The 55,066-nt window shown below is 60.8% G+C and carries 54 protein-coding genes, 1 tRNA gene, 1 pseudogene and 1 riboswitch (1 of these 57 running past the window's edge); of the genes and pseudogenes, 23 read left to right on the top strand and 33 right to left on the bottom strand.

From position 1 onward, the window contains the following. Window positions 1-2,051, bottom strand: partial view of a methyl-accepting chemotaxis protein gene (locus CAG25_RS24535; RefSeq protein WP_085613402.1) — the 5' portion only. It extends 7 nt beyond the left edge of the window; only the first 2,051 of its 2,058 coding nucleotides appear in the window; its start codon is at window positions 2,049-2,051; its stop codon lies off the left edge, out of view. Window positions 2,052-2,384: 333 nt separating this feature from the next. On the opposite strand from CAG25_RS24535, the gene CAG25_RS24530 reads away from it, so the two are divergent. After that, a complete protein-coding gene (locus CAG25_RS24530) occupies window positions 2,385-3,602 on the top strand; it encodes an MFS transporter (RefSeq protein WP_064599394.1) in 1,218 nt (405 codons plus the stop codon). Window positions 3,603-3,665: 63 nt separating this feature from the next. On the opposite strand, the gene ychF is transcribed toward CAG25_RS24530, so the two are convergent. From ychF to CAG25_RS24490, 8 genes are all read right to left on the bottom strand, one after another. Continuing rightward, complete coding sequence (ychF, locus tag CAG25_RS24525; RefSeq protein ID WP_064599392.1) at window positions 3,666-4,766, bottom strand: redox-regulated ATPase YchF; 1,101 nt, start codon at window positions 4,764-4,766, stop codon at window positions 3,666-3,668. Window positions 4,767-4,788: 22 nt separating this feature from the next. After that, complete coding sequence (pth, locus tag CAG25_RS24520; protein WP_007951726.1) at window positions 4,789-5,373, bottom strand: aminoacyl-tRNA hydrolase; 585 nt, start codon at window positions 5,371-5,373, stop codon at window positions 4,789-4,791. A 171-nt stretch (window positions 5,374-5,544) separates the two neighbouring features. Continuing rightward, window positions 5,545-6,147: a 50S ribosomal protein L25/general stress protein Ctc gene (locus tag CAG25_RS24515; protein ID WP_011335926.1), complete on the bottom strand. Its 603-nt coding sequence runs from the start codon at window positions 6,145-6,147 to the stop codon at window positions 5,545-5,547. A gap of 141 nt (window positions 6,148-6,288) precedes the next feature. Next, complete coding sequence (locus tag CAG25_RS24510) at window positions 6,289-7,230, bottom strand: ribose-phosphate pyrophosphokinase (RefSeq protein WP_003171603.1); 942 nt, start codon at window positions 7,228-7,230, stop codon at window positions 6,289-6,291. Window positions 7,231-7,277: 47 nt separating this feature from the next. After that, a tRNA-Gln gene (locus CAG25_RS24505) sits at window positions 7,278-7,352 on the bottom strand. A 37-nt stretch (window positions 7,353-7,389) separates the two neighbouring features. Then, on the bottom strand, window positions 7,390-8,241 hold the full coding sequence (gene ispE, locus CAG25_RS24500) for a 4-(cytidine 5'-diphospho)-2-C-methyl-D-erythritol kinase (protein ID WP_085613401.1): 852 nt from the start codon (window positions 8,239-8,241) through the stop codon (window positions 7,390-7,392). A gap of 3 nt (window positions 8,242-8,244) precedes the next feature. Continuing rightward, entirely contained in the window at window positions 8,245-8,862 is a 618-nt protein-coding gene (gene lolB / locus CAG25_RS24495) for a lipoprotein insertase outer membrane protein LolB (RefSeq protein ID WP_039766346.1), read from the bottom strand. A gap of 3 nt (window positions 8,863-8,865) precedes the next feature. After that, window positions 8,866-10,590 (bottom strand): tetratricopeptide repeat protein, encoded by a 1,725-nt coding sequence (locus CAG25_RS24490; protein WP_039766343.1) that lies wholly within the window; start codon window positions 10,588-10,590, stop codon window positions 8,866-8,868. A 182-nt stretch (window positions 10,591-10,772) separates the two neighbouring features. Here CAG25_RS24490 and hemA point away from each other — a divergent pair, with 182 nt between their 5' ends. From hemA to CAG25_RS24460, 6 genes are all read left to right on the top strand, one after another. After that, entirely contained in the window at window positions 10,773-12,059 is a 1,287-nt protein-coding gene (gene hemA / locus CAG25_RS24485; protein ID WP_085613400.1) for a glutamyl-tRNA reductase, read from the top strand. Beyond that, entirely contained in the window at window positions 12,056-13,138 is a 1,083-nt protein-coding gene (gene prfA, locus CAG25_RS24480; protein WP_007951714.1) for a peptide chain release factor 1, read from the top strand. Before hemA ends, prfA begins: the two co-directional genes overlap by 4 nt. Then, the gene (gene prmC / locus CAG25_RS24475) at window positions 13,139-13,969 is read left to right on the top strand and encodes a peptide chain release factor N(5)-glutamine methyltransferase (protein ID WP_085613399.1); all 831 of its coding nucleotides are present in this window, start codon (window positions 13,139-13,141) and stop codon (window positions 13,967-13,969) included. It abuts the gene before it with no gap. Then, complete coding sequence (locus tag CAG25_RS24470) at window positions 13,963-14,718, top strand: molybdopterin-synthase adenylyltransferase MoeB (RefSeq protein WP_007951711.1); 756 nt, start codon at window positions 13,963-13,965, stop codon at window positions 14,716-14,718. Before prmC ends, CAG25_RS24470 begins: the two co-directional genes overlap by 7 nt. After that, window positions 14,711-15,502, top strand: a complete 792-nt coding sequence (murI, locus tag CAG25_RS24465; RefSeq protein ID WP_085613398.1) for a glutamate racemase — start codon at window positions 14,711-14,713, stop codon at window positions 15,500-15,502. Before CAG25_RS24470 ends, murI begins: the two co-directional genes overlap by 8 nt. A 112-nt stretch (window positions 15,503-15,614) precedes the next feature. Then, window positions 15,615-16,133 (top strand): acyloxyacyl hydrolase, encoded by a 519-nt coding sequence (locus CAG25_RS24460; protein ID WP_039766327.1) that lies wholly within the window; start codon window positions 15,615-15,617, stop codon window positions 16,131-16,133. 54 nt (window positions 16,134-16,187) lie between these two features. Here CAG25_RS24460 and CAG25_RS24455 read toward each other — a convergent pair whose 3' ends face one another. The 12 genes from CAG25_RS24455 to CAG25_RS24400 all read right to left on the bottom strand — a co-directional run bounded on the left by CAG25_RS24455 (window position 16,188) and on the right by CAG25_RS24400 (window position 26,218). Further along, the gene (locus CAG25_RS24455; protein ID WP_007951707.1) at window positions 16,188-16,493 is read right to left on the bottom strand and encodes a YkgJ family cysteine cluster protein; all 306 of its coding nucleotides are present in this window, start codon (window positions 16,491-16,493) and stop codon (window positions 16,188-16,190) included. Between the two features lie 52 nt (window positions 16,494-16,545). Then, window positions 16,546-17,037, bottom strand: coding sequence for a DUF2878 domain-containing protein (locus tag CAG25_RS24450; RefSeq protein WP_085613397.1), 492 nt, complete (start codon window positions 17,035-17,037; stop codon window positions 16,546-16,548). Further along, window positions 17,030-18,301, bottom strand: coding sequence for a cyclopropane-fatty-acyl-phospholipid synthase family protein (locus tag CAG25_RS24445; RefSeq protein ID WP_085613396.1), 1,272 nt, complete (start codon window positions 18,299-18,301; stop codon window positions 17,030-17,032). The genes CAG25_RS24450 and CAG25_RS24445 overlap by 8 nt, the downstream gene beginning before the upstream one ends. Beyond that, window positions 18,288-19,103: a DUF1365 domain-containing protein gene (locus CAG25_RS24440; RefSeq protein ID WP_085613395.1), complete on the bottom strand. Its 816-nt coding sequence runs from the start codon at window positions 19,101-19,103 to the stop codon at window positions 18,288-18,290. Before CAG25_RS24440 ends, CAG25_RS24445 begins: the two co-directional genes overlap by 14 nt. After that, complete coding sequence (locus tag CAG25_RS24435) at window positions 19,100-20,347, bottom strand: NAD(P)/FAD-dependent oxidoreductase (RefSeq protein WP_085613394.1); 1,248 nt, start codon at window positions 20,345-20,347, stop codon at window positions 19,100-19,102. The genes CAG25_RS24440 and CAG25_RS24435 overlap by 4 nt, the downstream gene beginning before the upstream one ends. Continuing rightward, window positions 20,344-21,126 carry an SDR family oxidoreductase gene (locus CAG25_RS24430; protein ID WP_085613393.1) on the bottom strand — a complete coding sequence of 261 codons (783 nt, stop codon included), beginning with the start codon at window positions 21,124-21,126 and terminating at the stop codon, window positions 20,344-20,346. Before CAG25_RS24430 ends, CAG25_RS24435 begins: the two co-directional genes overlap by 4 nt. After that, on the bottom strand, window positions 21,123-21,545 hold the full coding sequence (locus tag CAG25_RS24425; RefSeq protein WP_085613392.1) for a nuclear transport factor 2 family protein: 423 nt from the start codon (window positions 21,543-21,545) through the stop codon (window positions 21,123-21,125). Before CAG25_RS24425 ends, CAG25_RS24430 begins: the two co-directional genes overlap by 4 nt. After that, on the bottom strand, window positions 21,538-22,983 hold the full coding sequence (gene phrB / locus CAG25_RS24420; RefSeq protein ID WP_143492991.1) for a deoxyribodipyrimidine photo-lyase: 1,446 nt from the start codon (window positions 22,981-22,983) through the stop codon (window positions 21,538-21,540). The genes CAG25_RS24425 and phrB overlap by 8 nt, the downstream gene beginning before the upstream one ends. 20 nt (window positions 22,984-23,003) lie before the next feature. Further along, window positions 23,004-23,945, bottom strand: a complete 942-nt coding sequence (locus CAG25_RS24415; protein WP_085613390.1) for a MerR family transcriptional regulator — start codon at window positions 23,943-23,945, stop codon at window positions 23,004-23,006. Next, complete coding sequence (locus CAG25_RS24410; RefSeq protein WP_039766312.1) at window positions 23,945-24,907, bottom strand: DUF523 and DUF1722 domain-containing protein; 963 nt, start codon at window positions 24,905-24,907, stop codon at window positions 23,945-23,947. The genes CAG25_RS24415 and CAG25_RS24410 overlap by 1 nt, the downstream gene beginning before the upstream one ends. 112 nt (window positions 24,908-25,019) lie before the next feature. Further along, the gene (locus tag CAG25_RS24405) at window positions 25,020-25,235 is read right to left on the bottom strand and encodes a TIGR02450 family Trp-rich protein (RefSeq protein ID WP_085613389.1); all 216 of its coding nucleotides are present in this window, start codon (window positions 25,233-25,235) and stop codon (window positions 25,020-25,022) included. Beyond that, complete coding sequence (locus CAG25_RS24400) at window positions 25,232-26,218, bottom strand: NAD(P)/FAD-dependent oxidoreductase (RefSeq protein WP_039766309.1); 987 nt, start codon at window positions 26,216-26,218, stop codon at window positions 25,232-25,234. The genes CAG25_RS24405 and CAG25_RS24400 overlap by 4 nt, the downstream gene beginning before the upstream one ends. A gap of 197 nt (window positions 26,219-26,415) precedes the next feature. On the opposite strand from CAG25_RS24400, the gene CAG25_RS24395 reads away from it, so the two are divergent. After that, window positions 26,416-27,318, top strand: a complete 903-nt coding sequence (locus CAG25_RS24395) for a TIGR01777 family oxidoreductase (protein ID WP_039766308.1) — start codon at window positions 26,416-26,418, stop codon at window positions 27,316-27,318. A gap of 13 nt (window positions 27,319-27,331) precedes the next feature. Continuing rightward, the gene (hemH, locus tag CAG25_RS24390; protein ID WP_085613388.1) at window positions 27,332-28,357 is read left to right on the top strand and encodes a ferrochelatase; all 1,026 of its coding nucleotides are present in this window, start codon (window positions 27,332-27,334) and stop codon (window positions 28,355-28,357) included. Between the two features lie 110 nt (window positions 28,358-28,467). On the opposite strand, the gene CAG25_RS24385 is transcribed toward hemH, so the two are convergent. Continuing rightward, window positions 28,468-29,742: a uracil-xanthine permease family protein gene (locus CAG25_RS24385; protein WP_039766305.1), complete on the bottom strand. Its 1,275-nt coding sequence runs from the start codon at window positions 29,740-29,742 to the stop codon at window positions 28,468-28,470. Window positions 29,743-29,744: 2 nt separating this feature from the next. Continuing rightward, window positions 29,745-30,383, bottom strand: coding sequence for a uracil phosphoribosyltransferase (gene upp / locus CAG25_RS24380; protein WP_007951682.1), 639 nt, complete (start codon window positions 30,381-30,383; stop codon window positions 29,745-29,747). Between the two features lie 165 nt (window positions 30,384-30,548). Here upp and CAG25_RS24375 point away from each other — a divergent pair, with 165 nt between their 5' ends. From CAG25_RS24375 to CAG25_RS24365, 3 genes are all read left to right on the top strand, one after another. Continuing rightward, window positions 30,549-31,106 (top strand): hypoxanthine-guanine phosphoribosyltransferase, encoded by a 558-nt coding sequence (locus tag CAG25_RS24375; RefSeq protein ID WP_007951681.1) that lies wholly within the window; start codon window positions 30,549-30,551, stop codon window positions 31,104-31,106. Window positions 31,107-31,221: 115 nt separating this feature from the next. After that, complete coding sequence (locus tag CAG25_RS24370; protein WP_085613387.1) at window positions 31,222-31,701, top strand: hypothetical protein; 480 nt, start codon at window positions 31,222-31,224, stop codon at window positions 31,699-31,701. Between the two features lie 63 nt (window positions 31,702-31,764). After that, window positions 31,765-32,052 carry a PA4642 family protein gene (locus tag CAG25_RS24365; protein WP_085613386.1) on the top strand — a complete coding sequence of 96 codons (288 nt, stop codon included), beginning with the start codon at window positions 31,765-31,767 and terminating at the stop codon, window positions 32,050-32,052. A 75-nt stretch (window positions 32,053-32,127) separates the two neighbouring features. On the opposite strand, the gene mqo is transcribed toward CAG25_RS24365, so the two are convergent. Together mqo and CAG25_RS24355 are read right to left on the bottom strand one after the other, a co-directional pair. Further along, window positions 32,128-33,636, bottom strand: a complete 1,509-nt coding sequence (gene mqo, locus CAG25_RS24360; protein ID WP_085613385.1) for a malate dehydrogenase (quinone) — start codon at window positions 33,634-33,636, stop codon at window positions 32,128-32,130. Between the two features lie 700 nt (window positions 33,637-34,336). Next, complete coding sequence (locus CAG25_RS24355) at window positions 34,337-34,570, bottom strand: hypothetical protein (RefSeq protein ID WP_039766297.1); 234 nt, start codon at window positions 34,568-34,570, stop codon at window positions 34,337-34,339. A 190-nt stretch (window positions 34,571-34,760) separates the two neighbouring features. Between CAG25_RS24355 and CAG25_RS24350 the strand changes: the two genes are divergently transcribed. After that, the gene (locus tag CAG25_RS24350; RefSeq protein ID WP_007951676.1) at window positions 34,761-35,345 is read left to right on the top strand and encodes a YajG family lipoprotein; all 585 of its coding nucleotides are present in this window, start codon (window positions 34,761-34,763) and stop codon (window positions 35,343-35,345) included. Window positions 35,346-35,402: 57 nt separating this feature from the next. Here CAG25_RS24350 and CAG25_RS24345 read toward each other — a convergent pair whose 3' ends face one another. Then, entirely contained in the window at window positions 35,403-35,609 is a 207-nt protein-coding gene (locus CAG25_RS24345; protein WP_085613384.1) for a hypothetical protein, read from the bottom strand. A gap of 193 nt (window positions 35,610-35,802) precedes the next feature. On the opposite strand from CAG25_RS24345, the gene CAG25_RS24340 reads away from it, so the two are divergent. Next, the gene (locus CAG25_RS24340) at window positions 35,803-36,081 is read left to right on the top strand and encodes a hypothetical protein (RefSeq protein WP_007951673.1); all 279 of its coding nucleotides are present in this window, start codon (window positions 35,803-35,805) and stop codon (window positions 36,079-36,081) included. Window positions 36,082-36,130: 49 nt separating this feature from the next. On the opposite strand, the gene CAG25_RS24335 is transcribed toward CAG25_RS24340, so the two are convergent. Further along, a complete protein-coding gene (locus tag CAG25_RS24335) occupies window positions 36,131-37,294 on the bottom strand; it encodes a 1-acyl-sn-glycerol-3-phosphate acyltransferase (protein ID WP_178076501.1) in 1,164 nt (387 codons plus the stop codon). Between the two features lie 142 nt (window positions 37,295-37,436). On the opposite strand from CAG25_RS24335, the gene CAG25_RS24330 reads away from it, so the two are divergent. From CAG25_RS24330 to CAG25_RS24320, 3 genes are read left to right on the top strand one after another with little or no spacing between them, the layout of a single operon-like run. Beyond that, window positions 37,437-37,619: a CPXCG motif-containing cysteine-rich protein gene (locus CAG25_RS24330; protein ID WP_011335896.1), complete on the top strand. Its 183-nt coding sequence runs from the start codon at window positions 37,437-37,439 to the stop codon at window positions 37,617-37,619. Window positions 37,620-37,628: 9 nt separating this feature from the next. Then, window positions 37,629-37,889, top strand: a complete 261-nt coding sequence (locus CAG25_RS24325; RefSeq protein ID WP_011335895.1) for a putative signal transducing protein — start codon at window positions 37,629-37,631, stop codon at window positions 37,887-37,889. A 36-nt stretch (window positions 37,890-37,925) separates the two neighbouring features. Next, window positions 37,926-38,549, top strand: a complete 624-nt coding sequence (locus CAG25_RS24320) for an SOS response-associated peptidase (RefSeq protein ID WP_085613382.1) — start codon at window positions 37,926-37,928, stop codon at window positions 38,547-38,549. Between the two features lie 4 nt (window positions 38,550-38,553). On the opposite strand, the gene CAG25_RS29170 is transcribed toward CAG25_RS24320, so the two are convergent. Together CAG25_RS29170 and CAG25_RS29165 are read right to left on the bottom strand one after the other, a co-directional pair. After that, the gene (locus CAG25_RS29170; protein WP_371857322.1) at window positions 38,554-39,297 is read right to left on the bottom strand and encodes a methyl-accepting chemotaxis protein; all 744 of its coding nucleotides are present in this window, start codon (window positions 39,295-39,297) and stop codon (window positions 38,554-38,556) included. Window positions 39,298-39,411: 114 nt separating this feature from the next. Further along, a pseudogene (locus tag CAG25_RS29165) lies at window positions 39,412-39,606 on the bottom strand (HAMP domain-containing protein); the annotation flags it as partial. 1,352 nt (window positions 39,607-40,958) lie between these two features. Between CAG25_RS29165 and CAG25_RS24310 the strand changes: the two are divergent. Continuing rightward, complete coding sequence (locus CAG25_RS24310) at window positions 40,959-41,777, top strand: M48 family metallopeptidase (protein ID WP_039766290.1); 819 nt, start codon at window positions 40,959-40,961, stop codon at window positions 41,775-41,777. Between the two features lie 44 nt (window positions 41,778-41,821). Here CAG25_RS24310 and CAG25_RS24305 read toward each other — a convergent pair whose 3' ends face one another. The 3 genes from CAG25_RS24305 to CAG25_RS24295 all read right to left on the bottom strand — a co-directional run bounded on the left by CAG25_RS24305 (window position 41,822) and on the right by CAG25_RS24295 (window position 44,655). Beyond that, the gene (locus CAG25_RS24305) at window positions 41,822-42,406 is read right to left on the bottom strand and encodes a TMEM165/GDT1 family protein (protein WP_007956837.1); all 585 of its coding nucleotides are present in this window, start codon (window positions 42,404-42,406) and stop codon (window positions 41,822-41,824) included. An 88-nt stretch (window positions 42,407-42,494) separates the two neighbouring features. Continuing rightward, window positions 42,495-42,617: riboswitch (yybP-ykoY riboswitch) on the bottom strand. 40 nt (window positions 42,618-42,657) lie between these two features. After that, window positions 42,658-43,656 carry a class I SAM-dependent methyltransferase gene (locus CAG25_RS24300; RefSeq protein ID WP_085613380.1) on the bottom strand — a complete coding sequence of 333 codons (999 nt, stop codon included), beginning with the start codon at window positions 43,654-43,656 and terminating at the stop codon, window positions 42,658-42,660. 33 nt (window positions 43,657-43,689) lie between these two features. After that, the gene (locus tag CAG25_RS24295) at window positions 43,690-44,655 is read right to left on the bottom strand and encodes a 2-hydroxyacid dehydrogenase (protein ID WP_085613379.1); all 966 of its coding nucleotides are present in this window, start codon (window positions 44,653-44,655) and stop codon (window positions 43,690-43,692) included. A gap of 91 nt (window positions 44,656-44,746) precedes the next feature. Here CAG25_RS24295 and CAG25_RS24290 point away from each other — a divergent pair, with 91 nt between their 5' ends. The 5 genes from CAG25_RS24290 (at window position 44,747) to CAG25_RS24270 (ending at window position 53,756) form a co-directional block, all read left to right on the top strand. Next, window positions 44,747-45,376 carry a LysE family translocator gene (locus CAG25_RS24290; RefSeq protein ID WP_085613378.1) on the top strand — a complete coding sequence of 210 codons (630 nt, stop codon included), beginning with the start codon at window positions 44,747-44,749 and terminating at the stop codon, window positions 45,374-45,376. Between the two features lie 156 nt (window positions 45,377-45,532). After that, window positions 45,533-47,215: a fatty acid--CoA ligase gene (locus tag CAG25_RS24285; protein WP_085613377.1), complete on the top strand. Its 1,683-nt coding sequence runs from the start codon at window positions 45,533-45,535 to the stop codon at window positions 47,213-47,215. Between the two features lie 336 nt (window positions 47,216-47,551). Then, the gene (locus tag CAG25_RS24280) at window positions 47,552-49,441 is read left to right on the top strand and encodes a DUF1302 domain-containing protein (protein ID WP_064383978.1); all 1,890 of its coding nucleotides are present in this window, start codon (window positions 47,552-47,554) and stop codon (window positions 49,439-49,441) included. A 27-nt stretch (window positions 49,442-49,468) separates the two neighbouring features. After that, window positions 49,469-50,833, top strand: coding sequence for a DUF1329 domain-containing protein (locus CAG25_RS24275; protein WP_085613376.1), 1,365 nt, complete (start codon window positions 49,469-49,471; stop codon window positions 50,831-50,833). Window positions 50,834-51,020: 187 nt separating this feature from the next. Beyond that, entirely contained in the window at window positions 51,021-53,756 is a 2,736-nt protein-coding gene (locus tag CAG25_RS24270) for a LuxR C-terminal-related transcriptional regulator (protein ID WP_085613375.1), read from the top strand. Window positions 53,757-53,854: 98 nt separating this feature from the next. On the opposite strand, the gene CAG25_RS28990 is transcribed toward CAG25_RS24270, so the two are convergent. After that, the coding region (locus CAG25_RS28990; RefSeq protein WP_305880132.1) for a calcium-binding protein at window positions 53,855-55,066 on the bottom strand (1,212 nt) is incomplete at its 5' end.

Raw genomic sequence — 55,066 nt, 5'->3', positions numbered from 1 at the left:
AGCTGAAATCTTCCGGTGTTGGCACTTAAGGCATGGCTGCCCTGGCTCAAGGTGTCCGCCGCAAGATTCACGGCCCGCGCGCCTTCGAGCAGGCGAACCGCCGCCTGATCCACCTGCTGGATATTGCCGCTGACCTCATCGGCGGTGCTGGCCTGTTCTTCGACCGCCGTGGCGATCTGGGCGAGGGTGTCGGTGACGCTCTGCACGGCGCTGGCGATTTCTCCCAGGCGTTCGCCCAGTCCGGTGACCGCTTCCGCGTCTGATTGCGCCTGACCGCACGCAGCCTCCATCAAGCTCACGGCTTCGTTGACCGTATTGCGCAGACTGTCGACCGTACCGGCGATCTGCGCCGTGGACGATTGCGTACGTTGCGACAGGCTGCGCACCTCGTCGGCCACCACGGCAAAACCGCGACCCTGTTCACCCGCACGAGCGGCCTCGATGGCGGCGTTGAGCGCCAGAAGGTTGGTCTGTTCGGCGACGCCGCGAATGGTGTCGACCACCAATTGAATCTGCTGCCCTTGCTCGCTGACCCGGCCGAGCGCTGCGGCAGTTTCGTTCAGGCGCTGATTGAGCTGCTGGATACTCGCTGTGGTGCGTTGACTGTCACGGCTGCTGTCGGCAGCGATGCGCTGGGTGTGCTGGGCGCTGCCCGAAGCCTGTTCGCAACTCTGCGCCACGCCTTGGGACGTCGCCGCCAGTTGCGTGGCCGCTGCGGCGATCTGGCTGATCTGCAATTGCTGCGCCTCGACTTCGCTGAGAGCGCCGCTGGAGTGATCGTTGAGGCTGCGCACCGCATTGCTCAGTTGCGAAGTCTCGTGATCGACACCCAGCAGGCTGGTGCGCAGTTGCACCACCGCCACGTTAAGCGCGGTGCTGATCGACGCCAATTCATCACGGCCCACGACCGGCACTTGCAAGCTCAGATTGCCGTCGCGCAGAGCCTCGGCGAGCAGCGTGATGCCGCTGGCGCTACGACGGATCGAGGCTTGCAGGCACACGAACAAATATAGCGCCGCCAGCAACAGGCAACCGAAGACCGCCGCGACAACGATGAACTGACGAATCGCCGATCCGTGGTAGTCATCCAGCCGCCGATCCAGCGACACCAGCGATTGCTGGCGCAGCGTGGCGAGGTTGCCGAGCAGGGCGTCGAGGCTGCGTTCGAACTCTTCCGGCTTGAGATTGATGCTACCGCCGAACACGCCGTCATCCAGCACTTTGAGACCGGCATCCAGTTGCTTGAGGCTGTCGTGATATTGCCCGGCCCAGCCTTGCAGGGCTGGCGGCAGACGCGCTTCAAGCAGGCTCGCGGTTTTCACCAACTGCTCGCGCGCATCGCCGATGCGGCTGCGCAGGTCACGCAGTTGCAGACGGCTTTGCAGGGTGAACTGACCGGAAACCACGGACGCCTGGCCGACGGCTGCCAGTCGGCCGACCCGCTCGATCAGGTCCGGTGCGTGTTGGGTGGAAATCTGTGTCAGCAGATAGGTTTCCAGCCATGGCGCGAGGATCAGGCGATTGTCCATCGCGATCTGTTCGCGCAACGCTTGCAGGGCGCTGAGGGCATTGGTGAAGCGGTCGTAACCATCCGGCCACCAACCGACACCGGAGAGGCTTTTCGAGTCCAGACCATTGAGCGCAGCTTGCAGTGCCTGATAGCGGGTCAGGGTTTCACCTTCCGCGCCTTCGGCTTGCAAGGCATTGCCCAGCTCCAGCGTCGCCTGGGCAACGGCAGGCTGCACGCCATCGAAGGCGGCCACGGCGGCCAGAGTCGCGGGTGTCGGCTGGCGGTTGGTTTCCGTGGCGCGCCAGCGGGCGGCGCGGTCGCGTTGGGCGGCGAGCAGGTTGTCGAGTGCATCGAGGGCGAGCAACTGCCGCACACCGGCACGTTCACCGGCGATCAGGTTAAGTTTGTCGCTATAGTCCTGGCCGATCATCAACAGGCTGCCGGCCAATGGCAGGATGAACAGCAGAAACAACAGCTGGAATTTACGTGCGAAGCCAAATCGCCCCAGCAACCTGATCCCCGGTGATAAAAAAGCCTGCATGCCCCATGACTCCTCTGGACACCACGCACCATCGGCGTGCATCGCGGTCGTTGCGACCGTGACTGGTGCCCTGCTAAAAGGCCTCGAAAGTTCACCCTTGCCCGCTCTGTAGGCCGGCTCTGTAGCGAAACTTCCCATTCTCGATGCCCTTTGTAAGGGCGCCGCGTTCAAGCGGATAAGCAAGGCAAGATTCAGACCATGGCGTTGCGCTATCACTTGTGGCGCGACGACTGAATAGTTCGTTAGCTGGCTAAGGGGATGGCGCTGGCGCACCGAAAAATGGCACATTGACGCACCTGCCCGCGTGCACCTATCTGCAGTCCGGAAATTCCCATGGCTATCAGCAACGTTCAGACCGCCGCTGCCTCGGCGTCCGCTCCTCCCCAGAGCAGTCCACTGGTGATGCGCATCATCGGCGCGGTGGCGCTGGCGCATTTGATCAACGACCTGATCCAGTCAGTGCTGCCGTCGATCTATCCGATGCTCAAGGCCAACTATGGTTTGAGTTTTACCCAGGTCGGCCTGATTACCCTGACCTTTCAGTTGACCGCGTCGCTGTTGCAGCCGTGGGTCGGTTATCACACCGACCGGCATCCGAAACCGTGGCTGCTGCCCGCCGGTTCCGTGTGCACGTTGATCGGCATTGTGATGATGTCGGTGGTTGGCAGTTTCCCTCTTATCTTGCTGGCGGCGGCGCTGATCGGCATCGGCTCTTCGACCTTCCACCCTGAAGCTTCCCGCATCGCGCGTCTGGCGTCGGGCGGGCGTTTCGGTCTGGCGCAATCGACCTTTCAGGTCGGTGGTAACGCCGGTTCGGCCTTCGGCCCGTTGCTGGCAGCGGCGATCATCATTCCTTTCGGGCAGGGCAATGTGGCCTGGTTCGGGCTGTTCGCGGTGTTTGCGTTGTTCGTGCTCTATCGCATCAGTCGCTGGTACGCCCATCACCTGAACCTGTTCAAGCTCAAGGCCGGCCAGGCCGCCACTCATGGACTGTCGAAGGGCAGGGTGGTCAGTGCGCTGGTGGTGCTGGGGCTGCTGGTGTTCTCCAAGTATTTCTACATGGCCAGCCTGACCAGTTACTTCACCTTCTACCTGATCGAGAAGTTCGACCTGTCGGTGGCCAGTTCGCAGCTGCATCTGTTCCTGTTCCTTGGCGCGGTGGCGGCGGGTACGTTCTTTGGCGGGCCAATTGGCGACAAGATCGGGCGCAAGGCGGTGATCTGGTTCTCGATCCTCGGCGTGGCACCGTTCACGCTGCTCATGCCCCATGTCGACCTGTTCTGGACCAGCGTCCTGAGCGTGGTGATCGGCTTCATCCTGGCTTCGGCGTTCTCGGCGATTGTGGTGTACGCGCAGGAACTGGTGCCGGGCAATGTCGGGATGATTGCCGGGGTGTTCTTCGGTCTGATGTTCGGTTTCGGCGGGATTGGCGCGGCGTTGCTCGGTCATCTGGCGGACATTCACGGCATCGAATACGTGTACTTCCTGTGCTCGTTCCTGCCGCTGTTCGGGGTGCTGGCGATCTTCCTGCCAAGAACCAAGAAGGCCTGACGGGCTGAATTTCAGGCACAAAAAAGCCGCGTATCAAACGCGGCTTTTTCTTGGGTGCAGCTTTTACACGTTGAAGCGGAAGTGCATTACGTCGCCGTCCTTGACGATGTAGTCCTTGCCTTCCAGGCGCCATTTACCGGCTTCCTTGGTGCCTGCTTCGCCCTTGTACTGGATGAAGTCGTTGTAGGCGATCACTTCGGCGCGGATGAAGCCTTTCTCGAAGTCGGTGTGGATCACGCCGGCGGCTTGCGGTGCGGTGGCACCGACGCGGACGGTCCAGGCGCGGACTTCTTCGACACCGGCGGTGAAGTAGGTCTGCAGGTGCAGCATTTCGTAGCCGGCACGGATCACGCGGTTCAGGCCAGGCTCTTCCAGGCCCAGGGCCTCGAGGAACATGTCTTTCTCTTCGCCGTCATCCAGCTCGGCGATTTCCGCTTCGATCTTGTTGCAGACCGGAACAACCATCGCGCCTTCTTCTTCGGCGATGGCCTTGACCACGTCCAGATGCGGGTTGTTCTCGAAACCGTCTTCAGCGACGTTGGCGATGTACATGACCGGCTTGGTGGTCAGCAGGTGGAAGCCCTTGATGATCGCCTTTTCGTCGGCGCTCATGTTCTTCATCAGGCTGCGCGCAGGCTTGCCTTCGCTGAAGTGCGGGATCAGTTGTTCCAGCAGAGCCTTCTGGGCCACTGCATCCTTGTCACCGCCCTTGGCGTTGCGCGCGACTTTCTGCAGTTGCTTCTCGCAGCTGTCGAGGTCGGCGAAGATCAGTTCCAGGTCGATGATTTCGATGTCGCGCTTCGGGTCGACGCTGTTGGAAACGTGGATCACGTTATCGTCTTCGAAGCAGCGCACGACGTGGGCGATCGCGTCGGTTTCGCGGATGTTGGCCAGGAACTTGTTGCCCAGACCTTCACCTTTCGACGCGCCGGCAACCAGGCCCGCGATGTCGACGAATTCCATGGTGGTCGGCAGGATGCGCTTCGGATTGACGATGGCCGCCAGAGCGTCCAGACGCGGATCCGGCATCGGCACGATGCCGCTGTTCGGCTCGATGGTGCAGAAGGGGAAGTTCTCGGCCGCGATCCCGGATTTGGTCAGGGCGTTGAACAGGGTGGACTTGCCGACGTTAGGCAGGCCGACGATGCCGCAATTGAATCCCATGGTGTTTCCCCTCGGATTAGAGTCAGGCCTTCTGGCTGTGCAGGTTTTTCATCGCGCGGTTCCATTCACCGGCGAGGATATCCGGCAGCACGCCGAGGGCAAAGTCGATGCTGGCATCGAGTTTTTCCTGTTCGGCGCGTGGCGCACGACCCAGGACGAAATTTGAAACCATACTGGCGACGCCCGGGTGGCCGATGCCAAGCCGCAGGCGGTGGAACGTATTCTGATTACCCAATTGCGCAATGATGTCGCGCAACCCGTTGTGACCGCCATGGCCGCCGCCGACTTTGAGTTTGGCGACGCCCGGAGGCAGATCGAGTTCGTCATGTGCCACCAGGATCTCTTCAGGCTTGATGCGGAAGAAACCGGCGAGTGCCGCCACGGCCTGGCCGCTGCGGTTCATGTAGGTGGTGGGAATCAGCAGACGAACATCCTGACCCTGATGCGAAAAACGCCCGGTCAGGCCGAAATACTTGCGATCGGCCACGAGATTCACATTCTGTGCGTGGGCGATGCGCTCAACAAAAAGGGCCCCTGCGTTATGCCGGGTCTGCTCGTATTCAGCGCCTGGATTTCCCAGGCCAACGATCAGTTTGATGGCAGTCACGATAGGGGCCCTTCCTTTGAGTGGTGGATAACATCGCCGCGATCAGGGAAGGCGGCGAAAGTGGACGAAAAATGCTCATTTACCATGGATGTAAACTCCGCGTTCCCGCCCGCTTTCTCGCTACGTTCCAGTCCGCGATGTTACCTGCTCACTCAGGCATGACAGAGTGAATTACTCTGCTGCGCCTTCTTCGGTAGCTTCTGGAGCAACACGTGGAGCGTGGACGTTGGCAACAGCCTTGTCATCGCCGTGTGCCAGAGCAACGAACTCAACGCCTTTAGGAGCCTTGATGTCCGACAGGTGAACGATGGTGCCGATTTCAGCGTTAGCCAGGTCGACTTCGATGAACTCAGGCAGATCTTTCGGCAGGCAGGAAACTTCGATCTCGGCAACAACGTGCGAGATTTCGCCGCCTTTCTTCACTGGAGCAGCTTCGTTGATGAAGTGCACAGGAACGATAGCGGTCAGTTTCTGGCCAGCTACAACGCGTACGAAGTCAGCGTGCATCACGTGGCCTTTGGCCGGGTGACGTTGCAGAGCCTTGATGATCACGTTCTGCTTGGTGCCACCAACGTTCAGTTCGATAACGTGGCTGTAGGCAGCTTCGTTTTCGAGCAGTTTGGCAACTTCTTTGGCCAGCATGCTGATGGATTCAGGGGCTTTGTCGCCACCGTAAACAACAGCTGGAACCAGGGCAGCGAGACGACGCAGGCGGCGGCTCGCACCTTTCCCCAGGTCGGAACGCAGTTCAGCATTCAAAGTAAAATCGTTCATTTTGTATCTCCAAAATAGCCATGACCGAGTGGCGTTTGCGACCAGCGCCGAACACGGTATGGGCAAAAAAGCCCCGCCCCGGCAGAAATGCCGGGGCGGGGCGCTTTTCGTCAACGAGACATTTCGAGAAGGGCAGGGCCCTTAACGGAACATCGCGCTGATCGATTCTTCATTGCTGATGCGGCGAACCGCTTCGGCAACAACCGGTGCGATATCCAGTTGACGGATACGTGCACAGGCTTGTGCTGCAGCGGACAGCGGGATGGTGTTAGTGACCACCAGCTCGTCCAGCACGGAATTTTCGATATTCTCGATGGCCCGACCCGACAGCACAGGGTGTGTGCAGTAGGCAAAGACCTTGGCTGCGCCATGCTCTTTCAGGGCCTTGGCCGCGTGGCACAGAGTGCCGGCGGTATCGACCATGTCATCGACCAGGATGCAGGTACGCCCTTCGACATCACCGATGATATGCATCACTTCAGAGTGATTGGCTTTCTCACGGCGTTTGTCGATGATCCCGAGATCCACGCCCAGGGATTTGGCAACGGCACGTGCACGCACGACGCCACCAATGTCCGGGGACACGATCATCAGGTTCTCGAAGCGCTGATCTTCGATGTCATCCACCAGAACCGGGGAGCCGTAGATGTTATCTACCGGAATATCGAAGAAGCCCTGAATCTGGTCAGCATGCAGATCAACCGTGAGAACACGGTCGATGCCGACTACGGTGAGCATGTCAGCAACGACTTTCGCGCTGATAGCCACACGTGCGGAACGCGGACGGCGATCCTGACGGGCATAACCAAAATAAGGAATAACAGCAGTGATACGAGTAGCCGAGGAGCGGCGGAAGGCATCAGCCATCACTACCAGTTCCATCAGGTTATCGTTGGTCGGAGCGCAAGTCGGCTGAATAATGAAGACGTCTTTACCGCGAACGTTTTCATTGATCTCGGCTGTAATTTCGCCGTCGGAGAATTTACCGACAGAGATGTCACCGAGAGGGATATGCAGCTGACGTACGACACGCCGAGCCAGATCGGGGTTAGCGTTCCCCGTAAAGACCATCATCTTGGACACGCGCAGTACCTGAAGGCTGAGGGTATACCTGGATGAGTATAGGAAAATGGCAGGGGCGGCTGGATTCGAACCAACGCATGGCAGGATCAAAACCTGCTGCCTTACCGCTTGGCGACGCCCCTGTATCTGTTGCTTGCAAGTGCCGGGCACTTGATTCCTTTAGAGCAGACTTTGCAGCTTGCGATGCAACATCGAAACGTTGCTTCCTTTTGCTACAAACCCTGTAAGGGTCTCTGTCAGAAGGGCCGAGACTTTATCAGCTTCAGCTTTGCTTGGGAAGCCCCCAAACACACAACTTCCAGTTCCGGTGAGTTTTGCTTCGGTAAAATTACCTAACAAATTCAATGCGTTACGTACTTCTGGATAACGCCTCGAGACCACCGGCAAGCAGTCATTTCGACTGTTTCCCTCGGGAACGGGGCGCACTTTAATGGGCGGCGTGTTACGTGTCAACAAAGGATCTGAAAAAATTTCTGCCGTACTAACAGAGACTTGCGGAACGAGCACGACGTACCACGGTTCGGCGGGCTCGACCGGGGTCAGTTTCTCGCCGACACCTTCGGCGAAAGCTGCGTGGCCACGCACAAACACCGGCACGTCCGCGCCCAGCGTCAGGCCCAGTGCTGCCAGGCGATCTTCATCCCAACCCAGTTGCCACAAGTGATTGAGGCCGAGCAGGGTGGTGGCCGCATTCGAGCTGCCGCCACCAATGCCGCCGCCCATCGGCAGGATCTTGTCGATCCAGATATCGATGCCGAGCGAGCAACCGGATTGTTCCTGGAGTTTCTTCGCAGCGCGCACGATCAGATTGCTGTCGTGGGGCACGCCTTCGAATTCGGTGTGCAGGCGAATCACGCCGTCGTCACGCAAGGCGAAGGTGATTTCGTCGCCGTAGTCGAGGAACTGAAAAAGCGTCTGCAACTCGTGATAACCGTCTTCACGACGACCGAGAATGTGCAGCATCAAATTGAGTTTGGCCGGCGAAGGCAAAGTGAGGCGTGTAGCGGTCATGCGTTATTGCCCCAATTTGCGCGGTTGCCAGGTCTTGATGACCAGCGTCACGTCCAGATCGGTACCGTGCAGCTTGATCCGCTCGGGCAGCCAGTATCCGTTCTGTTCGGCATAGCTGAGGTATTCGACCTGCCAGCCATCCTGATCCAGATTGGCCAGACGGCTGTTGCCGTCCAGGGTCAGACGGCTTTTGCTGTCCGGTGCCGGGAGGCCTCGAACCCACCAGGCCAGATGCGAGACCGGCAGTTTCCAGCCCAGTTGCTCTTCGACCAGCGCTTCCGGAGTCGGCGCTTCATAACGGCCCTGATTCGCCACTTCCAGCGACACTGCGCCCGGACGGCCGGTCAGTCGCGCCGCGCCACGACCCAGCGGGCCGGACAGGCGGATGTCGTAGTAATCCTGACGTTGCAGCCAGAACAGCGTGCCGCTGCCCGAATCTTTCGGGGCGCGGATGCCGATCTTGCCATCGATCTGCCAGCCGTCGAGGCCGGTCAGTTGTTGTTTGTGCTCGCGCCATTGGCCCGGATTGCCGTGGCCTTCGACCGATTCACGGGCGCCGAAGCCCGCGCAACCGGCGAGCAGGGCGATGAAGCTGAAAACTATGACGTGGCGCAAAAACATGAGTTAAAGAGTCTCGGATCCGGTCAGGCGCTTGATGGTGCTGCGCAGGATGGTGCTGTCAGGCTGGTCTTTGAGGAACTTGCCCCAGATTTGTTTTGCTTCGCGCTGTTTGCCCTTGGCCCACAGCACTTCGCCCAGATGCGCGGCGACTTCATGATCGGGGAAACGCTCGAGGGCCTGACGCAGGTATTTCTCGGCGTCTTCCAGATTGCCCATGCGAAAGTTCACCCAGCCGAGGCTGTCGAGCACTGCCGGGTCTTCCGGGTTGATCTGGTGCGCCTGCTCGATCAGCGCCTTGGCTTCAGCGTAGCGGGTGGTGCGGTCGGACAGCGTGTAGCCGAGGGCGTTGAGGGCCATGGCGTTGTCCGGATCGCGCTTGATGATCAGGCGCAGGTCTTTTTCCATCTGCGCCAGGTCATTGCGTTTTTCCGCCTGCATCGCGCGGGTGTAAAGCAGATTCAGATCGTCCGGGTACTGCTGCAAGGCTTGTTGCAGGACTTTCCAGGCCTTGTCGCCCTGATTATTGGCGGACAGGGTTTCGGCTTCGATCAGGTACAGCTGGATCGCGTAATCCGGCTGCTCGTCACGCTCGGCGGCCAGTTTGCTCTGGGCTTCGGCGGTCTTGCCGTTGTTCATCAGAATATCGGCCTGACGCAGTTGCGCCGGCAGATAGTCGTTGCCCGGGCCGACCTGGGCATACTCGATGAGCGCGCCTTGCGGGTCGTTGCGCTCTTCGGCAATGCGGCCCAGGTTCAGGTGCGCCGAATCGACATGGCTTTCCCGGGCGATCAGGTCTTCCAGATAGCCCTTGGCCTCGTCCCAGGCCTTGGCTTCAAGGCAGACCAGCGCCAGGGAATAACGCAGTTCGTCGTCTTCCGGGTATTGCTGAACCAGGGTGGAGAACTCGACCTTGGCGTCGTCCATCCTGTCCTGTTCCACCAGCATCCGCGCGTAGGTCAGGCGCAGGCGCTTGTCGTCCGGATACTTCTTGATGCTCTTTTGTAGCAGCGGCAGCGCTTCGTCGCCGCGATTCAGTCCTTGCAGCAGGCGCGCGCGCAGCAGGATCGGGGCGATCTCGCCGTCTTCCGGCGGATGGTCTTCGAGCAGGGCAAGCGCACCTTTGGTGTCGCCATCCTGCTGCATCAGCAGGGCCTTGCCGAAAATCAGCTGATTGTTGTTCGGGTGACGCTGCAACAGGCGGTCGAAGCTTTTCATCAGGCCGTTGCGGGTTTCCTGATCGGTATCGGCGGCCGACAGCGCGAGGAAGTCGAAATGGGTGTCGCCCTTGCCCTGCAGGACTTTCTCCATATAGACCATCGAGTCGTCATAGCGCCCGGCGCGGGCCAGTTGCACGGCGGCGGCGCGTTGCGCTTCGAGGTCGTCCGGGGCGTTTTTCGCCCAGATCAGCGCGGTATCGAGGGCCGGCTGGTCGGCGCCCAGGTACTCGGCGATGCGGAACGCACGCTCGGAAACACCCGGATCCTGGGTGTTGATGGCCTGGGTCACGTAGTTGTCCAGGGCAATGTCGAAACGATTGCGCTGACCGGCGAGCTCGGCGCTCAGCAGGCTGAACACCGTTTCCTGGCTGAACGAGCTGTAAACCTTCGGCTTTTCAGGGGCCGGCGTGGTGTCTTCGACCGGTGAGGCACCGTCCTGCGGAACGGGGGCCAAGGCCTGGCAGCCGCTGAGGAAGACAAAAGCGAGGAGCAACGCGGAAGATCTATTCATATAGGAAGAGGACGACTAACCTGCGGTCGGATCATCATGACACAAGCCTTCGGCCAAACATAACCGAGTCTCGATTGTGGCCATTATAGGGGCCGGCAATTGGGACAATAGTCAGCGGTAGTTGTTCTGAATCTGACGAAGTAGGACAATTGCCGGCTTCACGTCACCATCAGCGACCTTGAATGGCCTTCCTTGCACTCGGTATCAACCACAAGACTGCTTCAGTAGACGTCCGCGAGCGCGTGGCCTTTACCCCTGAGCAGTTGGTGGAGGCCTTGCAGCAGCTCTGCCGACTCACCGACAGCCGCGAAGCTGCGATCCTCTCCACCTGCAATCGCAGTGAGCTGTATATAGAACAGGATCAGCTGTCGGCCGATATCGTGCTGCGCTGGCTGGCCGACTATCACCATTTAAGCCTCGATGAGCTGCGCGCGAGTGCTTATGTGCATGAAGACGATGCGGCCGTTCGTCACATGATGCGCGTCGCCTCCGGGCTCGACTCGCTGGTGCTGGGCGAACCGCAGATTCTCGGCCAGATGAAATCGGCCTACGCCGTGGCCCGCGAGGCCGGCACCATCGGGCCGCTGCTCGGGCGACTGTTCCAGGCGACCTTCAATGCTGCCAAGCAGGTGCGCACCGACACTGCCATCGGTGAAAACCCGGTGTCCGTGGCGTTTGCCGCCGTCAGCCTGGCCAAACAGATTTTCAGCGACCTGCAACGCAGCCAGGCCCTGCTGATCGGTGCCGGCGAGACCATCACCCTGGTCGCCCGCCATCTGCATGAACTGGGTGTCAAGCGCATCGTGGTCGCCAACCGGACGCTGGAGCGCGCCAGCCTGCTCGCCGAGCAGTTCGGTGCCCACGCAGTGTTGCTCTCGGACATCCCGGCTGAACTGGTGCGCAGCGACATCGTTATCAGCTCCACCGCCAGTCAGTTGCCGATCCTTGGTAAAGGTGCGGTGGAAAGCGCGCTGAAGCTGCGCAAGCACAAGCCGATCTTCATGGTCGACATTGCTGTTCCCCGTGACATCGAGCCGGAAGTCGGCGAACTCGACGACGTTTACCTCTATAGCGTCGACGATCTGCACGAAGTAGTCGCCGAAAACCTCAAGAGCCGTCAGGGGGCAGCGCAGGCGGCCGAAGAGATGGTTTCGGTCGGCGCCGGCGATTTCATGGTGCGCCTGCGCGAGCTGGCGGCGGTCGATGTGCTCAAGGCCTATCGTCAACAGAGTGAACGCCTGCGCGACGAAGAACTGCAAAAGGCCCTGCGCCTGCTGGCCAATGGCGGCAACGCCGAAGACGTCCTCGGGCAACTGGCCCGTGGCCTGACCAACAAACTCCTGCACGCTCCGAGCGTGCAGTTGAAAAAGCTTTCTGCCGAAGGCCGCCTCGATGCGCTGGCCATGGCTCAGGAACTCTTTGCCCTCGAGGGCTCACCGGATAGCTTTTCGGATAAAAAACCGCAATGAAAGCGTCACTGCTCAATAAGCTGGACATTCTCCAGGACCGTTTCGAGGAACTGACCGCGCTGCTCGGCGACGGCGAAGTCATTTCCGACCAGACCAAATTCCGCGCCTATTCCAAGGAATACGCCGAACTTGAGCCGGTGGTACAAGGCTATAAAAAGTTGCTCGGCGTACAAAGCGATCTTGAAGGCGCGCAGGCGCTGCTCAAGGACAGCGACCCGGACATGCGTGAAATGGCCGTGGAAGAAGTCCGCGAAGCCAAGGAATTGCTGATCACGCTGGAATCCGATCTGCAGCGCATGCTGCTGCCCAAGGATCCCAACGACGGGCGCAACGTGTTTCTCGAAATCCGCGCCGGCACCGGTGGTGACGAGGCGGCGATCTTCTCCGGTGACCTGTTCCGCATGTACTCGCGTTACGCCGAACGCCGTGGCTGGCGCGTGGAGATCCTCTCGGAGAACGAAGGCGAACACGGCGGCTATAAAGAAGTCATCGCCCGCATCGAAGGCGACAACGTTTACGGCAAGCTGAAATTCGAATCCGGCGCGCACCGCGTACAGCGTGTACCCGCCACCGAATCCCAGGGCCGTATCCACACCTCGGCCTGCACCGTGGCGGTGTTGCCCGAGCCGGACGAGCGTGAAGCCATCGAGATCAACCCGGCGGATTTGCGCGTCGACACTTACCGCTCCTCCGGGGCCGGTGGTCAGCACGTCAACACCACCGACTCGGCGATCCGCATCACCCACATCCCGACCGGCACCGTTGTCGAGTGCCAGGAAGAACGTTCCCAGCACAAGAACCGTGCCCGGGCGATGGCCTGGCTGGCGGCCAAGCTCAACGACCAGCAGACCGCTGCGGCGGCCAACGCCATCGCCAGCGAACGTAAATTGCTGGTGGGTTCCGGTGACCGCTCCGAGCGCATCCGCACCTACAACTTTGCCCAGGGCCGGGTCACCGATCATCGCGTCAACCTGACCCTGTATTCCCTCGATGAAATCCTCGCCGGTGGCGTCGAAGCGGTGATCGAGCCGTTGCTGGCCGAATACCAGGCTGACCAGCTCGCAGCGATAGGTGAGTAAATGACCATCATCGCCAGCCTGTTGCGCGCCGCCGAACTGCCGGATTCGCCCAGCGCGCGTCTGGACGCCGAATTGCTTCTGGCCGCCGCGCTGGGCAAGTCGCGCAGTTTTCTCCACACCTGGCCCGAGCGCATCGTGCCCAGCGAAGCCGCACTGGTCTTTGCCGAATACCTGCAACGCCGCCGCAGCGGCGAGCCGGTGGCCTACATTCTGGGCCAGCAGGGTTTCTGGAAGCTGGATCTGGAAGTCGCACCGCACACGCTGATCCCGCGCCCGGACACCGAACTGCTGGTGGAAGCCGCGCTGGAGTTGCTGCCGGCGACCCCGGCCAAAGTTCTCGATCTGGGCACCGGCAGCGGGGCGATTGCCCTGGCTCTGGCCAGCGAGCGCCCGGCGTGGAAGGTCACCGCCGTGGATCGCGTGCTGGAAGCCGTGGCCCTGGCCGAACGCAATCGCCAGCGTCTGCACCTGAATAACGCAACGGTGCTGAGCAGTCACTGGTTCAGCGCCCTTGAAGGCAAGCGTTTCGAGCTGATCATCAGCAACCCGCCGTACATCCGCGCCGCCGATCCGCATCTGGTTGAAGGTGATGTGCGTTTCGAGCCGGAAAGCGCCTTGGTGGCCGGCATCGACGGGCTCGACGATCTGCGGCTGATCATCGCCCAGGCGCCGGCCCATCTCGAGGCCGGTGGCTGGCTGATGCTCGAACACGGCTATGATCAAGCCGAAGCCGTGCGCGATCTGCTGCTGACGCAAGGTTTTGACGAAGTCCACAGCCGCACCGATCTGGGCGGCCATCAACGGATCAGCCTGGGGCGCCTGCCGTGCTGAATGATCAGGAATTGTTGCGCTACAGTCGGCAGATCCTGCTGCAACACATCGACATCGATGGCCAGTTGAAGCTCAAGGACAGCCGGGTATTGATCGTCGGCCTCGGTGGTCTCGGTGCGCCGGTGGCCTTGTATCTGGCGGCGGCGGGTGTCGGTGAGTTGCACCTGGCGGATTTCGACACGGTCGACCTGACCAACCTGCAACGCCAGATCATCCACGACACCGACAGCGTCGGCATGACCAAGGTCGACTCGGCGCTCAAGCGCCTGAGCGCGATCAATCCTGAAATCAAACTGGTGCCTCATCGTCAGGCGCTGGACGAGGATTCCCTCGCCGCAGCCGTGGCGGCGGTGGATCTGGTGCTCGACTGCTCGGACAATTTCTCTACCCGCGAAGCGGTCAACGCCGCGTGCGTGGCGGCACGCAAGCCCTTGGTCAGCGGCGCGGCGATCCGCCTCGAGGGGCAACTCTCGGTGTTCGACCCGCGTCGCGCCGAAAGCCCGTGCTACCACTGCCTGTACGGTCACGGCAGCGAAGCCGAACTCACTTGCAGCGAAGCCGGCGTGGTCGGGCCGCTGGTCGGTCTGGTCGGCAGCCTGCAAGCGCTGGAAGCCTTGAAGTTGCTGGCGGGTTTTGGCGAACCACTGGTGGGCCGTCTGCTGTTGATCGATGCGCTGGGTTCGCGCTTCCGTGAGCTGCGGGTCAAGCGCGACCCCGGTTGCAGCGTCTGTGGTTCGCAGCATGCGTGAAGCGCCGATCGCCGTATTCGACTCCGGTGTCGGCGGCGTGTCGGTGCTGGCGGAAATCCAGCACCTGCTGCCGAATGAATCGCTGCTGTACCTCGGCGATTGCGGCCACATCCCTTATGGCGAGAAAACCCCGGAATTCATCCGCCAGCGTTGTAGCGTGATGGCCGGTTTTTTCCGCGAGCAGGGGGCCAAGGCGCTGGTGATCGCGTGCAATACCGCGACCGTGGCCGGCGTTGCCGATCTGCGCCGGGACTTTCCCGACTGGCCGATTGTCGGGATGGAGCCGGCGGTCAAACCGGCCGCCGCGGCCACCCGCAGCGGCGTGGTCGGCGTACTCGCCACCACCGGCACCTTGCAGAGCGCCAAGTTCGCCGCATTGCTCGACCGCTTCGCCACGGATGTGCGGGTCATCACTCAGCCGTGTCCTGGACTGGTCGAGCGGATTGAAAGCGGCGATCTGCACAGCGCCGAGTTGCGTGCATTGCTCAAGCACTACGTTGACCCGCTACTGGCCAGCGGCTGCGACACGATCATTCTGGGCTGCACCCATTACCCGTTTCTCAAGCCGATGCTCAAGTCGATGATCCCCGAGAGCATCAGCCTGATCGATACCGGCGCGGCGGTAGCGCGGCAACTGCAGCGGCTGCTGGCCGAGCGTGATCTGCTCGCCGAAGGTCCGAACCGGCCGGTCAGATTCTGGACCAGCGCCGATCCCGCGTCTTTACGCAAGACCCTGGTCCTGCTGGACCAAGTCGTTGGCGATGTTGAAAGATTCACTTTGTAAAAAAAATGTGAAATATCTAAAAAGTCAGCTGAACTTCTGACCAAGCGCAGATTTCTATAGCGCAGAGTGACCTAGAAAACCAAACGATCGTTCCGGAAAAGGAAGTTTCAAAGTGAAGCGACTATTCTGCTTGGCCGCGATTGCGGCTGCACTGATGGGGCAAAGTTTTACCGCACAGGCTGCTGGCGTCGAGTTTGCAGTGGGTGCTACCAGCGATTCGACGATGACTTATCGCCTGGGCATGAATTTCGACTGGGACAAGAGCTGGCTGCAAAGTGACGTCGGTCGTCTGACCGGTTACTGGAGCGGTGCCTACACTTATTGGGAAGGCGACAAGACGTCGAGCAACAACAGCCTGTCGTTCTCGCCGGTATTTGTTTACGAGTTTGCCGGTCAGTCGGTCAAACCGTATGTCGAGGCGGGGATCGGCGTGGCGCTGTTCTCCAACACCGAATACGAAGACAACAAGCTCGGCGGTTCTTTCCAGTTCGAAGACCGTATCGGTTTCGGCCTGCGCTTCAATGGCGGGCATGAGGTGGGAATCCGTGCGACGCACTATTCCAACGCAGGTCTGAGCAGCGACAACGATGGGGTCGAAAGCTACGCATTGCATTACACGATGCCGCTATAAGCCCCCAGAAAGTCAGCCCCGTAAAAAAGGAGCGCCTAGCGCTCTTTTTTTTATTCAGCGATACGCCGTGGCAATTCCCTGGCGTTCGTCGATGCATTCCGGGGCGCCCATTTCGAATTCGCGGCAGATCAGCGGGCGCTTCTCGTAAATCGTGCACATCATCGTGTCGCGATCCAGCGCCGCGCACCAGCCGTCGTCCAGACGCAGCATCACCTCGCCACCCCAATCGTCGGTATCGATAAAACGCTCGGGGACGCCAGTGTCGGTGATCAGCATCACCTCAAGCTGACAGCAGCAGGCTGCACAGGTCGAACAGGTGACCTCAGGCTCGGCAATTTGCCGATGGGGAATGGTTTTCATGGCGCCAGTGTACGGCAGTGACCGGTGAGCGTGTGAAAGGCCTGACAGGCGTTTAACGCGCCAGCCGTCGGGACAATTGGTGCAGCAGCGGAAACAGCAACGCCCACAGCAGTGCGATGCCGATCAGGGTCGGTAACTCACCGAAAGGAAATTGCACACCGGCCAGTCGTCCGCCGGCGCCATAGGACAGCGCGCCACCTGCCGCGCCGAGCAGACTGGCCAGCCACCACGGCCGTGCGCTCCATTGCAGGCAATGACGCAATGTCGTGGCGAACAACGCCCACAGCAACATCAGCCACAGCGGAATCAGCGGCGACAGATCCTTGAACTCGAAAACCCCGAGGCCGCGCAACACGCTGTCCACCGCCGTGCCGATAATCACCACGCTGAGGATCAATCGGCCTTCATGCGCCCAATTGCTGATCCAGCGCAGATGAATCACCAGCACCGCCAGCGCCAGCAGCAACCACAAACTGTTACCGCCGAGCACGCAGGCCAGCCAGCCGATCTGGAACAGCACCGCGTTGGCCAACCGCTCAAGCATCGAATCGGCCCAGCAAAGGCGCGGTCATCGCCGCCGGTTTGGCCAGCACCAGCTGTGCGGTGCCGATGGTGCGCTCGAGGAATCCACCCTCGCAGTAACACAGGTAGAACTCCCACAACCTGAGGAAGTAATCGTCATAGCCCAGTTCGCTCAGACGGCCGTGCGCATGGCGAAAGTTCTCGTGCCACAGACGCAGGGTGCGGGCGTAATGCAGGCCGAAATCTTCCATGTGCAAAAGGTTCATGTCGGTGTCGCGGCCGACGATTTCGAGCATTTTCTGCACGCAGGGCAGGGCGCCGCCGGGGAAAATGTAGCGCTGGATGAAGTCCACGCCACGGCGCGCCTGTTCGTAGCGCTGTTCGCGGATGGTGATTGCTTGCAACAGCATCAGGCCGTTGTTCTTGAGCAGGTGCGCGCACTGTTTGAAGTAGGTCGGCAGGAAGCGGTGGCCGACCGCCTCGATCATTTCGATCGACACCAGTTTGTCGTACTGGCCGGTGAGGTCGCGGTAGTCCTTGAGCAGCAGCGTCACTTGATCCTGCAAACCGAGGCGTTCGATGCGGGCCGCGGTGAAGGCGAACTGCTCCTTCGACAGCGTGGTGGTGGTGACTTTGCAGCCGTAGTGCTGCGCCGCGTAGAGCGCCATGCTGCCCCAGCCGGTGCCGATTTCCAGAAGGTGGTCACCGGGCTTGAGCGCGAGTTTCTGGCAGATCCGCTCCAGTTTGTTCAGTTGCGCCTGCTCCAGGCTGTCGTCGGGGCTGAGAAACTGCGCAGCCGAATACATCATGGTCGGGTCGAGGAACTGCTCGAACAGGTCATTGCCGAGGTCGTAATGCGCGGCGATGTTTTTCTGCGAGCCCTGGCGCGTATTTCGGTTGAGCCAGTGCAGCCCGCGCACCAGCGGGCGACCGAGCCGGGCCAGGCCACCTTCCATGGCGTCGAGCACTTCAAGGTTGCTGACGAACACACGCACTACGGCCGTCAGATCCGGCGAGCGCCAGTAGCCATGAATAAAGGCCTCACCGGCACCGATCGAACCATTGCCGGCGACCAGCCCCCAGACGGCGGGATCCAGCACCTGAATTTCCCCCACCAGCGTGCTGCCCGGCGTACCAAAGACGTGGCGTTCGCCGTCCTCGATCACGATCAGTTGACCCTGCTTGAGCTGCTCGAGCTTGCGCAGCACTCCCCGGCGCAGCAGCGATCCGCTCAGGCCGTGGGGGCTGAGCAGGCTGGCTTTGGCCGAGACGCTAGTGGATTTCATGGTGGCGTTCCTCGGTCGGTACGGTGGCGGTTCGAAAGCGGTCGTCGGCACGCTGGTGGTCATACACCGGGGTGCGCTTGAGCAACAGGCGCAGCGCCTGCCAATAAATCGCCAGCGCGGTCTTGGCGGTCATCCAGGGGAAGCGCCACAGGTGCCGGTGCAAGTGGCGCCGATCAAGGGGGACGCGTCGCAGATCGAGGGTGGCGTCGAACAGTTTTTGCTCGCCTTGCCAGTCGGCCATGTGCACACCCAGGACCTGCGCGGCAGGGCTGAAGCTCATGCGGTATTCCAGGTCCGGCGGCAGGAATGGCGAGACATGAAACGCCTTGGCCACGGCAAAGTGCTGGTGAAAGTCCTGCAGATTGCTGGGCGCTCTGGCCGGCAACACGTAGTGATAACGCTCGCGCCACGGAGTGTTGCGGACTTCGCAGAGAATCGCCGCCAGTTGGCCGTCGGCCTCGTGGCAATAGAAAAAACTCACCGGGTTGAACGACAGGCCCCAGCTGCGCGGCTGGGTCAGCAGGCAGATCGAACCTTGCGGTGCATGGCCCACGGCTTCGCCGACCAGCTGGCGCACCGCATCGCTCAAGCGTATACCCCGGCCGGTGAAGGTTTTCAGGTAGTCGGTTTCGCGGAATGAAAACGGCGCAAAGCGGCTGGCACCGGCCAGCCGGGACAGGCCCAGCACCGTCTCCTGCTCAGCCAGATCGAGATACAGCATGCCGATCCGGTAACGGAATTCATGACGGCGTGGGGCAAATCGCCGATGGGCGATCCAGCCACTGTAGAGCGCGCTGTTCACAGGCTTTCTCCAAAGGACGCGGCCACGCGCAAAGCGCTGACCACGCCGTCCTCATGGAAACCGTTGGCCCAATAGGCGCCGCAATAATGCGTGTGTTGCGCGCCGTCGATTTCAGCCCAGCGCTGCTGTGCCGCCACGGCCGCGAGGCTGAATTGCGGGTGGGCATAGGTGAAGCGCGCCAGCACCTTGGACGGCGTGATGCCAGCGCTCTGGTTAAGGCTGACGCAGAACGTGGTGTCGCTCTGGAGGCCTTGCAGAATGTTCATGTCGTAGGTCACGGCTGCCCGGGTATGACCCGCTCCGCCGAGGCGATAATTCCAGCTGGCCCAGGCCCGTTTGCGTGTGGGCAGCAGACGGGTGTCGGTGTGCAGCACCACTTCGTTGTCGGCGTAGGGCAGGGCGCCGAGGATTTCCCGTTCTTTATCGTCAGGACTTCCCAGCAGTCGCAACGCCTGATCGCTGTGACAGGCCAGCACCACTTTGTCGAAACGTTCGATGCCGGCCGGGCTGTGGATAACCACGCCGTGCGCGTCGCGATCGATCCGACCCACCGGGCAGTTCAGGCGGATGCGTTCCTTGAACGACGCGGTCAGCGGCGCGATGTAAGCACTTGAGCCACCCTCGATCACCTGCCACTGCGGCCGGTTGCTGATCGACAGCAACCCGTGATTCTCGAAAAAACGCACGAAGAACTGCAACGGAAAATTAAGCATCTCGGCCATCGGCATCGACCAGATCGCCGCGCCCATCGGCACGATGTAATGCAGGATGAAACGCTCGCCGTACCCGCCGGCCTTGAGGTAATCGTCCAGGGTGGTGTCGGCGGCGATTCGCTGTTCGGCGAGGTCGCGCCGAGCCTCTTTGTTGAACCGCAGGATGTCGCGCAGCATGCCCCAGAACCCGGGGGACAGCAGATTGCTGCGTTGGGCGAACAGGCTGTTCAGGTTGTTGCCGTTGTATTCCAGGCCAGAGTCCGGATCGTTGACCGAAAAGCTCATCTCGGTGGGTTTGAACGTCACACCCAGTTGGCCAAGCAAACGAATGAAGTTCGGATACGTCCAGTCGTTGAACACGATGAAGCCGGTGTCCACCGAATACTCACGCCCGTCCACGGTGACCGGCACCGTGTGCGTATGGCCGCCGATCCGGGCGTCTGCTTCGAACACGGTGATTTCGTGTCGGCGTGCGAGCAGGTACGCGCAGGTCAAACCGGCGATGCCGCTGCCGACGATGGCGATTTTCATGTTGCATCCCTGAGCGGCGGGTTGCTGCGCACCATGCGTTTGCCAATCGCCAGTTGTACGCGGGCGGGCATTTTCGACAAGGGCCACAGGGCTGCCATGAACAGTGCGGGGAAGGCGATCTCCAGCGGCCGATCCTTCAGCTTGGCGAAGATATGCCGCGCGGCTTTGTCCGCAGGCCAGCTGAGTGGCATCGGAAAATCATTTTTGGCGGTCAGCGGTGTATCGACGAATCCTGGGCTGATTACCGTGACTTCAATACCTTCGTCCGCCAGGTCGATGCGCAGGGATTCGAACAGATAACGCAGCCCGGCCTTCGATGCGCCATAGGCTTCGGCGCGTGGCAGCGGCACATAGGTCACCGAGCTGGCCATCCCCACCAGATGCGGTGCCGTACCTTTGCGCAGCAAGGGCAGGGCGGCTTCGATGCAATAGCTGCTGGCGAGCAGGTTGGTACGCACCACGTGCTCGATGATCGAGGCGTCGAACTGGTGAGCGTCGACGTATTCGCAGGTCCCTGCATTGAGGATGACGGTATCCAGCGAGCCCCAGTCCGCGGCTATCTGTTCGCCAATTTCGCGTACGGTCTGGCTGTTGGTCAGATCGCCGGGCAACACCAGAACCTGTCCCGGATACCGTTGTGACAGAACCTTGAGCGGCGCGACCTGGCGGGAACTGACCGCCAGCTGTGCACCGCTTTTGAGAATGTCTTCCGCGAGTGCTGCGCCGATGCCACTGCTGGCACCGGTCAACCAGTAACGACGTGGAGCTGTACGACTCATCCCAATCTCCTTTTCAGCCAGGCGATCACCCGGCCCAATACAGGTAAATGTTCATAAAGCAGCGCTCCGGCATCGAAGTAATCCCGATGGCGGTAAACCTTGTCGCGCCAGAGCAGGTGCGAGCAGCCGGCGACACGGATCAGTTGTCCACCGCTCAGGCGCGGGTGGCGGTAACTCATGACCCAGCGCAGATAACCTTCGCCTTCGCCGATCTGGTCGAAGCCGTGGAAATCGAAGCGCAGTTCGTTGACGTTGGCGTACAACTCGCTGAAGTAACCGCGCAGGTTCGTCAGCCCCTGCACTTCGTGCAGCGGATCGGTGAAATGAATGTCCTCGCTGTACAGTCCGTCCAGGGTGCGCAAGTTGTCTTTGTTCAACTGTGCGAACCGCAGGGCGAAACCGCGCAGGAATTCACTCATCGCTCACTCCTTGAGACGCGCGTGACGGCAGGTTTTTGAACGCTGCCAGCGCCCGCTCCCGCGACGCACTCAGATTGACAATCGGCGGCGGATAGTCCGCCACGCCGAACAGCCCGCCGGCACTGGCCGGGTTGTGCACTTCTTTCTTGTTCAGCCCGGCCAGCTCCGGCAGCCAGTGCTTGATGAACAGGCCTTCGCTGTCGAATTTTTCCGACTGGCTGAGCGGGTTGAAGATGCGGAAATACGGCGCCGAATCGGTGCCGGTCGAGGAACTCCACTGCCAGCCGCCGTTGTTGGCGGCCAGATCGCCGTCGATCAGGTGGCGCATGAAGAAACGCTCGCCTTCGCGCCAGTCGATCAACAGGTTCTTGGTCAGAAACATCGCCACCACCATCCGCAGGCGGTTGTGCATCCAGCCGGTTTCCAGCAGTTGGCGCATGGCTGCATCGATGATCGGCAAGCCGGTGCGCGCCTCTTGCCAGGCGGCCAGATCCTCTGGTGCGTCGCGCCAGGCCAGGGCTTCGGTTTCCGGACGGAATGCGCGATGCCGTGAAACCCGTGGATAACCGACGAGGATGTGCTTGTAGAACTCGCGCCAGAGCAATTCATTGATCCAGGTGACAGCCCCGACCTTGCCGCTTTCGAATTCGCCCTGATTGCTTTGCAGGGCGGCGTGCAGGCATTGGCGCGGCGAGATCACGCCGGCAGCCAGATAGGCCGAAAGCTGGCTGGTGCCGGGTTTGGCCGGGAAGTCTCGTTCGCTCTTGTAGTAGTCGATCTGTGCATCGGCGAACGTGTCCAGGCGACGCCGGGCTTCGGATTCACCGGCGGGCCACAAGGCGCGCAGGGAGTCGCCGGGTGTCGGGAACCCTTCGATGGCCGCGGGAACCGGGTCGCTGGCGATGTTCAGCGAGGATTGCTTGCCCGGCGCCTGTTTCAGCGAAGGCATCGAGCGGTGCAAGCGTTCGTAGCAGACCTTGCGGAACTGGCTGAACACCTGAAAGTAAGTGCCTGTCCGGGTCAGCACACTGCCGGGCTTGAACAGCAATTGGTCGAGGTAACTGTGGAAGGTGATGCCTGCCGCTTGCAACGCTTCGGCAACTGCCTCGTCGCGACGGCTTTCGTTGATGCCGTATTCTTCGTTGACGTGCACCGCCTCGATCTTTAGTTGCCGACACAGTTCGAGCAGCACCGCCGGTGCCTGATCCCAGTGAGGCGCGGTGCGGATCAATAGCGGGATGTTCAGATCGCCAAGGCTTTTGCTCAACTCACGCAGGTTGCGCAGCCAGAAATCGATCTTGCACGGCGCGTCGTCATGTTCCTGCCATTGCTCAGGGCTCAACAGGTACACGGCGACGGTCGGGCCGCGTTCGGCGGCGGCCGCGAGGGCGGTGTGGTCATGTTGGCGCAAGTCGCTGCGCAGCCAGATCAATTGCATGTCGGTCTCTGTCGGAATCATTAAATCAACCCACGCTCAATGAGTGCCCGATGTGCCGAAAGGGGGTCTTCGGCCAGGAACAAATCAGCGAGTTCGGAAGTCTTTGCGGACAGCTCGGTGTGGTGGATACACACCGTTGGTCCGACAATCAGTTTTGGGCAGTTGACACCGTTGAACAGTTTCGGTAGATGCGCCAGGTTCAGGGCTTTGCTGGAATACAGCAGTACGCCACGGGCTTGCAGGGTATCGGTTGCCAATGCCAGTTCGCCGGCCGGCAGCGGCCAGTCGAGCACCTGCACCGGGCAATCGGCGCTGCTGATCAGCCAGGCGCAGAGCCACAGATGCGGCTCCAGTGGCAGGTCCGACTGGTTGATCAGCAGCAGCGGCGCGGTGCGCAACTGACGATTGTTATGGTAGATGCGTGCGCCGAATTTGCTGCGCAACCAGGCATAAAAGAACACCCGCTCCATCTGCGCGCCGAACTGGCCCTGCCAGCGCTGTTCAAGATCGCTTAGTAGCGGCAGCAGCAATTGCTCGCACAGAGTGCGTGGCGGATACAGCGCCATCGCCTGGTTGATGCCGTCGTCGAGGCTGCGCTCGTTCAGGTGGGTGACCGCCAGCAGGGCGGCCTGGCGCAGCGGATGCCATTCGTCCTGCGCCGGTTCGTTGAACGTCTGCGCGGTGTCGAGCAGCGGTTTGACCTGGCTGACCGCTACGCCACGGTTGAGCCAGGTAAGGATGTTCTGGATACGTTGCACATGCTCAGCGTTGTACAAGCGATGGCCCTTGGGCGTGCGCTGCGGAACGATCAGCCCATAGCGCCGTTCCCAGGCGCGCAGGGTGACGGCGTTCACGCCGGTCTGACGGGCGACTTCGCGGATCGGCAGCCAGCCCTCGTCGAGGGCTTTCTTGAAGTCGGCGCCGAGGTCTTCCCGGGCGCTGGTGTCGGGTGAGTCGTTCATCAAATGGCGTTTCGCAGGCTGAGGTTTTCCGGATGCGGTTGCAGGTACACCTGCTGCGCAATGTAGGGATCCGGGTGGAGGCGAAAGTGATGCTTGAGCAGCGTCAGCGGCACCACCAGCGGCACGATGCCGTGCCGGTACTGGCCGATGATGTGCTGCACTTCCTGTTTGTCTTCGGGGCTGATCGCCTGTTTCAGGTAGCCACTGATGTGCTGCAGGACGTTGCTGTGGGTACGGCGGGTGGCGCATTTTTTCAGTGCCGCCATCAGTTCGCTGAAATAGCGCGGGCCCAGCTCGGCCGGGTCGGTCTGGCCCATGTTGCCCAGCAGATTGCCCAGCGCCTTGTATTGCACCGGGTTGTGCGCCATCAGCAGGTATTTGTAGCGCGAGTGGAATTCGGTGAGCACGCGGCGGCTCAGGCCCTGCTTGAGCACTTGTTGCCATTCGCGGTAGGCGAGCACGCGGGTGATGAAATTCTCCCGCAGCACCGGATCGTTGAGACGCCCGGCTTCTTCCACCGGCAGATCCGGGTGCTGTGCACAGAACGCCTCGGCGTAGATGCCACGCCCACCACCATTCACCGGTGCGCCGTTGGCGTGGTAGACCTTGACTCGCTCAAGTCCGCAGGACGGCGATTGCTGCATGAAGATGTAGCCGCAGATGTCATTGAGCTCCCCGGCCATTTTCTCGCCGTAGGCGGCCAATGGCTGGGTGACGTTGATCGACGGATTGACGGTGCCGACTGCATCAGGCTTTTGCGGATCGCCCACCAGCCGAATCGGCTCGCGGGGAATCCCCAGACCAATCGCTACTTCAGGACAGACGGGAACGAATTCGAAATGCTCGGCCAGGGTGCGGCTGCACAGCCGCGATTCCTTGTGCCCGCCGTTGTAGCGCACTTCGGCGCCCATCAGGCAGGCGCTGATGGCGATTTTCGGTAGGGACGTCGATGAGTCGGACATGCAGCAACCTCGAATCTGAACCTGTACAGACAAATAGATTTGTACACCATGCTTTCAGCATAGATTTATGGGTGTACAAGTCAAACTTTTTGTATAAGTTTTTTTGAGGTTTTTAGCGCCAGCCCATTTTCCAGCGTGAATCATCCTGCAGGGCATGCCAGCCGCATTGCTCAGTACGCCGGGTCAGCACCGCCTGCAGTTCGATTTCCAGCACCGTGCCGTCCTCGTCGCGGAACAGTTCGGTCACCAGAAAATGCTTTTCGCGGTTTTGCGGGTGGGCTGCTGTCCATTTCGACAGCAGCAATTTTCGCGGGTTGATGCGATTCACTGCAGGTGTTCGTGCAAGCGTCTTGCCGCCTCCTGGCCACTGAGCCATGCCCCTTCGACCCGACCCGACAGGCACCAGTCGCCACAGGCATACAGGCCCAGATCGGCGTCGGCCAGGGTGCCCCATTCATGACTGCTGGCCGGCCGGGCATAGAGCCAGCGGTGGGCGAGGCTGAAGGTCGGGGCCGGCATGGCGCTGTGCAGCAACTCGGCGAAGGCACCGTGCAATTGTTCGATCACCGCTTCCTTGGGCAGATCGATGTGCTGCCGGCTCCAGGCACTGGTGGCGTGCAGGACCCAGGTGTCGCACGTGGTGTCGCGTCCCGGTTTGCTGCGGTTGCGGGCCAGCCAGTCGAGGGCGCTGTCCTGGACGAAGCAGCCTTCGATTGGCGTATCCAGCGGTGTATCGAAGGCGAGGGCGACGGCCCAGGTCGGGTCCATTTTCACGCCGGCGGCGGCACCGGCGAGTTTCGGTGCGGAGGCCAGCAGGGCAGTAGCCTGAGGCGCCGGTGTGGCGACCACCACGTGGCTGAATGGTCCGTGGGTGAAACCTTCGGCATCTTGCAGGTGCCAGTGTTCTTCGCCGCGATAGACCTCGGTGATCCGGCAGGCGAAATGCACTTCCAGGCCATCGAGCAGGCCCCGGGTGATGGCGCTCATGCGCGGCGTGCCGACCCAGCGGGTCTGTTCGTCCGGCGACAGGTTCAACTGCCCGCCATGAAAGGTGTAGAGCTGCGGTGCCCATTCGGCGACCCAGCCTTTGCTTTGCCAGCGCTGGACTTCGGTCACGAAGCGCCGATCACGGGCGGTGAAGTATTGCGCACCCATGTCCAGCGAACCGGCATCGCTGCGCTTGCTCGACATGCGCCCGCCGCTGCCGCGACTTTTATCGAACAACTGAACGGTATGCCCGGCATCTGTCAGCGCCTGGGCGGCGGAGAGTCCGGCGATGCCGGTGCCAATGATTGCGATAGGTACAGTCATAGGGGCCTCGTTTACCTTTCTGTACAGACTACGCCGTGGATGAAACCTGTACAATTATGTTTTTTGGTATAACTTCCAGCGTTCTTGTTCTGACAGCTTGGCCTATGGTTAAACAATAGAGCCTGCCCGATAGAAAAGATCCCTGTTTATAAAAATAGACTAGTGATCGGGGTAAAACGCCACGCGAGGAAGAAGTCATGCACATATTGCTGACCGGCGGTACTGGATTGATCGGACGTCAGCTTTGCCGGCACTGGTCCGCACAGGGGCATCGCCTGACGGTCTGGAGTCGTCGTCCGGAAAAAGTCGCGAAAATCTGTGGCGCCCAGGTGCGTGGCATTGCGCGTCTGGAGGACCTTGGCGACGAACCGGTCGACGTGATTGTCAACCTGGCCGGCGCGCCGATTGCCGACCGGCCGTGGACCCATCGGCGCAAGGCGTTGTTGTGGAGCAGTCGGATTACGCTGACCGAAGCGTTGCTGGCGTGGCTGGAACATCGCGGGCAGAAACCGTCGCTGCTGATCTCGGGCTCGGCCGTGGGTTGGTACGGTGACGGCGGCGAACGCGAGTTGACCGAGGACTCGCCACCGGTGATTGACGATTTCGCCAGCCAGTTATGCATCGCCTGGGAGGAAACCGCGCAACGCGCCGAAGCGATGGACATTCGCGTGGTGCTGGTGCGCACCGGGCTGGTGCTGTCGGCCGAGGGCGGCTTTTTGTCGCGCCTGCTGCTGCCGTTCAAGCTCGGGCTGGGCGGGCCTTTGGGTAACGGTCGGCAGTGGATGCCGTGGATTCATATCGATGACCAAATCGCCCTGATTGATTTTCTTCTGCACCGCGATCAGGCGAGCGGTCCTTATAATGCGTGCGCGCCGAAACCTGTGCGCAATCGCGAATTCGCCAAGACCCTGGGCAGCGTGTTGCACCGCCCGGCGTTCATGCCGATGCCGGCCCTTGCCTTGAAGGTCGGGCTCGGCGAGATGTCATTGCTGTTGCTGGGTGGCCAACGGGCCACGCCCAAACGCTTGCTGGAAGCGGGATTCACTTTCCGGTTCACGGATTTACGCGCGGCCCTGGACGATCTTTCCAGCCGCCTCTGAAATAGGACGTTGCATGACCGATCACGCCTTGCTTCTGGTCAACCTGGGTTCGCCGGCCTCCACTTCGGTGGCCGACGTGCGCCGCTATCTCAATCAATTCCTGATGGACCCGTACGTGATCGACCTGCCGTGGCCGGTGCGGCGTCTGCTGGTGTCGCTGATTCTGATCAAGCGCCCGGAGCAGTCGGCCCATGCCTACGCCTCGATCTGGTGGGACGAAGGGTCGCCGCTGGTGGTACTCAGTCGTCGCCTGCAACAGCAGATGAAGGCGCAGTGGACCCACGGCCCGGTGGAGCTGGCCATGCGTTACGGTGAGCCGTCCATCGAGACAAATCTGCTGAAACTGGTCGCGGCGGGACACAAACGCATCACCCTCGCGCCGCTTTATCCACAGTTTGCCGACAGCACCACGACCACCGTGATCGAAGAAGCCAAGCGGGTGGTGCGCGAGAAAAAACTCGATGTGCAACTGTCGGTGTTGCAGCCGTTCTACGATCAGCCGGAATATCTCGACGCCCTGGTGGCCAGCGCCAAACCGCATTTGCAGCAGGATTACGATCACTTGTTGCTGAGCTTCCATGGTTTGCCTGAGCGGCACCTGACCAAGCTCGACCCGACCGGCAATCATTGCTTCAAAAATGAAGATTGCTGCAAGAACGCCTCGGCTGCCGTATTGGCCACCTGTTATCGCGCCCAATGTCTGCGCACAGCGGCGTTGTTCGCTGAGCGCATGGGGCTGCCGGACGGCAAGTGGTCGGTGTCGTTTCAGTCGCGGCTGGGCCGGGCGAAATGGATCGAGCCCTACACCGAAGCGCGGCTGGATGAACTGGCCAAAAGCGGCGTGAAGAAGATTCTGGTGATGTGCCCGGCGTTCGTCGCCGATTGCATCGAGACCCTGGAAGAGATCGGCGATCGCGGCAAGGAACAGTTTTGTGAGGCAGGGGGCGAGGAGTTGGTGCTGGTGCCGTGCCTGAATGACGAACCTCAATGGGCGAAGGCGTTGGCAACACTTTGTGAACGGGCGCCACTGGCCCTCTAGTAAGAGCCAAAAGCTTCGCGAGCAAGCCCGCTCCCACATTTGATTGCATTTCAATGTGGGAGCGGGCTCGCTCGCGAAGGCTGACTGTCAGGCGATGAAGATCTAAAAGTTTAGATCAGCGGCTCATCCGCCTTTTTCTGCTTCCAGCCGTCATTGCCCGGCAGCAGCAGGTTAAGCGCAATCGCCACCACCGCGCACAGCGCGATGCCTTTGAGACCGAAGTCGTCCGGACCTGTGCCGGTGCCGACCAGCACACCGCCGATACCGAACACCAGGGTTACCGAAACGATCACCAGATTGCGCGCTTCGCCCAGGTCGATCTTGTGACGGATCAGGGTGTTCATCCCCACTGCCGCGATCGAACCGAACAGCAGACACAGAATCCCGCCCATCACCGGCACTGGAATACTTTGCAGCAGGGCGCCGAACTTGCCGATGAACGCCAGGCTGATGGCGAAGATCGCCGCCCAGGTCATGATTTTCGGGTTGTAGTTCTTCGTCAGCATCACCGCGCCGGTCACTTCCGCGTAGGTCGTGTTGGGCGGACCGCCGAACAGGCCGGCTGCCGTGGTGGCGATACCGTCACCGAGCAGGGTGCGATGCAGGCCCGGCTTCTTCAGGTAGTCGCGACCCGTCACGCTGCCGACGGCAATCACGCCGCCGATGTGTTCGATGGCCGGGGCCAAAGCTACCGGGACGATGAACAGGATTGCCTGCCAGTTGAACTCCGGTGCGGTGAAGGCCGGCAAGGCGAACCACGGTGCCGCGGCAATTTTTGCCGTGTCGACCACGCCGAAGTAGAAGGACAGGGCAAAACCCACCAGCACGCCGGAAATGATCGGCACCAGACGGAAAATGCCCTTGCCGAACACCGCCACGATCAACGTGGTCAGCAGCGCCGGCATCGAGATCATCATGGCGGTCTGGTAATGGATCAGTTCCGAACCGTCGCCGGCCTTGCCCATCGCCATGTTCGCGGCAATCGGCGCCATGGCCAGACCGATGGAAATGATCACAGGACCGATCACCACCGGCGGCAGCAAACGGTCAATGAACCCGGTGCCTTTGATCTTCACGGCCAGGCCGAGGAAGGTGTAGACGAAACCGGCCGCCATCACGCCGCCCATGGTCGCGGCGAGGCCGAACTGGCCCTTGGCGAGAATGATCGGGGTGATGAAAGCGAAGCTCGACGCCAGGAATACCGGCACCTGACGCCCGGTGACGATCTGGAACAGGATCGTTCCCAGACCTGCGGTAAACAGTGCCACGTTCGGGTCAAGGCCCGTGATCAGTGGCATCAGCACCAGGGCGCCGAAAGCCACGAACAGCATCTGTGCGCCGGACAGCACGGTGCGCCAGAGCGGATCGTTGAACTCTTGCTGCATGCTTACGCGTCCTTCTGCTTGGTGCCGAAGATCTTGTCACCGGCATCGCCAAGCCCAGGAATGATGTAACCGTGCTCGTTGAGTTTCTGATCAATGGACGCGGTGTAGATGATCACGTCCGGGTGAGCTTTCTCGACAGCGGCAATGCCTTCCGGCGCGGCAACCAGCACCATCGCGCGGATGTCCTTGCAACCGGCTTTCTTCAGCAGGTCGATGGTTGCGACCATGGAGCTGCCGGTGGCGAGCATCGGGTCGATGATCATCGCCAGGCGTTCGTCGATTTCCGGAACCAGTTTTTCCAGGTAGGTGTGGGCCTGCAGGGTTTCTTCGTTACGGGCAACGCCGACGGCGCTGACCTTGGCGCCCGGGATCAGGCTGAGCACGCCTTCGAGCATGCCGATGCCGGCACGCAGGATCGGCACGACGGTAATTTTCTTGCCGGCGATTTTCTCGACCGACACAGTGCCGCACCAACCTTCGATATCGTAGGTTTCCAACGGCAGGTCTTTGGTCGCTTCATAGGTCAACAGGGCACCGACTTCCTGCGCGAGTTCGCGGAAATTCTTGGTGCTGATGTCTGCACGGCGCATAAGGCCAAGTTTGTGACGGATCAGCGGATGGCGGATCTCTTGGATGGACATGGGGAAAGGCTCCGGCGGCGGGCAAAAAAACCGGCCTAGATTAATCTATCCAACGGTGATGTCCTATAGGACATACAGTACGTTAGTCCACAAATGCTTGATTCGGCCGTGCGGGATGCGTACCTTTGCCCGCTTTTCCGAAACAGACCCCCCTTGGAGAGCGCCATGTCCGCTGATCTCGAGCATATCCGTCAAATCATGCGAGAGGCTGACTGCCTGTACACCGAAGCTGAAGTCGAGGCTGCCATTGCCCGCGTCGGTGCACAAATCAACGAACAACTGGCCGACAGCAACCCGGTGGTGTTCTGCGTGATGAACGGCGGCCTGATCTTCTCCGGCAAACTGCTGACCCATCTGCAGTTCCCGCTGGAAGCGTCCTACCTGCACGCCACCCGCTATCGCAACGAAACCAGCGGCGGCGACCTGTTCTGGAAAGCCAAGCCGGAAGTCTCGTTCATCGACCGCGATGTGCTGATCATCGACGACATTCTCGACGAAGGGCACACCCTGGGCGCGATCATCGACTTCTGCCGTCACGCCGGCGCGCGCAAAGTGCACACCGCCGTGCTGATCGACAAGGACCACGACCGCAAGGCCCGTCCTGACCTGAAAGCCGATTTCGTCGGTCTGCCGTGCATCGACCGTTACATCTTCGGCTACGGCATGGACTACAAAGGCTACTGGCGCAACGCTAACGGGATCTTCGCCGTCAAAGGCATGTAAGCCGCGCCCGGATCTCAATGTGGGAGCAAGCCCGCTCCCACAGTTGTTTTCGGTGTGCTGATCCACTTGTGTACACCCATGCTAGAGTGCTCGGCCCCGCCTCCCGGAGTCTGTCATGAGCCTCTTGATCCGCAGCTGCGCCGCCCTGTTGCTGACCCTCAGCCTGCCCCTGGCCGCCGCCCCGATGCACAGTCAATTCCTGCCGCCGGACGACCTGACCCTGCGTGATGCCGATCCCGAGCAGCAGCAACTGTTGCAGGTCACCGATTATTCCGTGGTGGTCGGCGCTCAGCGCCAGTCCAATCAGCAGCCGATTCCGGTCACCTCTTCGTTGATGATCCGCCTCAAAGGCAAGTCCCTGAACAAAGGGGCGACGATCAATCAGGTGCTGGTCAACTTCGATGGCGAAAGCAAAAGCCTGAAAAAACCGGTGTATGACGACAAGAGCAAGACCCTGACGCTCTACTACCCGCTGGCCCAGTACCGGGTGGTGATCGATCTGTTGCGCAACGATACGGTCTACGTGCAATTTCTCAGTTACGCCAACGGCCACATCTGGGCCGATTTGCACACCGGCAGCACGCGCTCGCGTTGAGCCTTGTGCCTGCGCAGGGGTAAACTGCCCGCCCCGTGAAATGTCTGCGAGCTGGAGTCGGCAATGCGTAAAGATAAGAAGCAAGTGATTGGTGACGAGATCGGCGATGAGCAGATCAAGCTGTTCCTCGATTTTGAGCCGGTCGACGCCACCTCGCCGTCGCTGCACAAACTGGTCAAGGCTTACCGTGGCCTGCGCATCGACGATTTCGAACGCTTCCTGACGTTCTTCGTCGAAGCCGGTTATGACCTCGATGGCAAGGACGAGCACGGCAAGACTTTCATCGACCAGATCCGCGATCAACGCAACGCTGCGGAATACATCGAGCTGATCGAGAAAGCCCGCGTCTGATATCCGCGGCTTTCCCAAGGCATAAAAAAACGCCCCGCACTCACTGAGTGCGGGGCGTTTTTTTATGTCGCAATATCAAGCGAAGCTTGGGGTCTCGCTGCTTTCTTCAACCAGTTCAAGCGCAATGTTGTTCTGCGTGTTGATCTTGCGATACAGCGCCGCGTCGGTTTCCAGGACCTTTTCACGGGCCGGGAAGATTTCCGCCAGTTTGGCAGCCCATTCACCCTTGGCCTTGGCCGGGAAGCACTTCTCGATCAGTTCCAGCATGATCGAGACGGTCACCGAAGCACCCGGCGAAGCACCGAGCAGGGCGGCGAGGGAGCCGTCCTTCGCAGCCACCAGTTCGGTACCGAACTGCAGGATGCCGCCCTTTTTCGGGTCTTTCTTGATGATCTGCACCCGTTGGCCGGCCACTTCCAGGCGCCAGTCTTCGGCTTTCGCCTCGGGGTAGAAACGGCGCAGGGATTCCAGGCGCTGTTCCATCGACTGCATCACTTCGCTGACCAGGTACTTGGTCAGGTCCATGTTGTTTTTCGCCACGGCCAGCATCGGCCCGATGTTGCCGGCGCGAACCGACAGCGGCAGGTCCATGAAAGAGCCATGCTTGAGGAACTTGGTGGTGAAGCCGGCGTATGGCCCGAACAGCAGGGATTTCTTGCCGTCGACCACGCGAGTGTCCAGGTGCGGTACCGACATCGGTGGCGAACCCACGGCGGCCTGGCTGTAAACCTTGGCTTGGTGATGCTTGACCACTTCCGGGTTGTCGCAACGCAGCCACTGGCCGCTGATCGGGAAGCCGCCGAAGCCTTTGCTTTCTTCGATGCCCGAAGCCTGCAGCAGCGGCAGGGCCGCGCCACCGGCGCCGAGGAACACGAACTTGGCGTCGACTTCACGGCTGCTGCCGCTGTTGACGTCCTTGATGCTGACGGTCCAGCCGTTGGCGTTACGCTTGAGGCCGGTCACGCGCTTGCAGTACTTGACCTGGGCATCGGGGGCGCTGGTCAAGTGCTTGAGCAGCTGATTGGTCAGAGCGCCGAAGTTGACGTCGGTGCCGTTGATCACGCGGGTGGCGGCGAGCACCTGGTCTTTCGGACGACCCGGCATCATCAGCGGCATCCACTCGGCCATCTTCGCCTTGTCTTCGGTGTACTCCATGTCGGCGAAGGCGTGGTGCTTGTGCAGCACGTTGAAGCGTTCCTTGAGGAATGAAACGCCTTTTTCGCCCTCAACGTAGCTCAGGTGCGGCACCGGGCTGATGAAGGATTTGCACGAACCGAACGTGCCTTTCCTGGTCAGGTACGACCAGAACTGCTTCGACACCTCGAACTGGGTGTTGATGTGCACGGCCTTTTTGATGTCGACGGTGCCGTCGGCAGCCTGCGGCGTGTAGTTCAGCTCGCACAGGCCGGCGTGGCCGGTACCGGCGTTGTTCCATGGGTTGGAACTCTCCGCGGCACCGGAATCCATCAGCTCGACGACTTCCAGCTTGATCGCCGGGTCGAGTTCCTTGAGCAGTACTGCAAGGGTGGCACTCATGATGCCGGCCCCAACCAGAACTACGTCGACTGCTTCGTTATGCGCCATTTAACGCGTCTCCAAAATCTGCAGCACCAAATTGTCGGCATGGCTGCCAGGCGTCCAGGGCAGGTCAGTGAGGCCCCGGGTATCCTTGGTCAGGTGTGCCATGTCCGAATCTTCGCAATTTTTCGCAACTTCGACGGATGCGTGCGGCCTGGCTTCAAGAGTCCCATGAACTCATTTCGGCACGGGGCTGGCAATTCGACTTATGGTCGAGACATCCGTTTGTGCAACCAAATCCGTAGCGGACAGGCTTCAGGCTCCGGTAGTCGAGGCGTTCCCGTTCCTGTGTCGTTGGGCTGTTTCAGACGCTAATGGTGCATGTTCAGACGCAAAACTATTCATTTGCTCGCCACACTCTTGTGAAGTTGTGAAAACCCGTTTTTTTCACGCTCTTTTGAAGACGTGAACCTCAAAAAGGGCTGTCCGGGGCTGGCACCGTGCCCGGAGGGGCAAACAACTCAGTGGCCGAGCGTCATGACAGCTCTGCAGATTCGCGAAAAGCGGGATTTGCCAGGGAAACAGCAAGCACGCCAGCTTCACTCGATCTGTGTGGGCGGCTCTCTGTGGGCGATTTGGATGCCAATGCAAGCGCATTGACGCTGTTGCGGGGCCCGATCAGGAGACGTCCTTATAATCGGGGGGAGATTGTATCGAAGAAATGCGCGGAGTTGGTCGAGTTTAATGACTTTTATTAGGCATCCGGTCAGATGCTCAACATCGCCTGAGCGCGTGCGCGTGGGCGCTGCTGTTCGACCCGGGCGCTGGCGGGCAGTGGCTGGTGCAGCCAGTTGAGACGGATTTCCTCGATTTCCACCCAGCCATCACCCATCGGTTGCAGGCTGCATTGCTTGAAGGCCTGGCAATGGCCGTTGCGGTCGAGCAGGGCGAAGCTGCGGTGCAGCGGGCGTGGGGCGAACAACGAGATCAGATAGCGCATGGCAGTGCTCCTTTGGGGGATCTGTGAGGAAGATTGGCAAAGGGCCGTGACGCGCACGTGTATGGGGGGTGACGAATGTGTGACAGGAACCGCTGGCAGCGGGTTTTGTCAGAGATTTCAGTGCTGGTGACCCACAGTGGCCCACCGCTATACTGCCGGCCTGTCTGTGCCTGATTCTGGAGAGAAGAGCATGTTGCAACGCCTGTTGTTCGGTTTGATCACTGTGACCAGTTTGACCCTGGTTGGCTGCGCCCACAGCCCGCAACAACTGAGCCCGGAACCGAAGCTGACCACTCAGCTGGCACCGGTCGGCCATGGCCAGCCTGTCGTGGTTCGCGTGGTCGACGGTCGTCCGTCGCCAACCCTCGGCACCCGTGGCGGCCTGTACCCGGAAACCAGCGCCATCACCGTGCAGCGCGAGCAGATCCTGCCGAAGCTGCAGGCCCAGGCTGAAGCCGCCGTGCGTCTGCTCGGGTTCACCCCGACCAACAACGCGCCCAATGCACCGCAACTGACCGTGACCCTGGCCGAACTGAAATACCAGTCGCCCAAAGAAGGCATGTACGTGACCGAAGCCACCATCGGCGCCACCTTCCGCTCCGACGTGCAGAACGCCAACCGTCGTTACAGCGGCCGTTACGGTGCCTCGCTGGACCAGCGTTTCGGTATGGCGCCGAACCAGGAAACCAACACCAAACTGGTCAGCGATGTGCTGAGCGATGCACTGACCCGTCTGTTCAAGGATCCGACCGTGGGTCAGGTCCTCGCTGAATAAGGCGTTCGCCTGATGTGAAAAAGCCCGGGGCCAGTGATGGCCTCGGGCTTTTTTCATTCAGGCGGCTTGCGAATAGAAGTCGAGGACGCTGACGCCGGTCAGCAGATCGGTCTCGGGCAAGTCCGCATGCTGGTGCCCGCCGAGGGCGCAATACACCAGCCAGTGACGGTCCTGAACATTGAAGGCCAGGCTGCCGACGAGGGCTTGCTGCTCGTCGGATGGAGAGATGAGGTACAGGCGATCCTGGTTTTCAGCGTGAAGCATGTCGCGTTCCGTGTCGGTTTCGAGGCGCGCAGGGTGACTGAAACAAATGACGATGCCGTGACACAGGACAGCCATCGGTCGATTGAGGGGTTATTTGTCGTAAAGATTGGGGGTGGCGGGGAGGGTTCCGGTAGAATCCGCGCCGCGGTCGTCGGTCTGGCGCTCGCCATACCGGTTTAGATTGAGGTCTGTGATGTCGCTGCACTTGATGACGCTGTTTACCGCCCATCCCGCCAAACTGATCAATCTGCTCGCCCTGCTGTTGGCCTTTCCCGGCAGTTGGCTGCTGCACGCGACCCGTCGCCGTGAACAACGGGCGATGGCCAGCATCGCGGCCCAGCGCCAGAGTCAGCCGAATCAGGAACCGGTGCTCGATTGGGCGACCCTGCGCATGAACCGCTTCTTCTACCGCTTCGGTTTTGCCTGCCTGGGCCTGGCGCTGCTGGTGTCGTGGATCAGTACCCGCTTCTGAACGAAGAACGGCGCCCGAAGGCGCCGTTTTTGTCTCTTGCCGAAACCGCTTACAACGGCAGGCCAGCCTTGACCCGGTACTGATTGCGCACCGGCGTCGCATATTGCAGCACCAGATACGGACGATGCTCCTCAGGGCAGGCGTCCAGACGGCTCTGCCATTCTTCCTGGGCCTTGGCCAGCTCCTCGGCACCGAACACCTCGGCAGCCTTCGGCACGTTCAGTTGCGGATCGGCATCCGCCCACTGCGCGTATGCCAGGTAATGCACCGGGAACAACCGGTAGCCGCCGAGAATCTGCTTGTCCATCTCGACCGCCAATTGCTTGGTGTCCTCGTACAGCTCGGTGATCGGCGCGGCGAAGTTCACGTGCACCCGGCCCTTGTAGCCGGTGATGCCCTTGGCGATGCTGACGTCATCCTCGCCCGGCGCCTTGCTGTAGGTGCCGGTGGTGGCGCGGATGTACAGCTCGCGGGCCTTGGCCTGGTCGCACGGGTCGTATTCGTAGCTGATCGACACCGGGGTCAGGTTCAGCGACTGAATGACTTCGCCGAACGGCTCGTCCTTGCGACTCATGTGGAACATCTTGAGAATCGCCGACTCGGTACGGTCATCGCCGTCCTTGGCCCGGCCCTCGGCCTGGGCGATCCAGATCGAGGCGCAGTCGTTGCGGATCGAGTGGTTGATGTATGCCGACAGCAGTTGATAGGCGGCCATTTTCTCGCGGCGCCCGGTGATCGAACGGTGCACGATGAAGCTCTTGTTCAAGCGCATCAGGTCGCTGACGAACGGCTTTTGCAGCAAGTTATCGCCAATCGCGATGCGCGGCGTCGGCAGGCCTGCGTGGTACACGGCGTAGTTGACGAAGGCCGGGTCCATCACGATGTCGCGGTGGTTGGCGATGAACAGATAAGCGCTGCCGGACTTGAATTGCTCGACACCGGTGTAGGTCACGCCATCGGTGGCGCGCTCGATGGTGTGGTCGACGTAGAACTCGACCTTGTCCTGCAAAGTGGCCACGGAGGTCACGTCGGCAAACTCACGACGCAGCCGATGGGCTATAAGTGGTTTGAGCATCCAGCCGAAGGCACCGGCAAAACGCGGGAAGCGGAAGTGGGTGAGGATATCTAGAAACGCCTTGTCGCCGAGCAGTCGCGCCAGTACCGCAGGTACTTCGCTGTCGTCGTAAGGTCGGATGGCATCGAATTCGCCCATCATGCTCTCTTGTTGGAAACGGCTAGGGTAAGTAAAGGTTTTGATCGAAAACCAACGGGGCACGGTCTGAAAAAGTAGCCAGACAAAAATAGCCCTGCAAATAGACCGGCGATTATACGCACAAGTCACCTGGGAGACCGCGATGCTGGAAAGCGCAGTATATGAATGTCCGTATTGTGGTGAAGAGGTCGAGACGACCGTGGATCTCTCCGCTGGCGACCAGACCTATATTGAAGACTGTCAGGTGTGTTGTCGGCCGATCACCTTTGTGTTGCAGGTCCATGGAGAGGACTGGTTTCTGGAAGTCTTCAGCGAAAACGAGTGAGGCGCGCCCATGCAGCGAATCTACGAGCCGGAAAACCTGATGGAAGGCGAAATGCTCAAGGGCATGCTCGCCAGCGAGGGCATCGAGGCGCATCTGGTCGGGCGCGATCTGCTGGGCGGCACGGGCGAGTTGCCGATCTTTGGCCTGTTGGGCCTGTCGGTCGATAACGACCAGGCCGAATACGCCCGCGAGCTGATCAGTGCGTACAATGCCGCGCTGCCGCTGCCCGGCGATGAACCGGACAGCTATCCCGGGACGCTGGTCTGTTAGGCTGGCGTTCGTTTTATTTGTGAGTCGTGCTGCCCCATGTGTGGACGTTATGCCCTGTTTCGCTGGAACCGCGATTTCGCGAGCCTGCCAGGTTTTCCTGCCGATCAGCAGGCGCAGTGGAACATTTCCCCCAACGATTCGGTGTTGATGCTGCGCGCCGAACCCGACGGCCAGCGCACGCTGGCCCGTGCCCGTTGGGGGCTGACACCGCCGTGGCTGACCGACCTGTCGCGCACCCCGGCCCACGCCCGGGCCGAAACCGTCGCCGAGCAACCGATGTTTCGCGAGGCCCTGCGCCTGCGCCGCTGCCTGCTGCCGGCCAACGGTTTCTACGAATGGCGCGGCAATGTGCGCAAACGGCCGTACTGGCTGACGCCGGGGGAGGGGGCTTCGTTGTTTTTTGCGGCGATCTGGGAGGCGTATCCGGTGCAGGAACAGGTGTGGCTGAGCACGGCTGTGATCACCCAGTCGGCGGCCAGTCAGCGCCGGCCATTGATTCTCGATGAGGCGGGGCAGGCGGCGTGGCTTGATCCGGAAACGCCGCTGCATGTCCTGCAAGGCCTGCTCGCCAGCGAACCCGCCGCCTTGCGCGAGCGGGTGCTGGCGAACCTGGTCAATGATCCGAAGCTCAACGGGCCGGAGTGTCTGACTCCGGCCTGATCGGTCAGACCTTGAACTGATTGATCAACCGCCGCTGCTGCTCCGCCAGTTTGGTCAGATCGGCACTCGCCGAACTCGACTCATCCGCACCACCCGCCACTTCGTTCGCCACCTGACCGATATTGATCACATTGCGGTTGATATCGTCGGCCACCGCGCTCTGTTCTTCGGCGGCGCTGGCGATCTGGGTGTTCATGTCGTTGATCACCGACACCGCCTGAGTAATGGTCTCCAGCGCCTCCGCGGCCTTGGCCGCGTGCTGCACGCTTTCGTCGGTGCGGTTCTGGCTGTCCTCCATGACCCGCACCACATCGCGGGTGCCCTGTTGCAGTTGCTGGATCATGCTCTGGATTTCTTCGGTGGCCTTCTGGGTCTTCTGCGCCAGGTTGCGCACCTCATCGGCCACTACCGCAAAACCGCGTCCTTGTTCACCCGCACGAGCCGCTTCAATCGCCGCGTTGAGGGCCAGCAGATTGGTCTGCTCGGCGATCCCGCGAATGGCGATGAGGATCGCGTTGATGTTCTCGCTGTCCTTGGCCAGGGTCTGCACCACGTCCACAGCCTTGCCTATTTCCACGGCCAGTACGCCAATCGAGTTGGAGGTGTCGCGCACGATCTGCATGCCCTGGCTGGCGGCCTGATCGGCGTGGCTGGCCGCTTGTGCTGCCTGGGTCGCGTTACGCGCCACGTCTTGCGCGGTGGCAGTCATTTCCTGCACGGCGGTGGCGACCTGATCGATTTCGGCCATCTGTTTCTGAATGCCGATATTGGTGCGGATCGCGATGTCCGCCGTGTGCTCCGAGGAATCGCTGACGCTCTGTACCGACGACACCACCTGCGTGATCATCCCCTGCAATTTGGCGAGGAAGGTATTGAAGCCTTTGGCGATTGAACCGAGTTCGTCGTTGCGATCACTGGTCAGGCGACGGGTCAGGTCGCCTTCGCCTTGGGCGATGTCATCGAGCATGGTCACCATTTGTTTGAGCGGACGGGCGATGCCGTGGCCCACCAGCCAGATCACCAGCAGGCCGAGGCCGGCAATGATCAGGCCGACCATGGCCATGCCGAAGGTGTCGGATTTGCGCTGGGCGTCGAGGTCGCCTTGGAGCTTTTGCAGATCGGCCATCACCGCGTCGAGCGGCAGTTGCAGCATCAGCGTCCAGCGTGCGTCGGTCTGGCCGATGCCGAATGGCAGGTACAACTCGATCCGGCCTTGCTCTTTATTGACGGTGTAAGTCACTTCGCCGCGCTTGAGATTGGCCATGTTGGCAATCTGCTGGGCGTCGAGGATGTCGCTGACCTTCTCGCCGAATTTGCTCGGGTCCTTGGTGTAGGCGACGATCCGGCCGTTGCCGCCGATCAGGGCCATTTGCCCGGCGCCGCTGTACAGTTTCTGGTTGGCGCTCAGGAGCATTTCCTGGATGAAGTTCACCGACAGGTCGGCGCCGACGATGCCCTGGAAGGCGCCGTTGAGCATGATCGGTTCGATAAAGGAGGCGAGCATGACGATCTTGTCGCCGACCTTGTACGGGGCCGGATCGATCACGCAGGGCTTTTTGGTTTCTTTCGAGCACAGGTAGTACTCGCTGGCGCGCACGCCGGTGGACAGGACTTTCTGGTCGTCGACGTCCACCAGTTTGTCCAGGCCCAGGGTGCCGTCGTCATTGCGGAACCACCACGGCAGGAAGCGCCCGTTGCCAGGGTCGATCCCGACAACCTGGGTGCCGACGTAGGCCGCGTCATTATGGTCCAGTGCGTTTTTTTCCCAGCCGATGTAAGTGCCGAGAATCTTCGGATTCTTCTCGACGTTTTCCTTGATCAGGCTGATCAGTTGCTCGCGGCTGACGGTCAGTCGCGGCTCGCCGTCGGCGCCCGGTGTGCCGAGCAGGGCGTTGACGCGTACCAGTCCGCCGGCAATCAGCAGCGGCGCTTCGAGTTCGCGCTGGATCTGGCTGACCTGAGTCTGCGCCAGCGACGTCAGGCGCTGTTCGATGACTTGCTCGAACTGGGCCTGGGTCCGTTGCTGGACCATTTCCTGGGTGCGGGCACCGGAGAACAGCGCATACAGCACCAGCGCGGCGACCACGCTGAGTACGATGGCGCCGGCCAGGGCGGCCACGGAAAACTGGATCGACTTGAACTTCATGGGAGCTCCGCACGCGAGAGGACGTCTGCGCTGTTGTATCGGCAGCCACTGTTGCGCCATGAGGTGCGGAGCAAGTGATTACAGCCGGATGTCGCAAATGGACCAGTGCACGACGCAGTTGCAGCGGGCTCGGCGGTGGATGTGAATTTTTTCCTGCAGGGCTGGCGGGCATGTTCTGAAAACAGGTGCAACACGTCCGTTGTATCTGGCGCCGATACAATTACCCGCCTAGGATACGCGACAGGTTTTCAGGGAGCTTTTGAATGAACAAGACATTGGTTGTAAGTGCACTGAGCGCAGCGCTGTTGCTGGCCGGTTGTCAGTCGGTCAACACCACCAGCGGCGGTGCCGTGGGCGTGGAACGCAAGCAGTACATGTTCAGCATGCTGTCCTCGCAAGAGGTCGACCAGATGTATGCCCAGTCCTATCAGAAGACCGTGGGCGAAGCGTCCAGCAAAGGCGTGCTGGACAAGACCAGCAACGATGCCAAGCGTGTTCAGGCGATTGCCAACCGCTTGATCGCTCAGGCACCGAACTTCCGCCCGGACGCTGCGCAGTGGAAATGGGAAGTCAACCTGATCAAGAGCGACGAGCTCAACGCCAACTGCGGTCCAGGCGGCAAGATCATTTTCTACACCGGGCTGATCGACAGCCTGAAACTCACCGACGATGAAATCGCCGCAGTCATGGGACATGAAATCGCCCACGCCTTGCGCGAGCACGGTCGGGAAGCGATGTCCAAGGCCTATGGCATCGAAATGGCCAAGCAGGGCGCCGGTGCGTTGCTCGGCCTGGGTCAGGACAGCCTGGCGCTGGCCGATACCGTGGCCAACTACGGCATGACCCTGCCCAACAGCCGCGCCAACGAGAACGAAGCCGACCTGATCGGTCTGGAACTCGCCGCGCGTGCCGGGTACAACCCGAACGCCGCCATCACTTTGTGGGACAAGATGAGCAAGGCCTCTGAAGGCGCGCCGCCGGAGTTCATGAGCACTCACCCGTCTTCCAGCAGCCGCACGGCTGCGTTGCAGGCGGCGATTCCGAAGGTCATGCCGCTTTACGAAAAGGCGCCCAAGTCCTGAAGCCATGATCGCTCCCGCACTCAATGCGGGAGCGATCTGCCGGATCAAACCCAGCCGCTGCTCTGCATCGCCTTGTACACCGCGACAATCGCCAGGATCAGGAACGCCGAGGCCGCCAGTCGACGGATCAGGGTCAGTGGCAGTTTCTCTGCCGCAAAATTACCCGCCAGTACCACCGGCACGTTCGCGATCAGCATGCCCGCCGTGGTGCCAATAATCACCAGCCACAGCTCCGGGTATTGCGCGGCCAGCATCACGGTGGCGATCTGAGTCTTGTCGCCGATTTCCGCAAGAAAGAACGCAATCAGCGTGGTCAGGAATGGCCCGAACTTGCGGGCGGTGCTGGCTTCATCGTCATCCATCTTGTCCGGCACCAACGTCCACAGGGCGGTGGCGGCGAAGCTCGCGGCAAGAATCCAGTGCAGGACCGAATCGGAGAAGAAACTGCCGAACCAGGCGCCGACCGCACCGGCTGCCGCGTGGTTGGCCAGGGTCGCAGCGACGATACCGGCGATGATCGGCCAGGGTTTGCGAAAGCGAGCGGCCAGAATCAGCGCGAGCAGTTGCGTCTTGTCGCCGATTTCGGCCAAGGCAACGATTGCGGTGGGAACGAGTAACGAGTCCAGCATCAGGATTTCCTAAGGGGCGGGTCGACACGGCTATGACACGTACAGCCTTCCCGCCCCGGGTAAGGTGTGCGTGTCATAGGTCTTGTCAAACCCTGCGATCCGTCTGCTGCGGACGCTTGGGTCGCATACGCCATGATCTGAGGATCAAGTATGTTGACGTATGCCGGACGAGCATGGCGCTCGTGGGAGACTACTCCCCTAGGACGGAGCGGATTCTGCCTAGGCAGAATCCATTCGGCAAGTGCTAATTTTCAGCCGCGCTTGGCCCGGTAAATCCGGAATCCATTGCCTTCGGCCTTGATCGCACAGACCCCGAGATGCTCTTCGATCAGCGGTTGATATTTCAGGAAACTGTTGGCAACCAAGCGAAGTTCGCCGCCGTTTTTTAGATGTTTGGCCGCTTTTCGCAGCAAGTTTTCGGTAGCGAAATAGTCGGTATGCACACCGACATGGAACGGTGGGTTGCTCAGGATCGCGTTCAAACCCATCGGCGCGGCATCGATGCCGTCACCGGTCAGCACCTCGGCTTCCAGACCGTTGGCCGCCAGGGTCAAACGGCTGCTGGCGGCAGCGAAGGCATCAACGTCGAGCAACGTGACCTGATTGTGCGGGTAACGACGCTTGACCGCCGCACCCAGCACGCCGGCGCCGCAACCAAAGTCCAGCAGATGGCCGCTCGGCAGTTTGTCCAGATGTTCCAGCAGCAGGGCGCTGCCGCGATCCAGTCGGCCGTGGCTGAATACGCCTGGCAGGCTGATGACTTTCAACGGACCTTCGGCCAGCGGCAGTTCGTAGGTCTGCGCCAGGCTTTCCAGCGGTTTGGCTTCGGGAGCGTTGGCCACCGTCACTTGCCACAATTGGCAATGGCGCGCGCTGTCGAGCTTGCGCGGCTTGCCGAACGGGTTGAGCTGTTTGGAGGCGCCTTCGATACCGCTGCGTTTTTCCCCGACCAGATACACCTCGCGCCCGGCCAGGCGTGAAGCCACGGCATTGAGGATGTAATCGGTCAGGTCCTTGGCCTTGGGCAGGAACACCACGGCGTTGGTGAATTCGCGCTCCGGCACGTTCACGCCAAAATGGCTGCGGCCTTCGAAACGCGCATCGAGTGCAGCCTGGTCGCCGGCGTGCCAGCACCAGCCAAACGCCTCGGGCAGGCGCCCCAAAAGATCATCGGCAGGCAAACCGGCCAGCAACACTGAACCCTGGAATAACTCGGCCTGACGAAGCAGTACTTCACTGCGCGGATCCATAACTGCTCCTGTGAAAAAAAGTGCCGCAGTTTATCAACTGACGACCCGCAGCGCCTTACCGCTGTAGAACGCCTGGGTGTTTTCCACCAGTTGGCCGACGATTCGCTGCCGCGCTTCGCGGCTGCCCCAGGCGTTGTGCGGGGTAACGATCAGGCGCGGGATGTCGGCGGCCAGCAGCGGATTGCCTTGGGTCGGCGGCTCGACGCTCAGCACATCGGTGGCCGCGCCGCCCAGATGACCGCTGCGCAGGGCATCGGCCAGGGCCTGTTCGTCGATCAGTCCACCACGGGCGGTGTTGACCACGAAAGCGCCGGGTTTCATCGAAGCGAGTTCGCGGGCGCCGATGAAGTGCCGAGTGTGTTCGTTGAGCGGGCAGTGCAGGGTGAGGGCGTCGATCTGCGGCAGCAATTCTTCCAGCGGCAGACGATCCGGACGGGCCGGTCGCCCCGGAATCTGCCCCAGCAACACGCGCATGCCGAAGGCTTCGGCCAGACGCGCGACCGCGCCGCCGAGTTCGCCGTGACCGAGCAAGCCAAGGGTTTTGCCTTCCAGCTCAACGATCGGGTAATCCAGCAGGCAGAACTGTTTCGCCTGCTGCCAGCGACCTTCACCGACGGCTTTTTGATAATCGGCCAGGCGCGTGGCGAGGTTGAGCAGCAGCATGATCGTGTGCTGCGCCACCGACGGGGTGCCGTAGCCCTGGCAGTTGCACACCGTGATGCCGTGGGCGCGGGCGGCGGCCAGATCGACGTTGTTGGTGCCGGTCGCGGTGATCAGGATCAGTTTCAGTTGTGGGTTGGCGGCCATGGCGGCGGCATCGATCAGCACTTTGTTGCTGATCGCCACGGTTGCACCTTGCAGGCGCTCGGCTACCTGCGCAGGCAACGTCTGGGCGAACAGTTGCAGATCACTGAAGCAATCACGCAAAGGGCTCAAGTCGAGATCGCCAAGATCCAGCGAAGGGTGATCGAGGAATACGGCGCGGTGGGCGTTCGTCATCAACTGTACCTGTCGTGCTTTGAAGGGAAGGCGTAATCTGCCGAGCCTACCAGATGAAACAACTCGTTACGCTTGGCCGAAAGGAGCCCCCATGTACTGGACCGATTTCTTGACCGTTGCCCTGATCCACCTGTTGGCCGTTGCCAGCCCCGGTCCTGATTTCGCCGTGGTGGTGCGCGAAAGCGTGACCCACGGTCGACGCGCCGGGACCTGGACCGCGTTGGGCGTGGGCACGGCGATTTTCCTGCACGTGGGTTATTCGCTGCTGGGGATCGGCCTGATCGTTTCTCAATCGATCGTGCTGTTCAACGCCTTGAAATGGGCAGCCGCCGCGTACCTGCTGTACATCGGCTTCAAGGCCCTGCGCGCGCAACCGGCGAAAACCGTGAGCGATGATCTGCACAAAGAGGCCGGCGAGCGCACCGCCCGTGGCGCCTTCACCTCGGGTTTCGTGACCAACGGCCTGAACCCGAAAGCCACGCTGTTCTTCCTGTCGCTGTTCACCGTGGTGATCAACCCGCACACCCCGCTGACAGTCCAGGCCGGTTACGGCATTTATCTCGCCGTTGCGACCGCCACCTGGTTCTGCCTGGTGGCCATGTTGTTCAGCCAGCAACGCGTGCGCGCCGGTTTCGCCCGCATGGGCCACTGGTTCGACCGCACCATGGGCGCGGTGCTGATCGCCATCGGCGTGAAACTCGCGTTCACCGAGATGCATTGATCCTTCTGCGCTGTCATCTGTTTCGGCAAATGCTGGCGCAAAGCTAGCATTTGTACGGCTCTGCAAATCATTCCTTTGGCTGATTTGGCTGACGTATAACGGTTCTAGAGTACGAAACTCCAAAGCCAACACCGTGCAGTCAGAAAAGGGATTCTTATGTTGCAGACTCGCGTCATTCCGCCCGCCGAAGGGGCGTACCAGTATCCACTGCTGATTAAACGGCTGCTGATGTCCGGTGCCCGTTACGAGAAAACCCGCGAGATCATCTACCGTGACCAGCTGCGCTACAGCTACCCGACCCTGATCGAGCGGGTCGCGCGGCTGGCCAACGTGCTGACGGCGGCCGGGGTCAAGGCTGGTGACACCGTGGCGGTGATGGACTGGGACAGCCATCGCTACCTGGAGTGCATGTTTGCGATTCCGATGATCGGCGCGGTGATCCACACCATCAACGTGCGCCTGTCGCCGGAACAGATCCTCTACACCATGAACCACGCCGAGGACCGCTTCGTGCTGGTCAACAGCGAGTTCGTCGGGTTGTACCAGGCCATTGCGCCACACCTGACCACGGTGGAGAAAACCCTGCTGCTGACCGATCTGCCGGAAAAAACCGCCGATCTGCCGAATCTGGTCGGCGAGTACGAGCAACTGCTGGCGGCCGCGAGTCCGCAGTACGACTTCCAGGATTTTGACGAAAACTCGGTCGCCACCACGTTCTACACCACGGGCACCACCGGCAATCCGAAGGGCGTGTATTTCACCCATCGGCAACTGGTGCTGCACACCATGGGTGTGTCGACCATCATGGGCGCCATCGACAGCGTGCGGCTGCTGGGCACCAACGACGTGTACATGCCGATCACCCCGATGTTCCACGTGCATGCCTGGGGTCTGCCGTATGTGGCGACCATGCTCGGGCTCAAGCAGGTTTATCCGGGGCGTTATGACCCGGAATTCCTGGTCGAGTTGTGGCGCAAGGAAAAGGTCACGTTCTCCCACTGTGTGCCGACCATCCTGCAGATGGTGCTCAATGCCAAGGGCGCGCAGGGCACCGATTTCGGCGGCTGGAAAATCGTCATCGGCGGCAGTGCGCTGAACCGCACGCTGTATGAAACGGCCAAGAGCAAAGGCATTCAGCTGACGGCTGCTTACGGCATGTCGGAAACCGGGCCACTGGTTTCGTGCGCGCATCTGAATGATGAGTTGATGGCGGGCACCGAAGACGAGCGCACCACCTATCGGATCAAGGCCGGCGTGCCGGGGCCATTGGTCGAAGCGGCGATCGTCGATACCGAAGGCAATTTTCTCCCGGCCGACGGCGAGACCCAGGGCGAACTGGTGCTGCGCGCACCGTGGCTGACCGAAGGCTATTTCAACGAACCGCAGAAGGGCGCCGAGCTGTGGGCCGGCGGCTGGCTGCACACCGGCGACGTGGCGACGCTCGACGCCATGGGTGTGATCGACATCCGCGACCGGATCAAGGACGTGATCAAGACCGGCGGCGAATGGATCTCCTCGCTGGACCTCGAAGACCTGATCAGTCGTCACATCGCGGTACGTGAAGTAGCAGTGGTGGGGATCGCCGATCCGCAGTGGGGCGAGCGTCCGTTTGCCTTGCTGGTGGTCCGCGAAGGGCATGCCATCGGGGCACGCGAGCTCAAGGAGCACCTCAAGCCGTTCGTTGAACTGGGGCACTTGAGCAAGTGGGCGATACCAAGCCAGATCGCGCTTGTTACTGAAATTCCCAAGACCAGTGTCGGCAAACTCGACAAGAAGCGCATCCGCCTCGACATCACTGAATGGCAGGCCAACAACAGCACCTTCCTCTCGACGCTTTGAGCGTCCGCTGGCGCGCCGAAAACGGCGCGCCAGACCCACCAAGCAAGCGCTTGGCTTGTGAAATTCGAATTTTCAGCCATCCTTGCCGTGCCGACATGTGTCGGACTGGCGAAAGGACTGTTCCAGAGTGGCCGGCAGCTGCAAATCACACTTTAGAGGGATCAAGCAGTACCACCTGCTGGCTATAGTCCGCTCAAGGATTTTTAAGAACGGGGCACACGCACAAACGGGGCGATGCAACATTGAAGCGATTTCGGGAGGCCGCTGGCACCCGGTCCTTCAGGCGTTTTTAAAAGTACTCACTGCCATAACAATAATGCACATGGAGTAGCGTCGATGACCTCAGTAAACCAGTTCTGGCGCCGGGCAAAGCTGCCTCTGGCCGTCAGTCTTGCTTCTTCGCTCGCCGGGCCCGCATTCGGCGTCAGTTTCAACGTCGGTGAAATCGAAGGCCAGTTCGACTCCTCCCTGTCGATCGGTGCCAGCTGGTCCACCCAGAGCCCGAACAAGAACCTCATCGGCGTCAACAACGGCGGTCACGGTCTGTCCCAGACTTCCGACGACGGCCATGCCAACTTCAAGAGCGGCGAAACCTTCTCGAAGATCTTCAAGGGCATTCATGACCTCGAACTGAAATACGGCGACACCGGCGTGTTCGTCCGTGGCAAGTACTGGTATGACTTCGAACTGAAAGACGAGAGCCGCGAGTTCAAGGACATCAGCGACAGCAACCGCAAGGAAGGCGCCAAGTCCGCCGGCGGTCAGATCCTCGACGCCTTCGTCTACCACAACTACGCGATCGCCGATCAGCCGGGCTCCGTGCGTCTGGGCAAACAGGTGGTGAGCTGGGGTGAAAGTACCTTCATCGGCGGCGGCATCAACTCGATCAACCCGATCGACGTTTCCGCTTTCCGTCGTCCGGGCGCCGAGATCAAGGAAGGCCTGATCCCGGTCAACATGTTCTACGTGTCCCAGAGCCTGACCGACAACCTGTCGGCCGAAGCCTTCTATCAGCTGGAGTGGGACCAGACCGTCGTCGACAACTGCGGCACGTTCTTCTCCCAGCCGGACATCATTGCCGACGGTTGCACCGACAACCTGCGCGTACTGAACAAGCGCTCGCAGATCCCGGCCATTGCCCTGGGGCCATTGGCGGCCAACGGCGTCAACGTCAATGAAGAAGGTGTGCTGGTGCCGCGCGGCGCCGATCGCGATGCGCGGGACAGCGGCCAGTGGGGCGCGTCCCTCAAGTACATGTTCGAACCGCTGGACACCGAATTCGGTGCCTACTTCATGAATTACCACAGTCGTGCGCCGATCTTCAGTGCCACCGGCGCGCCGCAATCGGTCTACAACGGCGTAGCTGCATTGCCAGGTCCGTTTCAGGCACTCGGGCCTCTGTTGGTTGCCGGCAATTCGAAGTACTTCGTCGAATACCCTGAAGACATCCGCCTCTACGGTCTGAGCTTCTCCACCACCTTGCCTACCGGTACGGCGTGGAGCGGTGAGATCAGCTATCGCCCGAATGCACCGGTGCAACTGAACTCCACCGACATCCTGTTCGCCGGTGTGCGTCCACTGGGTGGCCCTTACGCCAACGCATCGCTGCTCAATGGCGTGCCGGGTCAGGATCTGCATGGCTACGAGCGCAAGGAAATCACTCAACTGCAAACCACCTTCACGCACTTCTTCGATCAGGTCATGGGCGCCAGCCGTCTGACCCTGGTGGGTGAAGTGGGCATGACTTACGTGGGCGGTCTGGAAAGCCGATCCGACAAGCGCTATGGCCGCGATCCGGTCTATGGCCCGGGCGAGCTGCCAGCCACCGGTACCACCAACACCTGCGTCAACATCCTCAACAACGGCACCATCAACGGCGCAGGACCAGGTTCGCCGCAGAACAACCGCAGCCGCAATTGCGACAACGACGGTTTCACCACGTCGATGTCCTGGGGCTACCGCGGCCGTGCAATCTGGGAATACAACGATGTCTTCGCCGGCGTGAACCTCAAGCCGAACGTGGCCTGGTCCCACGACGTCAGCGGCTACTCGCCGGGCCCTGGCGGCAACTTCGAGGAAGGTCGCAAGGCCGTCAGCCTGGGCGTCGATGCCGAGTACCAGAACACCTACACCGCGAGCCTGGCTTACACCAACTTCTTCGACGGCAAGTACACCACCGTGGATGACCGCGATTTTGTGGCGCTCAGCCTCGGCGTGAACTTCTAAGCACTGCATTTCAGGACGAACGAATTTATGAAAATAACAAAGAGTCTGTTCCACGCCGGTGTTCTGGGCCTGTCGCTGCTGGCGACCGGTGTCATGGCGGCGGTGCCTGCCGCCGAAGCGGACAAGCTGGGCAAGAGCCTGACCCCGATGGGCGCCGAAATGGCCGGCAACGCCGACGGCTCGATCCCGGCCTGGAAACCGATGTCGAAAAATGCCGGCACCGTTGACAGCAAAGGTTTCCTGTCCGATCCGTACGCCAGTGAGAAACCGCTGTTCACCATCACCAAGCAGAACGTCGATCAGTACAAGGCCAAGCTCGCGCCGGGCCAGTACGCGATGTTCCAGCGCTATCCTGACACCTTCAAGATGCCGGTCTATCCGTCCCATCGCGGTGCCACCGTGCCGGATGCGGTGTTCGCAGCCATCAAGAAGAACGCCACCACCACGACCCTGGTGTCGGGCGGCAACGGCCTGGAAAACTTCGATACCGCCGTGCCATTCCCGATTCCGAAAACCGGTGTGGAAGTGATCTGGAACCATATCACCCGCTATCGCGGCGGCAGCGTGACCCGTCTGGTGACCCAGGCCACGCCGCAACCGAACGGCTCGTTCAGCCTGGTGTACTTCCAGGACCAGTTCGTGTTCCGCGACAAGATGAAGGACTACGATCCGGCGAACCCTGGCAATATCCTGTTCTACTTCAAGCAGAAAGTGACCGCGCCGGCACGTCTGGCTGGTGGCGTGCTGCTGGTACACGAAACTCTCGACCAGGTGAAGGAGCCGCGTTCGGCGTGGGTCTACAACGCCGGTCAGCGTCGTGTACGTCGCGCTCCGCAAGTGTCCTACGACGGACCGGGTACAGCGGCGGATGGCCTGCGTACTTCCGATAACCTGGACATGTTCAACGGTGCGCCGGACCGTTACGACTGGAAACTGGTCGGCAAACAAGAGATGTACATCGCCTCCGACAGTTACAAGCTCGACGATCCGAAGCTCAAGTACTCCGACATCATCAAGGCCGGGCACATCAACCAGGATCTGGCGCGCTATGAACTGCGTCGTGTATGGCACGTGACCGCGACCCTGAAGGAAGGTCAGCGCCACATCTACGCCAAGCGTGACTTCTTCATCGACGAAGACACCTGGCAAGCGGCGGTGATCGATCACTACGACGGTCGCAATCAACTGTGGCGCGTGGCGGAAGCCCACTCCCAGGACTACTACAACGTGCAGGTGCCTTGGTACACCCTGGAAACCCTCTACGACCTGCAATCCGGTCGTTACCTGGCACTGGGCATGAAGAACGAAGAGAAGTCGGCGTATGACTTCGGCTTCACTGCCACCACCAGCGACTTCACCCCGGCCGCCCTGCGTCAGGATGGTGTTCGCTAAGCTCCTGTAAATCGAGGCCGCATCCTCGTGAAAACGCCCCGACAGGTTCGGGGCGTTTTTTTTGCTTGCAGTTTTTCCGTAGGCTTTTTGTAGCCATTTGTAGCAACGACCTTCATAACCGCTCCGTTTAAGGCTAGTCTGCGGGCATCTGCTACGCCGCCAACAGCCATACGAACAAGAGCCGGCCATGACTGATCTGTCCCCACTTCCGGGTCTCGCAAGCGTTGCCGTCGCGGCACTGGACGGACGTTTTTTCCGTCCTCCGCTGCCTGATGGGTACGTATTGCGACCACGACTTTGCGAGCGCCTGCAAGCCGGGCTCGGTGGACGTCTGTTGCTGGTCAGCGCCCCGGCCGGGTTTGGCAAAAGCTCGCTGGCCGTGGAGTTCTGTCAAAGCCTGCCGGGTCATTGGCAAAGCCTGTGGCTGGGACTTAGCGCTCGCGACAGTGATCCGGGACGCTTCCTCGAGCGCTTGCTCGAGGGCCTGCAGGACTACTTTCCCGAACTCGGCAGCCGCGCACTCGGTTTGTTGAAAATGCGCCAGCGTCATCAGCCGTTCGCCTTCGAAGAATGGCTCGACGGCTTGCTCGATGAGCTGGCACTGCACCTGCTACCGACCTCGCCGCTACTGCTGGTACTAGACGATTACCACCTCGCCCAAGGGCCGGTGCTCGATCGTTGCCTGCAATTTTTCCTCAACCATTTGCCCGATGGTCTGCTGGTCATGGTCACTAGTCGGCAGCGCCCGGACTGGCATCTGGCGCGCTTGCGTCTGTCGCGGCAGTTGCTGGAGTTGCATGAGCAGGATCTGCGCCTGACCCATGACGAAGCCCTCACGTTACTCGATCGCCACAGCAGCTCTTTGCGCGGTGAAGCGCTGGAAAGCCTGATCCAGCGCAGTGAAGGCTGGGTGGCGGGGTTGCGATTCTGGTTGCTGGCGATTTCTGAAGCAGGTACCGAATCGGCGTTGCCGCAGGCTTTGAACGGCGGGGAAGGGCTGATCCGTGAATACCTGCTGGAGGAAGTCATCGACTGCCTGCCCGCCGAGGTGCAGGCGTTCCTTTATGACACCGCACCGCAGGAGCGCTTTTGCAGCGAGCTTTGCGATGCTGTGCGCGAAGCCCACGACAGTGCCGAAATCCTGCGTTTCCTGCTGGCGCATCAGGTGTTCCTGGTGCCGCTGGACGAGCACGGTCACTGGTATCGCTATCACCATCTGTTTTCCGATCTGTTGCGCAGTCGGCCGATCACCCGGGCGATAGTCCCGGCCGCCACGCTGCACTTGCGCGCCTGCCGCTGGTTCAATGCCCAGGGCCTGCTGGATGAAGCGGTGGAGCAGGCCCTGCGCGCAGGACATCTGGATGTCGCAGCCAATCTGGTACAGAACCTGTCCGAGGAACAGTTGCTGGCCGAACAGAACGTCGGCATGCTGCTGCGCTGGAAAATGGACTTGCCCGACAGCCTGTTGATCAGCACGCCACGGTTGATCGTTTTGTACAGCTGGGCGTTGGGATTGGCGTGCCAGCTCGATGCTGCCGAAGAACTCGCCAGTCATCTGAGCCGGTTTCTGCCGGCACCCTCGGCCACTGCGCAGAAATCCATGCTGGCCCAATGGCTGGCGCTCAAGGGCATCATCGCCCGTGGACGGGGCCATCGCGAGCAGACCATCGAGTATTGCAGCGAGGCACTGGAAAGCCTGCCGGCCAAGCGTTACGGCCAGCGCCTTATGTGCCTCTCAACCTTATCCAATCTGGCGATTGCCGACGGCGATCTATGGCGTGCACGGGGCCTGAACCGCGAGTCGCTTGAACTGGCGCAGCGCGTCGGCAATCCCTTGTTCGAGGCGTTGGCGCATTACGATCGTGCCCGGGTCCTGCAGGCGCGCGGCGAAATCCTGCGCGCGCTCGATGAAGTGCACCAGGGGCTGGAGCGCTTGCGCGGATTGTCCGCACAGCGTTTGTACGCCGTGCGTGCGCGCCTGACGCTGTATGAGGGGTTTCTGCTGGCCATGCGGTTGCAGCCGCAGGCGGCAAGGGCGCGATTGCAGGCAGGCCTGACGGAAGCGCGGGCCTGCCGTGACATCAGTGTGTTGATCGGCCACTGTGTGATTGCACGACTCGACGGCAGCAGCGGCGATTTCGCCAAGGCCTTCGCCGAGCTGGCCGAGGCCGAACGTCTGATGCACATCTGGGACGTTCCGCCGATCTATTATCTGGCGATGATCACTCTGGTCAAATGTGAGCTGTGGCTGGCCCAAGGGCGCATCGATCTGGCTGAAGCCTGGCTGGCTCGACTGGGCCAGACCTACACCGGTGAACGCGCGGCGGCGCCACCGGAGTTTCATCCGCAGTTGCCGTTGCATGTCGAATTGCAGCAGGCGTTGCTTGACATGATTCAGGGGCAACCGATGCTCGCCGAAGGCCGATTGAACGCATTGCTGGAGAACGGTCAGCAAACCGGGCGGCAGTTGTTGAGTGTGATGGCGTTGACACAGAAGGTGGCGTTGCTGCTGGTGAGCGGTCGAGAAGCCGAGGCCCGCAAAGCATTGGCCCAGGCCATCGATGCTGCCAGTGGCGGGGTGTTGCAGCCATTCGATGTGCTGATCAAGGATCACGCTGACTGGTTGCGAGCGCAATTGTCGCTGACCACTGTGAATCCTGTCGGTCAGCAGTTGCTCGAGCATTTTCCGACTCCAGCGTCGCGCATGGCACAGGACACTTCTATCACCGAACAATTGAGTAGCCGGGAGCTGGCAGTCCTGCGGCTGATTGCCCAGGGCTGCTCGAATCAGGAAATCAGCGAGCAGTTGTTCATCTCGCTGCATACCGTGAAAACCCATGCCAGTCATATCAATAGCAAGCTGGGCGTGGAGCGGCGGACACAGGCGGTGGCGCGAGCCAAGGAACTCGGGGTTTTGAACTAGACATTCGGCGTTATTGACGTAAACAGAAACGCCCCGAATCATCGGGGCGTTTCTGTTTGGCTCCCGACCTGTGAAAACAGGTTGGGTGTCGGGTTGTATCAGGCCACCAGATCGTTGGCACTGAAGCTGTTCACACCCACCAGCTGGATTTCGAAGTCCGCACCGGTGTTACCGCTCACGTTGCCTGAGAGCACGTGATCGATGAACCGCAGTTGGCCCGCGCCAGTGAAGTCGCCCGCACCGATGAAGGTGAAGCCGTTGAAACCGGCGGTCAGCAGGTTGGCATCAAACTTCGTCAGATCGATTTTGTCCCCCTGTGCGCTGTTGAAGTCAGTGATGACATCGCGCAGATTGCCCACTCCACTCTCGTTCCAGTCATTGAACGTGAACACGTCTGCACCGCTGCCACCGGTCAAGGTGTCAGTGCCCAGCCCGCCGATAAGTGTGTCGTTGCCGGCCCCCCCATTGAGCAGGTTGTTGCCGGCATTGCCGGTCAGTACGTTGTTCAGACCATTGCCAGTGCCGTTGAGGTTGGCAGTGCCGGTGAGTACCAGATTTTCCAGGTTGTCGCCCAGGGTCCAGTTCACCGAAGAACGCACGGTGTCGATTTCGCTGGCCAGGGTGCTGGTCTCGATGATGGTGTCACCGGCGTTGTCGACGATGTAGGTGTCATTGCCCAGGCCGCCGATCATGGTGTCGGCACCGGCCTTGCCATCAAGGATGTTGTTGCCGTCGTTACCGGTCATGCGGTTGCCCGAACTGTTGCCGGTGCCGTTGAGATCGGCAGTGCCGGTCAGGAACAGGTTCTCGACGTTGGCGGTGAGGGTGTAGTCGATGGAGGCGAAGACCCGGTCGTAGGCGGTCGGCGAGGCATCGGTCTCGATCACCACGTCGCCGACGTTGTCGACGTAGTAGGTATCGACACCGTCGCCGCCGATCATGGTGTCTGCGCCCAGACCGCCGTTGAGGGTGTTGGCGCCGCTGTTGCCGGTCAGGGTGTTGTTCAGGCTGTTGCCGAACAGGTCGATAGCGGCGGAACCGGTCAATTGGCCGTCCTCGACATTGGTCGAGAGGGTATAGCTGACAGAGGTGCGGATCAGGTCACGGCCCTGGTTGGCGAGTTCGAGCACAGTGTCATTGGCGTTGTCGATCACATAGATGTCGTCGCCGAGGCCACCGGTCAGGGAGTCTGCGCCCTGGCCACCGTCGAGGATGTTGTTGCCATCGTTGCCGGTCAGGGTGTTGTTCAGACCGTTGCCAGTGCCGTTGAGGTTGGCCGTGCCGGTGAGTACCAGATTTTCCAGGTTGGC

The organism is Pseudomonas sp. B16(2017) (genome assembly GCF_002113205.1).
In the GTDB taxonomy this organism is placed as follows: Bacteria; Pseudomonadota; Gammaproteobacteria; order Pseudomonadales; family Pseudomonadaceae; genus Aquipseudomonas; species Aquipseudomonas pharyngis.
Note: the sequence above shows the minus strand (reverse complement) of the source record. Positions and strands in the feature narration are given on the sequence as shown.

What these genes read in the sequence shown, in the direction of transcription:
- CAG25_RS24530 (WP_064599394.1), top strand. Translation starts at nt 2,385, where the DNA reads ATGGCTATCAGCAACGTTCAGACCGCCGCTGCCTCGGCGTCCGCTCCT.
- ychF (WP_064599392.1), bottom strand. Translation starts at nt 4,766, where the DNA reads ATGGGATTCAATTGCGGCATCGTCGGCCTGCCTAACGTCGGCAAGTCC.
- CAG25_RS24515 (WP_011335926.1), bottom strand. Translation starts at nt 6,147, where the DNA reads ATGAACGATTTTACTTTGAATGCTGAACTGCGTTCCGACCTGGGGAAA.
- ispE (WP_085613401.1), bottom strand. Translation starts at nt 8,241, where the DNA reads ATGACCGCTACACGCCTCACTTTGCCTTCGCCGGCCAAACTCAATTTG.
- lolB (WP_039766346.1), bottom strand. Translation starts at nt 8,862, where the DNA reads ATGTTTTTGCGCCACGTCATAGTTTTCAGCTTCATCGCCCTGCTCGCC.
- CAG25_RS24490 (WP_039766343.1), bottom strand. Translation starts at nt 10,590, where the DNA reads ATGAATAGATCTTCCGCGTTGCTCCTCGCTTTTGTCTTCCTCAGCGGC.
- hemA (WP_085613400.1), top strand. Translation starts at nt 10,773, where the DNA reads ATGGCCTTCCTTGCACTCGGTATCAACCACAAGACTGCTTCAGTAGAC.
- prfA (WP_007951714.1), top strand. Translation starts at nt 12,056, where the DNA reads ATGAAAGCGTCACTGCTCAATAAGCTGGACATTCTCCAGGACCGTTTC.
- prmC (WP_085613399.1), top strand. Translation starts at nt 13,139, where the DNA reads ATGACCATCATCGCCAGCCTGTTGCGCGCCGCCGAACTGCCGGATTCG.
- murI (WP_085613398.1), top strand. Translation starts at nt 14,711, where the DNA reads ATGCGTGAAGCGCCGATCGCCGTATTCGACTCCGGTGTCGGCGGCGTG.
- CAG25_RS24455 (WP_007951707.1), bottom strand. Translation starts at nt 16,493, where the DNA reads ATGAAAACCATTCCCCATCGGCAAATTGCCGAGCCTGAGGTCACCTGT.
- CAG25_RS24450 (WP_085613397.1), bottom strand. Translation starts at nt 17,037, where the DNA reads ATGCTTGAGCGGTTGGCCAACGCGGTGCTGTTCCAGATCGGCTGGCTG.
- CAG25_RS24445 (WP_085613396.1), bottom strand. Translation starts at nt 18,301, where the DNA reads ATGAAATCCACTAGCGTCTCGGCCAAAGCCAGCCTGCTCAGCCCCCAC.
- CAG25_RS24435 (WP_085613394.1), bottom strand. Translation starts at nt 20,347, where the DNA reads ATGAAAATCGCCATCGTCGGCAGCGGCATCGCCGGTTTGACCTGCGCG.
- CAG25_RS24430 (WP_085613393.1), bottom strand. Translation starts at nt 21,126, where the DNA reads ATGAGTCGTACAGCTCCACGTCGTTACTGGTTGACCGGTGCCAGCAGT.
- CAG25_RS24425 (WP_085613392.1), bottom strand. Translation starts at nt 21,545, where the DNA reads ATGAGTGAATTCCTGCGCGGTTTCGCCCTGCGGTTCGCACAGTTGAAC.
- phrB (WP_143492991.1), bottom strand. Translation starts at nt 22,983, where the DNA reads ATGCAATTGATCTGGCTGCGCAGCGACTTGCGCCAACATGACCACACC.
- CAG25_RS24415 (WP_085613390.1), bottom strand. Translation starts at nt 23,945, where the DNA reads ATGAACGACTCACCCGACACCAGCGCCCGGGAAGACCTCGGCGCCGAC.
- CAG25_RS24410 (WP_039766312.1), bottom strand. Translation starts at nt 24,907, where the DNA reads ATGTCCGACTCATCGACGTCCCTACCGAAAATCGCCATCAGCGCCTGC.
- CAG25_RS24400 (WP_039766309.1), bottom strand. Translation starts at nt 26,218, where the DNA reads ATGACTGTACCTATCGCAATCATTGGCACCGGCATCGCCGGACTCTCC.
- CAG25_RS24395 (WP_039766308.1), top strand. Translation starts at nt 26,416, where the DNA reads ATGCACATATTGCTGACCGGCGGTACTGGATTGATCGGACGTCAGCTT.
- hemH (WP_085613388.1), top strand. Translation starts at nt 27,332, where the DNA reads ATGACCGATCACGCCTTGCTTCTGGTCAACCTGGGTTCGCCGGCCTCC.
- CAG25_RS24385 (WP_039766305.1), bottom strand. Translation starts at nt 29,742, where the DNA reads ATGCAGCAAGAGTTCAACGATCCGCTCTGGCGCACCGTGCTGTCCGGC.
- upp (WP_007951682.1), bottom strand. Translation starts at nt 30,383, where the DNA reads ATGTCCATCCAAGAGATCCGCCATCCGCTGATCCGTCACAAACTTGGC.
- CAG25_RS24375 (WP_007951681.1), top strand. Translation starts at nt 30,549, where the DNA reads ATGTCCGCTGATCTCGAGCATATCCGTCAAATCATGCGAGAGGCTGAC.
- CAG25_RS24370 (WP_085613387.1), top strand. Translation starts at nt 31,222, where the DNA reads ATGAGCCTCTTGATCCGCAGCTGCGCCGCCCTGTTGCTGACCCTCAGC.
- CAG25_RS24365 (WP_085613386.1), top strand. Translation starts at nt 31,765, where the DNA reads ATGCGTAAAGATAAGAAGCAAGTGATTGGTGACGAGATCGGCGATGAG.
- mqo (WP_085613385.1), bottom strand. Translation starts at nt 33,636, where the DNA reads ATGGCGCATAACGAAGCAGTCGACGTAGTTCTGGTTGGGGCCGGCATC.
- CAG25_RS24355 (WP_039766297.1), bottom strand. Translation starts at nt 34,570, where the DNA reads ATGCGCTATCTGATCTCGTTGTTCGCCCCACGCCCGCTGCACCGCAGC.
- CAG25_RS24350 (WP_007951676.1), top strand. Translation starts at nt 34,761, where the DNA reads ATGTTGCAACGCCTGTTGTTCGGTTTGATCACTGTGACCAGTTTGACC.
- CAG25_RS24345 (WP_085613384.1), bottom strand. Translation starts at nt 35,609, where the DNA reads ATGCTTCACGCTGAAAACCAGGATCGCCTGTACCTCATCTCTCCATCC.
- CAG25_RS24340 (WP_007951673.1), top strand. Translation starts at nt 35,803, where the DNA reads ATGTCGCTGCACTTGATGACGCTGTTTACCGCCCATCCCGCCAAACTG.
- CAG25_RS24335 (WP_178076501.1), bottom strand. Translation starts at nt 37,294, where the DNA reads ATGGGCGAATTCGATGCCATCCGACCTTACGACGACAGCGAAGTACCT.
- CAG25_RS24330 (WP_011335896.1), top strand. Translation starts at nt 37,437, where the DNA reads ATGCTGGAAAGCGCAGTATATGAATGTCCGTATTGTGGTGAAGAGGTC.
- CAG25_RS24325 (WP_011335895.1), top strand. Translation starts at nt 37,629, where the DNA reads ATGCAGCGAATCTACGAGCCGGAAAACCTGATGGAAGGCGAAATGCTC.
- CAG25_RS24320 (WP_085613382.1), top strand. Translation starts at nt 37,926, where the DNA reads ATGTGTGGACGTTATGCCCTGTTTCGCTGGAACCGCGATTTCGCGAGC.
- CAG25_RS29170 (WP_371857322.1), bottom strand. Translation starts at nt 39,297, where the DNA reads ATGGCCGAAATCGATCAGGTCGCCACCGCCGTGCAGGAAATGACTGCC.
- CAG25_RS24310 (WP_039766290.1), top strand. Translation starts at nt 40,959, where the DNA reads ATGAACAAGACATTGGTTGTAAGTGCACTGAGCGCAGCGCTGTTGCTG.
- CAG25_RS24305 (WP_007956837.1), bottom strand. Translation starts at nt 42,406, where the DNA reads ATGCTGGACTCGTTACTCGTTCCCACCGCAATCGTTGCCTTGGCCGAA.
- CAG25_RS24300 (WP_085613380.1), bottom strand. Translation starts at nt 43,656, where the DNA reads ATGGATCCGCGCAGTGAAGTACTGCTTCGTCAGGCCGAGTTATTCCAG.
- CAG25_RS24295 (WP_085613379.1), bottom strand. Translation starts at nt 44,655, where the DNA reads ATGACGAACGCCCACCGCGCCGTATTCCTCGATCACCCTTCGCTGGAT.
- CAG25_RS24290 (WP_085613378.1), top strand. Translation starts at nt 44,747, where the DNA reads ATGTACTGGACCGATTTCTTGACCGTTGCCCTGATCCACCTGTTGGCC.
- CAG25_RS24285 (WP_085613377.1), top strand. Translation starts at nt 45,533, where the DNA reads ATGTTGCAGACTCGCGTCATTCCGCCCGCCGAAGGGGCGTACCAGTAT.
- CAG25_RS24280 (WP_064383978.1), top strand. Translation starts at nt 47,552, where the DNA reads ATGACCTCAGTAAACCAGTTCTGGCGCCGGGCAAAGCTGCCTCTGGCC.
- CAG25_RS24275 (WP_085613376.1), top strand. Translation starts at nt 49,469, where the DNA reads ATGAAAATAACAAAGAGTCTGTTCCACGCCGGTGTTCTGGGCCTGTCG.
- CAG25_RS24270 (WP_085613375.1), top strand. Translation starts at nt 51,021, where the DNA reads ATGACTGATCTGTCCCCACTTCCGGGTCTCGCAAGCGTTGCCGTCGCG.